Here is a 57,671-nt window from a genome sequence, read left to right as displayed (position 1 = left end):
AAACGCGCTCAAAATGATGAACGCCGTCAACGTTGGCATCATCTCGGCCTACAACGACATGCTGTCGGCACACCAACCGTTTGAACACTACCCCGATCAGATCCGTGAAGCGGCCCGCGAAATGGGCTCTGTAGCGCAGTTTGCGGGTGGCGTACCGGCCATGTGCGACGGTGTGACTCAAGGTCAACCGGGGATGGAGCTATCCTTGTTTAGCCGTGATGCCATTGCGATGGCGACGGCAATCGGCTTATCCCACAACATGTTTGATTCGGCGCTCTATTTGGGGGTGTGTGACAAGATTGTACCGGGTCTTTTGATGGGCGCGCTGCGCTTTGGTCATCTACCGACGGTATTCGTGCCGGCAGGCCCGATGCCAAGTGGTCTTCCCAACAAGGAGAAGGCCCGTATTCGCCAGCTGTATGCCGAAGGCAAGGTGGATCGCGATGCGCTGCTGCAGTGCGAATCAGACTCATACCACAGTGCCGGTACGTGTACATTTTACGGTACGGCCAACAGCAACCAGATGATGGTTGAGATGATGGGTCTGCATCTTCCGGGTAGCTCCTTTATTAACCCTGGTCAGCCGCTTCGTGATGCGCTGACCAAAGAAGCCACTCAGCAATCCATTCGCCTGACTACGCAAAACGGCCGATTCACGCCGATGTACGAGATTGTTAACGAGAAGTCGATCGTTAATGCGATCGTTGCCTTGTTAGCCACCGGTGGCTCCACCAACCACACCATGCACTTGGTCGCGATTGCCCGTGCCGCGGGTGTGCAGATTGACTGGGATGATTTTTCGGACCTCTCCTCTGTGGTGCCTTTGCTGGCGCGTGTTTATCCAAACGGCCAAGCGGACATCAACCACTTCCAAGCGGCCGGTGGTGTTGGCTTCCTCGTGCGCGAGTTATTAAAAGGCGGCTATCTGCACAACGATGTGATGACGGTTGTTGGTGAAGGCCTATCCCGTTACACCCAAGAGCCTTTCCTAGAGGATGGCAAAGTGGTGTGGCGTGAAGGGGTAACCGAATCCAAAGATTTGGATGTGCTGCGCCCTGTTGAAGACCCGTTCAGTGCAAATGGCGGCCTAAAAGTCCTGAGCGGTAACTTGGGTCGCGGTGTGATTAAGATTTCGGCGGTGGCGGATGAGCATCGGTTTGTCGAAGCCGATGCGATTGTCTTTGATGATCAGGACGAGCTGGCCGATGCATTTAAACGCGGTGAGCTTGAGCGCGACTTTATTGCCGTGGTCCGATTCCAAGGCCCGCGGGCGATTGGTATGCCAGAGCTTCACAAATTGACGCCCTACTTAGGCACGCTTCAAGACAAGGGCTTTAAAGTCGGCTTAGTAACCGATGGCCGAATGTCCGGTGCCTCTGGTAAAGTACCCGCCGCGATTCATGTGTGGCCCGAAGCTTCGCAAGGCGGGATGATCGGTAAAGTCCAAACCGGTGACCGAATACGTCTTGATGCGGTGGCGGGCACGCTGGAGCTGATCGCAGACTCCAATGAATGGCAAAACCGCGAAGTAACTACACCTGCGGTTACGTTTGAACACCAGAAAGGGATGGGACGCGAGCTGTTTTTACCCATGCGTCGCCAAGTTAACTGTGCCGAGGAAGGCGCTACCGTTTTTGATTTTATGGAGGTGGATGGATGATCGGTCACGATCTCTGTCTGGTTGGGGATATCGGCGGAACCAATGCGCGTTTCGCCCTTGTTGAATACGGCTCGGTTGAGCTAACCCAGTGCGAGACACTTAAGTGTGCAGAGTATGACAACGTCGATCTGGCCTGTAAGGCGTATTTTGATCTGGTTGGTGTTGATATCGAAAGCGTCAATCGAGCGTGCTTAGCGTTTGCTTGCCCAGTGCAGCAAGAAGAGATTCGACTGACCAACAACCACTGGAAGTTTACCCGCTCTGGATTGAAAGCCTCGCTGGGTCTTGAGTCGATCAAGATCGTCAACGACTTTACCGCGATGGCACTCGGTATGCTGAACCTGAATGACGATGAAGTGATTCAGATTGGCGGCAACCTTGAAACCACGCAAGCTGAATTTTCCGATGCGCCGCGTCTGGTGATCGGCCCAGGTACAGGGCTTGGGGTGTCTGGTTTGATTAAAGCCAATGATGATTGGATCCCGCTGGCCTCAGAGGGTGGGCACATCAGTTTTGCCCCCATTGATGAGCTCGACATCATTATTTGGCGTTATCTGAACAGCAAGTACGACCGTGTCTCAGCTGAGCGTGTGCTCTGTGGACAAGGCCTTGTGAACATCTATGAAGCGCTGGTTGAGCACACTCAATCGGAGCTACGTTACCAAAAACCGTCCGAAGTCGCAGAAGCGGCCATTGCCAATGAAGACCCGCGTGCGGTTGAAGCGCTGAGCCGTTTTTGCCGTATTTTAGGTACGGTATCTGGCGATAACGTCTTAACCCTCGGTGCGCGCGGCGGTGTGTACTTGTGTGGCGGTATTTTGCCGCGCATGATCCCCTTCTTTAAAGACAGCGAGTTTCGCGAGGCGTTTGAAGATAAAGGACGCTTTAACGATTACTTGTCACTGATCCCTGTTTGGCTGTGTGTGGCAGAGCAACCGGGTTTGGTGGGTGCTGCGGCTGCGCTCTTTAACGAAGAAGTGTTTGGTTAGTGGAATTTTCTGCCGTCAGATGACTCAGAGAAAGTAACTAAACATGTCAGGGAGAGTGTAAATGACCGAACAAGGTACGAGCGCATCGCTATCAACATGGCTGGAGAGCTTCGACCAAGGCATTCATGATGCAACCTGGGAGGGTTTCCCCGTGCGCGTGGTGCGCCAAGCGTTTGGGGATCTGGTGTTCTCGCTCTTTGGTGCGCAAGTGTTGTGGTTTAAGCCTGAGGGGCAACCTCCGGTGTTGTGGACCACTCAAAAGCCGCAACCCAAGCCTAAGGCGGTCCGCGGTGGTGTGCCTCTGTGTTGGCCGTGGTTTGCTGAACCCCTAGAGAACAAAGAGGGGCAGCCGTTTCACGGTGTAGCACGCACGGTAGAGTGGGAAGTCGATCAGCAAGCGTGTGACGGACAAGGCGGCGAATGGCTCTTGAAGCCGGTGGGCCCACTTTGGCCAGATCTGGATCTGGCTTTGGTGATTAAAGTTCACAACGGCGCGCTGACACTGACGATGAAAACTCACAACATCAGCGATACGACGGTGCGAATGACGCAGGCGTTGCACACCTACCTTGCGATCTCATCCCGTTCGAATGTTCGTGTCGAAGGGCTTGAAGGGGCCCGCTACTCGGATAAAAACGAAGGCTTTGCCGAGTTTACCCAATCCGGCGCACTGCCTCTAACGCAGGCGATAGATCGTATCTACCAAGCCGATTCATTGGTGAAGCTAATCGATACCGGCTGGAATCGTGTTTTGCTGGTGGATAAGCAGTTTAGCGGCTCCACCGTTGTGTGGAACGCGGGGGATGCAGCGGCGGATGTTTTAGACATCGGCTTGGATCAAGTGGACGATTACCTTTGCATTGAAGCGGCGAATACCCGCCAATATGATTTGATCGAGCTAAGCCCCGATCAGCGCACGCAGTTATCCACAACCCTCTCGTCGCAGTCGCTCTAATCGGTTGCCCAATGAAAAAGCCGCTTCGATGAAAGCGGCTTTTTTGTGTCCGTTCTGTGGATAAGCGAACGTTAAATTCGTGTGCTTAAGTATTGCTCGTAGTCGGGGATGCGATACTCGTGGGTTTCGCGCATCAGCGGCGAGCTGATCAAAAAGTCGGCTGAGCTGCGGTTACAGGCAACCGCTACATTCCACACCGCGGCGACGCGCAATAAGGCTTTTACGTCTGGGTCGTGTGGCATCGGCTCGAACGGATCCCAAAAGAAGATGATCAGGTCAATTTTCTGCTCAGGCAGCATGGCACCAATCTGCTGATCGCCCCCAAGAGGACCGCTGATCAATTTAGTGATCGGTAGCTCAAGGGCTTTTTCTAGGCGATGGCCTGTGGTTCCGGTGGCAAAAAGCAGGTGCTGTGCCAGCTCCGGCCGGTGCTTTTGACACCAATCGGAAAGCTCATCTTTCATGTTGTCGTGGGCAATCAGCGCAATGCGCTTTTGCACCGGCATGGCGTGGTTTTTAAACTGCACTACCCTTTGTCCTTGTTCAGCAAGGCTTGTCTTTCTTCAACAAAGTAGCTGATCAAGTTGCGGGTTGAGGCATCGTGAGTGTCGCTGACTTTGTTCTCCAGTATCTCTGGGAGTATACGTTTTGCCAGCGTTTTGCCAAGTTCGACGCCCCATTGGTCAAACGAGCAGATGTCCCAAATGACGCCAAGAACAAAAATCTTGTGCTCATAAAGCGCAATTAACGCCCCCAATGAGCGCGGGTCGAGTCGGTCCAAAATGATGGTGTTGGTGGGGCGATTCCCCTTGTGTACCTTGTGCGGGATCAACATCTCGATCTCGGCTTCAGGGAGGCCCTGCGCGGTTAAATCCGCACGCACTTGCTCTTCACTGATGCCGTTCATCAAGGCTTCGGTTTGAGCAAAGAAGTTCGCCATCAGCTTTTCATGGTGGCCGGATACCGGTGTCGAGCTTTCTATGGAGCCGATAAAGTCAGCCGGTACAATCGTGTTGCCTTGGTGCAGGTATTGGTAAAAGGCGTGCTGCCCATCGATACCAAGCTGCCCCCAGATCACCGAGCCTGTCGCATACGGGACGGGCTTGCCATCGTGATCAACCGATTTGCCGTTACTCTCCATCTCGGCCTGCTGCAGATACGCTGCAAAGCGCTGCAACGGCCAATCATACGGGAGGATCGCCTGGCTTTGGCTGCCCATGAAGGTGCTGTTCCAAAGTGTTACCAGCGCCAGTAATACCGGCATGTTCTTTTCAAAGGGTTGATCTCTAAAGTGCAGATCCATCTCGTGCGCGCCAGAGAGCATCTCCTCAAAGCGCTTAAAGCCGACTTTGAGTGCAACCGGTAAGCCAATCGCTGACCAGAGTGAGAAACGTCCACCGACCCAATCCCACATGTTGAAGATGTTGTTCTCGTCGATGCCAAACTCTTTGACCGCTTTGCGATTGGAGGAGACGGCCACAAAGTGTTTTGCCACCGCGCGGCGATCAAACGCCGACGCCATCAGCCAGTTGCGGGCGGTTTCAGCGTTGGTCATGGTTTCGCTGGTGGTGAAGGTTTTGGAAGCCACCACAAACAAGACGCGCTCAGGGTTCAGCTCTTTTAACGTTTGTGCAATCTCAACGCCATCGACGTTGGATACAAAGTGGACGTTGATACGCCCATCGGCCTGTGGCTTTAGGGCTTGGGTGACCATGCGCGGGCCTAGGTCCGAGCCGCCAATACCAATGTTCACAACATCGGTAATGCGTTTGCCTGAGTGCCCACGCCAGTAGCCTTTGCGAACTGCGTTCACAAAGCGCTTCATGCGTTTCAGTTCGTTGTTGACCGCATCCATCACATTAGTGCCATCAACAAAGACTGGTGTGTTGCTGCGGTTTCGAAGCGCGGTGTGTAACACGGCGCGGTGCTCGGTGACGTTGATCTTATCGCCGTGAAACATGCGATTACGCCACTCGTCTAGGCCTACTTCTTTGGCCAGCTGGATCAAGTCCTTAAGCGTCTCATCATCGATCGGGTTTTTGGAAACATCCAACAACAGGTTTTGGACTTTAAGAGAGTACTTTTGAAAGCGCTCTGGGTCCTTTTCGAACAGATCGCGGATCGGTGTTGTCTTGGCCTTTGCGATGCGCGCTTTAAGCGATTGCCAAGCGGGTAAATGATCGGGAGATGAGTTGGGTTCAGCGTGAGATTGGCTTGGCATTGTATCGATCCTATTTTTCTTTCTTTTTTACGTATACTGCCGATGATCGGGTGCGAGCACTAATCGTTTATGGACTGAAAACTGGTAAAAAAATGCCCGCCTGATGGCGGGCTAACCGTCCTTTGTTTTCAGGCATAGGAAATAGGGTGCCCTGCTCAGGACAACTGTTGGAGAGATTGTTGAGCAAGGCGAGTGACAGCAGACCAGTCGTGAGCCGTGACGAGGTCTGCTGGCGTCAACCAGGTTCCACCAACGCACATGACGTTTGGTAAAGCCAGGTAGTCTTTAGCGGTATGCGCACGGATACCGCCGGTTGGGCAAAAGCGAACCTGTTCGAAAGGCCCGTGGTACGATTTCAGCGTTGGGATACCCCCGCTGGCTTCTGCCGGGAAAAATTTAAAACGTTGGTAGCCGCGTTTCAGGCCTTCCATCATTTCGGAAACGGTTTGGATGCCCGGCAAGAGCGGAACCGCTTGTTCAGCCGCGTAATCCAGCAACTCTAAGGTGGCGCCTGGGCTTACGATAAACTCGGAGCCTGCATCCACACTCTTTTGGTAATCTTCAGGTGTCAAAATCGTGCCGGCACCGACACACGCTTCAGGCACCGCTTTGGCGATCGCTTCAATCGCGGCTAATGCCGCTTCGGTGCGCAGTGTGATCTCAAGGACTGGTAAACCACCGGCCACCAGTGCCTCGGCCATCGGGATGGCGTCTTCTACACGTTCAATGGTTAAGACCGGAATGATCGGAGCCTTTGCGGTTACCGCGTCAATTTTGGCAGCGTATGCTTTTGAATCCATAGTACTTCCCAAGGGCCAAGACCGATTACGGCGCCCAGTAAATCGTCAAAGGTTGTTGAGCAAACAGCGCAATCGGCATCACTTTTGGATTGTTAATGCCAAGGGCTTTGCTGAGCGTCTCCAGCTTATCTTCACCGCATATGTGTAAGATGCGATGCTCGCTGTTAAAGAGGCGCTTCGGGGTCAGTGTCATGCGAGAATGAGGCGCGGTTGTTGGTTTCGTTGCCTCGCAATCGCGATCACTGTTCAGGGCCAATTCGAGCTGGCTAGAGCACGGAAACAGGGACGCCGTGTGGCCATCGTTACCCATACCTAGAATGACGGTAGTCAGTGGGCCATCAATCACGCTCAGCTTTTTGCACAAAGGCGCTGCGCCTGCGGCTGCCGGTAATCCCGGCTGATAGTGCGGGATGAAGGGCGCTTGCGCGGCTTCGTTTTGCAGTAAGTGTGTGCGTACCAGTGCTTCGTTACTGTCGGCATGATCCGGCGCAACCCAGCGATCATCCACCAGCGTGACAATGATCTTGTCCCACTGAAGTGGCTTTTTGCTTAACGCTTGAAACAGAGGCACTGGAGTGGAGCCGCCAGATACCGCCAAAGAGGCGACGCCATGTGCATCAATGGCATCACTCAGCTGTGTTGCGATCGCATCGGCCAGTTGTTGGGTTAGGGCTTGTCGGCTCTCGGCCTCGATCAAGGTTACCTGATCAGGCAGGGTTAACTCATTGGTCTTCATGCCAGCTCCGTCCATCTTTCATCACCAGAAGATCAGAGGCTTTCGGCCCCCAGCTGCCTGCCGCATACGGCAGAGGCGGTGTTTTGTCTTCTTCCCAGTAATCGAGCAATTGATCACACCACTTCCAGGCATATTCGATCTCATCGCGACGCACAAACAGATATTGGTTGCCGTGAATCACTTCCAATAACAGACGCTCGTACGCATCTGGGATGCGAGCTTTCTCAAACGCTTCGGAGAAGTTCAGCTTCAACGGGCCTTCACGCAAACGCATGCCTTGGCCAAGGCCTTGGTCTTTGTTCAGCACGTGCAGGGAGATCCCCTCTTCTGGCTGCAAGCGGATGGTCAGCTTGTTGTGGGCCAGATGGCGTTGGCTCTCATCAAAGATGTAGTGCGCTTGTTTCTTAAAGTGGATCGTGATTTGCGATACTTTTTCGGGTAAACGTTTACCGGTACGCAGGTAGAAAGGCACTCCAGCCCAGCGCCAGCTTTTGATCTCGACTTTAAGGGCCACAAAGGTTTCTGTGGTGCTGTTTGGATTCGCACCCTCCTCTTCCATGTAACCCGGTACAGGTTTGCCGTCGATCATGCCAGCGGTGTAGCGTCCGCGCACCACGTGGTCGTTGTGCATGTTGGGCGAGATCGGCTTCATCAGCTTAAGGACTTTTACTTTCTCGTCACGGATCATGTCCGCCGATAAGTCCCCCGGTGGGTCCATCGCGATCAAGCACAGCAATTGCAGCAAATGGTTCTGAACCATGTCGCGCATTTGGCCTGCTTTATCAAAGTAGCCCCAGCGACCTTCGATGCCGACCTTTTCGGCCACCGTGATCTCCACGTGGGATATCTGGTTCTGATTCCACTGTGCACCAAAAATGGGGTTGGCAAAGCGCAGAGCGATCAGGTTTTGTACTGTCTCTTTGCCAAGGTAGTGGTCGATACGGTAGATCTGCGACTCTTCAAAGTACTGAGCGACTTTGTCGTTGATCTCGTTCGAGGATTCGTGATCGTGCCCAATCGGTTTTTCCAGTACAACGCGGGATGTTGGCTCGATGCAATCGTTTTCGGTTAAGTTGTGGCAGATCATGCCGTACAACGCCGCGGCCGTGGCAAAGTAGTAGATGCGCACGTGGCCGCTGGACTCTTCCAGTACGGATTTCAAATTTTGATATTCCGCACTTTGGCCAAAATCGACATTGGCGTAGTGCAGTTTGCCTAAGAATCGCTCCAGCGCATCGCTGTGCAGTTCGTCAGGTTTAACAAAGCGTTCCAAGCTGGCTTTACATTGATCCTTGAAGCCTTCGGTGTCCGTATCGTCGCGTGCAACGCCGATGATGCGAGTCTCTTCGTGCAGTAGGTTGGCGCTTTCAAGCTGATATAAAGAAGCGATCAACTTACGTTGGGACAGATCGCCAAGCGCACCAAAAATGACTACGTCGCTCGCAGAGTCATGAGAAACCATGGTGTAGACGCCTCGTTTGTAGTTATTTAACCGATATTTTTATTTAATTTAATCCAATAATATGGGGTTTTCAATTAAATTTTGGTTACTTTACTAAAATAAAAAGCAGGAGAATGGCTCGATCCGTAAGGATAAGCAGACGAAAAGCCAGGTTGGCCACACAGTCTTAGAAGAGAGTCGTTTAGTCATCGACCCAATTAGATTAAAATGTAGTTAATTCACTACCTCATGCAGGCACCGAGACTTATGAGTTCAAACACCAGTATGAACCTGTTAGATCAGATTCGCACCCGATTGGACAAATTTAATAAATCTGAAAGAAAAGTGGCGGATGTGATCCTAAAGGATCCGGAAACAGCAACGCGCATGAGTATTGCGACGTTAGCGCAGGCCTCGTCGGTCAGTGAGCCAACGGTAAATCGCTTTTGCCGTAACTTTGATACCTCGGGCTACCCTGATTTTAAAATTCAGTTGGCGCAGAGCTTAGCGGGTGGCACTCCGTACGTAAGCCGTAATGTTGAGCAAGATGACACGGCCGAAGACTACACCGACAAAATCTTTACCTCGACCATCATGGCGTTGGACTCATCGCGTAAAACCGCGAACCCTGCGATGATCACTAAAGCGGTGGATTTTTTGATTCAAGCCAAGCAGATCTTTTTCTGTGGTTTAGGCGCATCGGGCCCGGTTGCACAGGATGCCCAGCATAAATTTTTCCGCTTTAACTTACCGGTATCCGCGCACGAAGACGTATTAATGATGCGTATGCTGGCAGCTGCGACTCATACGGGGGATGTGTTTGTGGTGATCTCCTACACTGGGCGCACGCGGGACTTGGTCGAAGTGGCTAAAATTGCTCGCAACAACGGTGCAACGGTCTTAGGCGTGTGCGCCGATCACTCACCGCTCGCTCAAGAGTGCACGGTGCATTTGGCCACGCCAATGCCGGAAGACACCGACGTGTACATGCCGATGATCTCCCGCATTGTGCAGCTAACCATGCTGGATGTGTTGGCCACAGGCGTAACGCTGCGACGGGGTGTCGATTTTCATGCGCACCTGAAAAAGATCAAAGACAGCTTAAAAGACACACGCTACCCTAACGAATAAGCATAACCAGGGCGCACAGTCGCCCACCTAACGCTCGAGGTCACAATAATAACTATGACCCAAGATGCACTTAAAAAGATTGTCGTGGTCGACGATGACCACGAGATCCGCTCACTGCTGACCGAATACCTGACGCTTAATCGCTTTGATGTCGCGGCGTTTGAGAGCGGTGAAGCGTTTTTGGATTCTGCACGTGCGCACCTTGAGGCGGACATCGCCATTTTGGATGTGATGCTGCCCGGTATGACCGGCTTCGATGTCTGTCGAGAACTTCGCGGTTTTTCCCGTATGCCGGTGATCATGTTGACCGCCAACTCCGACGAGATGGACCGCATCGTCGGGCTGGAGCTTGGCGCTGACGATTATTTAGCCAAACCCTTTAACCCTCGTGAATTGCTGGCCCGCATCCGTGCGGTACTTAGGCGTATGGAGCCTGTGCCAGAGCCACATGGCAAAGTCCGCGCGCGCCGCTTTGTGCGCTTTGCTGGGTTTGAGCTGGATATGACTTCGCGTCGTCTTTGGACCCGTGCGGGTGATACGGGGGCGCTGACAGGGGCGGATTATCACCTATTAAATCTGTTTTTATCCCAACCTGGCGAAACCCTGACGCGTGAGTTCATAGCCGAACAAACCCGCGGGCGGGATAACCTGCCGATGGATCGGTTTGTCGATGTGCACATCAGCCGCCTTCGTCAGCGCTTAAATGAAGACGCCAAAGCCCCATCCATCATTCAAACAGTGCGCGGCAAGGGGTACTTGCTGGCCTGTACGGTAGAGCACAGTGATCAAGCTTCGTTGGTCGAACACGCTTAAGCGGCTACTGAACCGCTATGGCCCGCGCTCGCTTTCGGGACGGATCTTATTGGCCTTGGCGGCCGGTGTCGTGCTGGCGCAATCGATCAGTGCCGTCATCTGGTACACCCAATGGCGTGCCGATGGGGAGCTGCGTGTACGTGAAGTCTCACAGCACATGGCGTATCGGGTGGCCTCGACGGTGCAGTTTTTTACCTCCCTTCCGACGGCCTATCGTCACGTGGTGCTGGATCAGCTTCGCGATATGGGCGGCACGCGGTTTTTCGTCTCGCTTAATCGTGAGTTTATCCACATTAATGATCTGCCCGACAACTCGCTCAAAGCGATTGTGATTGAGGAGTTTCACCTCGCGCTGAAAAAACAGTTGGGCATTGATCCTGCGTCGGTCTCGATTGAGTTCTCACACCCTGCCGATCTTCATGTGCTGAATAACGAAACCCTCATTGAAGACTTACCCCCGCGCTGGCGCGACATTACGCTGCGGGTAAAGCCTGACGGCTCGCCCATCTTAGTCTTGCAGCTACCCATCAGCGAAGGCGAGTGGTTGTACTTAGCGACCGTAATGCCGGATGTGGAGTTTTTAAGCGAAACCTCGCCCCTTTCGAGGGAGCGCCTTGTCACCTTGGTCTTATCGTTGGTTACCGTGCTGTTGTTGGGGGTGTGGATTGTCCGTACCTTGATTCGTCCTCTGCGTCGTTTAGCCAAAGCCGCTGAATCCTTTGGTCATGGGGAAAACAATCCGTTACCAGAAAACGGATCGACCGAGCTTGTCGCCGCGGCAAAAGCGTTTAATGCGATGCAGGGGCGTATCCAACGCTATTTAGATGATCGGGAGCGCTTGTTCGCATCGATATCGCATGATTTGAAAACCCCCATTACACGCCTTCGCCTTCGGGCCGAGATGCTCGATAACGACCAGCAACGCGAAGCCATGACCCGAGACTTGGAGGATTTGGATCTGCTGGTGAAAGGCGCGCTGCAAAGCGTGAAAGACACCGACATCCACGAGAACCGTGTCGAAGTGGATCTGGCGCGCATTCTTGAGGGGATGGCCGAAGGTGCTGCCTTGGCGGGCAAAACGATTCGCTTGGTCGGGCATCAAGTGGACACGTATTTGGGTAAGCCACTGGCGCTTAAACGTTGCATTGGGAATGTTTTAGATAATGCGCTCTATTACGGCAAGGAAGCGACTGTCACGGTGACCGATAGCGGAACGCAATTGATCATCAGCATTCATGATCAAGGCCCCGGGATTCCTGAAGCTCAGCAAGAGCGCGTCTTTCAGCCTTACACGCGCTTGGCCGATCACTCGACGCACCCTGGGATGGGGCTTGGGCTGTCGATTAGCCGTAACATTGCCCGAGCACACGGCGGCGAGATCTCACTGCGCAATCATCCACAGGGTGGGCTAGTTGTTACCATTACCCTGCCGCGCGGGTCATCTGGCTAGGCTGTATTGATACCTTCCTTAACGAATGTAACAAGGTGTTACATTTGCTTTCATTAATTTACCCATCGCCTTGAAGGGCTTTGCTAATCTGAGTATTCGGTCTCTATCCGATCTATGTCAAAACAAAAAAAAGAAGGTTAAGACATGAAAAAAATGAAGTATTGCCTCTCGGGTTTAGCTCTGTCTGTTGCAGCAACGGTTTCTCACGCAGCGGAAGTGGAAGTGCTCCACTACCTCACCTCAAGCGGTGAAGCGGCGGCCATCAATGTTCTGAAAGATTACCTAAACGAAGCAGGTCATACGTGGAAAGACTTTGCAGTAGCCGGGGGTGGCGGTGAGTCGGCCATGACGGTGCTGAAATCCCGCGCCATTTCGGGCAACCCACCTGCTGCGGCTCAGATCAAAGGCTTGGACATCCAAGAATGGGGTGATCTGGGCTTTCTGACGGACCTTGATTCGGTCGCCAAAGCCGGTAACTGGGATTCATTGCTGCCACCTGTGGTAAGCAAGGTAATGAAGTACGACGGCAAGTACGTGGCGGTCCCTGTGAACGTTCACCGTGTTAACTGGCTATGGGCCAACCCTGAAGCGTTCAAAAAAGCCGGCGTTGGCATCCCAACCACATGGGATCAATTCCTAGAAGTTGCGCCTAAATTGAAAGAAGCCGGTTACGTCCCACTGGCGCACGGCGGCCAAGCATGGCAGGACGCGACCTTGTTTGAAGCGGTCGCGCTCGGCGTTGGCGGCCCTGAGTTTTACACCAAAGCCTTTGTTGAGCACGATGAAGCGACGCTGAAAGGCGCAAAAATGATCGAAGTGTTCAATACCTTCAAAAAACTGCGCGATTACATCGACGATAACGCCAGCGGCCGTGATTGGAACATCGCGACCTCGATGGTCATCAACGGTGAAGCGGCAATGCAGATCATGGGCGACTGGGCCAAGGGTGAGTTTACCGCGGCCGGGAAAAAGCCGGGTGTGGATTACGTCTGCCTAGCCGCGCCCGATACCAGCGGTACCTTCACGTTTAACATCGACTCCTTTGCGATGTTCCAGTTAAGCGATGATGACGGTGCGAAAGCGCAAGAGAAACTGGCCTCCTTGGTCATGGAGCCTGCGTTCCAAGAAACCTTCAACCTGAACAAGGGTTCGATCCCGGCGCGTATGGGGATGGACCGTTCACCGTTTGATAGCTGTGCACTCTCATCGATGGATGCCTTTGAGGCAAGTTCTGCCAGCGGAACCTTGGTACCAAGCTTCGCGCATGGCCTTGCGACGACCTCTCAGGTGCAAGGTGCGATCTACGATGTAGTAACCAGCTTCTTTAACAGCGATACCAGCGCTGAAGAAGCGGTTGAAACATTGGCGCGTTCTGTAAAAGCCGCGCAACTGTAAGCGCAGCCCCTTAACAGCGGGCCTAGCGCCCGCTGTCTGATCTAACCGATCTCGGATACTTCTATGCAAAATCAAACGCCTGTGGTGCCTTCTAGCAGCTCGCAGCGGTCGCGTTCGGTCCGTTTTCAGGACCGGCTGGCCGACTGGTTACCTAAATTGGTTATGACACCAACCTTCTTGGTGGTCATGGTCTGTATGTACGGCTACATCATCTGGACAGCGCTCTTGTCACTGACCGGATCACGTATGTTGCCGGTGTGGAAATTCGTTGGCACAACACAGTACGAGAAGCTGTTTGCGAACGACCGATGGCTGGTATCGCTGGATAATTTAGTGGTGTTTGGTGGTCTGTTTATCTTTATCTGTTTAGCGCTTGGCATCGTGATGGCGATCTTTCTGGATCAGAAAATCCGTCAAGAAGGTGTCCTTCGTACCATCTATCTGTACCCGATGGCGATCTCCTTTATCGTGACCGGTACCGCCTGGAAATGGTTATTAAACCCATCATTAGGGCTTGAGAACCTGCTGCACAGTTGGGGCTTTGAGTCAGCCAGCTTCGATTGGTTGGTCAACCCGGACCGTGTGGTGTACTGCTTGGTGATCGCGGCGGTGTGGCAGTCCTCTGGCTTTGTGATGGCGATGTTCTTGGCGGGCCTGCGTGGTGTGGATCAGGACATGGTCAAAGCCGCACAGCTGGATGGCGCGCGCATGTCGACCATCTATCGACGCATTATTTTGCCGAGCATGAAGCCGGTGTTCTTCAGTGCGTTCGTGATTTTGGCGCACATTGCCATCAAGAGCTTCGACTTGGTGGCCGCGTTAACCGGCGGTGGCCCGGGTTACAGCTCTGATCTTCCGGCCAACTTTATGTACGCCCACGCCTTTACCCGTGCACAGATGGGCTTGGGGGCGGCGAGCGCCATGGTGATGCTCGGCGGTGTATTAGCGATTTTGGTGCCGTATCTGTATTCCGAATTGCGAGGTAAAAAACATGGTTAATGCCTCTCAACGCACCCCGTTGCAAACCGCGTTGCGTGTGGGTTTGTATGCTCTGTTGATCTTTATGGCGTTCATCTACCTGATGCCGCTTTGGGTGATGCTGCTGACCTCTTTGAAAGACATTGAAGAGATCCGCACAGGTACCCTTCTCTCGTTACCGGGGTCTCTCAACTTTGATGCTTGGGTAAAAGCCTGGGGTAGTGCTTGTACGGGCGGTACTTGTGAAGGGATCGCGCCCTACCTCTGGAACTCATTCCAGATTGTGATCCCAGCGGTTGCGATCTCAACCCTCATCGGTGCGCTGAACGGGTATGTGCTGTCGATGTGGAAATTCCGTGGCAGTAATCTGCTGTTCGGACTGTTATTGATCGGCTGCTTTATTCCGTTTCAGGTTGTACTGCTGCCGATGGCGCGCACGCTCAGCATCTTTGGCTTGGCCAACACCACAACAGGGCTTGTGATGGTGCACGTGGTGTACGGCATCGCCTTCACAACTTTGTTCTTCCGTAACTTTTACATCGCCTTGCCGAGTGAGTTGATCAGTGCGGCACGCTTGGACGGTGCGGGGTTCTTTCGGATTTTCTGGCGCATTATTTTGCCGCTCTCAACGCCGATCATCGTCGTAACCGTCATTTGGCAGTTTACCCAGATTTGGAACGACTTCCTGTTTGGTGTGGTGTTCTCGGGCATCGATACACAGCCGGTCACTGTGGCGCTGAACAACTTGGTAAACACCAGTTTTGGTGGCAAACAGTACAACGTGGATATGGCTGCGGCTTTAATCGCCGCGCTGCCAACGCTGTTGGTGTATGTGTTTGCTGGTAAATATTTTGTACGCGGTCTGACCGCCGGTGCCGTCAAAGGCTAAGAATAAGAAGTTGAGGTAAAACATGGCTGCTCTAACCATTGATCATGTGGAAAAACGCTACGGTCAGGCACAGGTGCTTAAGGGCATCGACATTGCGATCAACGCAGGTGAGTTTCTGATTCTCGTGGGGCCATCGGGGTGCGGTAAATCCACCTTGATGAACAGCATCGCAGGCCTTGAAGAGGTCACCAGCGGTCGCATCTTGTTGGATGAGGACGATGTCACCTACGCATCGCCTAAAGACCGGGACATCGCGATGGTGTTTCAATCCTATGCGCTGTACCCAAACATGACGGTTCGTCAGAACATCTCGTTTGGCCTTGAGATCCGCAAAATGCCAAAAGCGGAGCGCGAGGAGGAGATCCAGCGTGTTGCGAAACTGCTGCAGATTGAGCACTTACTGGATCGCAAACCCTCGCAACTCTCGGGTGGTCAGCGTCAACGGGTAGCGATGGGCCGCGCGTTGGCGCGTCGTCCACGCTTGTATCTGTTTGATGAGCCACTCTCTAACTTGGATGCCAAGCTACGTGTCGAGATGCGCACTGAGATCAAAAAGCTGCACCAGCGCTTAGGCACGACCATCGTGTACGTAACGCACGACCAGATCGAGGCGATGACCTTGGCCGATCGCATCGCGGTGATGAAAGATGGCGAGTTACTGCAACTGGATACCCCGCAAGAGATCTATGACAACCCCGCCAATCAGTTTGTGGCCGGGTTTATGGGCTCGCCTGCGATGAACTTTATCCCAGCCAAAATCGCCAAAACCGAAACGGGCTTTGGGGTGGAGATTCTAAACGGCCATGGCCAACCGGTAGTCCTGCCGCTGCCCGCTGAGAAACAGGTGGACGTACTCTTGGGTAAAACCATCACGTTAGGGCTTCGTCCAGAGATGATCACCGACCCTGTGCCTCACAAAGAGCACTTAGCCACGGTCTGTTGTGTGGATGTGAAGGTCGAAGTCACCGAGCCAACCGGTGCCGACACCATGGTGGTCACCGAGATTGGCGGCGTGGAGGTCAACTGCCGTGTGAACCCGCGCTACCCGGTCAAAATGGGAGAAGTGTCGTCCTTGATGTTTGATCTGAGTAAAGCGGTGTTGTTCGACCCAGAAACCGAACAGCGTCTGGATTAATCCCCTACCCTTTGCTTTGCTTTGCTTTGCTCTGGTAGGCGGCGGGCGGTGCAAAACCGCCCGTTTATCCACAGAATGCGCTATACTACCGCGCTCATTGCAACAAGGCGGATCAATCGCCTGAGAGGTTAAACTGAGCATGAACGTTCGCGGTAATCTATACATCGTCTCTGCGCCATCCGGTGCAGGTAAAACCAGTCTGGTCAAAGCCCTGCTTGAGCAGGATAAGCATGTGCGTGTCTCGGTGTCTCACACGACCCGATCTATGCGCCCGGGCGAGCAAAACGGTGTGGACTACAACTTCGTAAGCTTGGCTGATTTCGATGCCTTGATCGGCTCGGACACCTTCTTGGAATACGCCGAGGTCTTTACCAATAAATACGGCACCTCTCGCGATTGGGTTGAAAGCCAGTTGGATACCGGTATTGATGTGATCCTTGAGATCGACTGGCAAGGGGCGCAGTTGGTGCGCGCTAAAATGCCAGAGGCGATCTCGGTGTTCATTTTGCCGCCATCGCGCGCGGAGCTTGAGCGACGTTTGACCGGTCGTGGTCAGGACGATGCCGACGTTATCGCACATCGTATGTCCCAAGCGGTATCCGAGATGCAGCACTACGCTGAATATGAGTATGTGATCATCAATGATCAATTTGATCAGGCCCTGAATGATCTGCAATCGGTGTTTACCGCTGAGCGCCTTAAGCGTGCGCAACAGCAGCGTCGATACAACGAACTGTTGAATGATCTCTTGTCAGTTTAATTTTCGAACAGTAAACTATCGTGTTCCTTTTTCTAACGTTTATTTGAGGTTTGTACATGGCACGCGTCACAGTGGAAGATTGCCTTGAAAATGTGGATAACCGCTTTGAGCTGGTTATGGTGGCTGCGAAGCGCGCTCGTCAACTGGCGACTGGCGGCAAAGACCCACAAGTAGATCGTGAAAACGACAAAGATACCGTGGTTGCTCTGCGTGAAATCGCTGAGAACCTAGTGAACAAGTCCATTCTGGACGAGACCGATCGTTAAGATCCGCCCCTTGCGGCATTATTATTCCCTCCGGTAAAAGAAACCGTTACATTATCCTTCAGGCAGGAATTTCCTGCCTGATCATGGCTTGACTGTTTTTGCTAGTAGTTTGGGGTATGTATGCCGACCATCGACGCACTTTCTGACCGCTTAAACGATTATTTGGATCGAGAGCAGATTCTGGATGTGCGTCGTGCTTATTTTTACGCCGAGCAAGCCCACGACGGCCAACGTCGTAAAAGTGGCGAGCCCTACGTTACCCACCCTTTAGCGGTCTCCGGCATTCTGGCCGGGATGCACATGGATCATCAAAGCCTGATGGCGGCCATGTTGCATGATGTGATCGAAGACACCGAGATCGACTACGACGGCATCGAGCAGCAGTTCGGTACGCCGGTGGCAGATATTGTTGATGGTGTGTCTAAGCTGACCCATTTGGAGTTTGAAACCAAAGCCGAAGCGCAGGCGGAAAACTTCCAAAAAATGGTACTGGCGATGGCCGAAGACATTCGAGTCATGTTGGTTAAACTGGCCGACCGTCTTCACAACATGCGCACCCTCGGTGCCATGCCGCCGGTGAAGCAACGCCGCATCGCCAAAGAAACCATGGATATCTACGCACCGGTCGCGGCCCGCTTGGGGATGCGTGATTTGCAAGTAGAGCTTGAAGACTTAGCGTTTCAGGCGTACTTCCCGATGCGCTCCAAGTACATTCGTCGTGCGGTGGTTAAGGCGCGTGGTCAGCGTAAAGATGTGATCTCCTCGATTGAAGAGTCGATTCGTCAGCGTCTAGGGCAAGAGCGCCTATCCGGCATCGTAACCGGTCGAGAGAAGCATCTGTACAGCATCTACACCAAGATGAAGGCGCAGAAAAAATCCTTCTCTGAAATCATGGATGTGTTTGCGTTTCGTATCGTTACCGAATCGGTGGATGACTGTTACCGCATTTTAGGGGCTGTGCATAACCTGTATAAACCGGTGCATGGCCGCTTTAAAGATTACATCGCCATCCCCAAAGCCAATGGCTACCAATCCCTGCACACCGAGCTGTTCGGTGCTAGAGACATCACCATCGAGGTGCAGATTCGCACCAAAGAGATGGACGCGGTGGCCAGCCAAGGGATTGCCGAGCACAGCCATTACAAAGTGTATGGCGATTCGGCCAGTGCGATTGGCTCTTACAACCGTGCCCGTAAATGGGTTCAAGGCTTGTTGGAGATGCAAAAGAACGCCGGTGACTCCATGGAGTTCATCGAGCACGTGAAAAAAGACCTCTTCCCGGACGAGGTCTATGTCTTTACCCCGAAGGGGCGTATTTTAGAGCTTCCTCGCGGTGCGACACCGGTCGATTTTGCCTACGCGGTGCATACCGATGTGGGCAATTCTTGTGTGTCGTGCCGTATCAATCGCCGTTTGGCCCCGCTGTCGGAACCTCTCGAAAGTGGACAAACGGTTGAGATCATCACCACCCCAAGCGCACAGCCGAACATGGCGTGGCTGAACTTTGTGGTGACCGGTAAGGCGCGATCGAGCATCCGCCACTTCCTGAAAAACCAACAGCGCCACGAATCCGTTGAGTTGGGTCGCCGTTTGTTAAATCAATTTTTGGCCAATTACGGCATCAATGTTGAGCAAGTCCAAGCCCATCTGATGGCCGAGGTGCTTCGCGAAGGGGACTTTGAAGCCCCAGAAGATCTCTTGGAAGACATCGGGATGGGCAACCGCATGGCGTATGTGGTGGCAAGAAAGCTTAAACCTGATGAAGAACTGGCCGATACCGTCAACAAAGGTCAAAAACCGATCGCGGTGCAAGGCACGGAAGGTTTGGTGATCCAGTACGCGCGTTGCTGTCGACCGATCCCTGGGGATCGCATCATAGGTCACATCAGCAGCGGTCGTGGGTTGGTCATTCACCGAACGGAATGCCGGAACATTCGCTACCTCAAAGACGACCCTGAGAAGTGCATCTTCTTGGAATGGTCAGAGGGGATGGACGAAGAGTTCACTGTGTTGCTGAAATTGGATGTCACCTCAGAGCGGGGCGTCATCGCGAATCTGGCCAGTGCGATTTCGGACACCGGTGCTAATATCCTCAAGATCGATATGTCGGAGAAAGAGGGTCAATTGGCGCGGGTGGATGTCGAAATCGCGGTGACGGATCGTGTGCATTTAGCAACCACCATCCGTAAATTGCGCGCTTTCCGCACGGTCAATAAAGTCGCTCGAATCTAAGTGGCAGACTCCATAGGTTTTTGACGTTACAAAACGACAAAAAAACTCTTGTTTGAAACAGGTAACTTTTTCTTTCTGTTCTATACTGAAATTAAATGCTTACCTGTACTGACAGGATCAGCCGGAGGAAAGGTGTTGGCTATCGGAGTAAAGTCATTTGTCGAAAGCGGCAATCAACAATGCCGATTGGTGCTATTGCACGACAGCGATGGCAAGATGTTGGCCTTGTTACCTGCCAATAAACTGCTGAATTTGGTCAGCCTTTGGCGTGAAGCCGAGCGCAACCTGCAACCGACACGCAGCGACGATGCAATTCGTTTCTTTGGGCAAAAGCAGCTGCTAAGCCCGGAAGGTCAGCAAAAGTTATTAGGCTTACCCATCATCATTGATAAATCCCTTACGGATTTTGATCAGCTTAATGTGGTTGAACCCTTTAGTCAGTTGAGCTTTAAAGCGGATAAATCCTGGCTTAAGCACGCCAAAGTCTTAAACATTGGTGTCACGCTGGATGAGATCGAGCGGGTACAACCTAAGGGCAACGATGAGGCTGTGATTACACATGCGGTCGAGCGTTTTACCGCCCTTCGCATCCGTCAGCGCCTTGAAGATACCTTAGGTCTGCCAAGCTTGGCTCCGACCACGCAAAAGATCATCGAGCTTCGCAGTGACCCAGCTGCGGGTGTGGATCAGCTGGTGCCTGTGGTGAAAATTGACCCCTCTTTATCGGCGCAGGTCATGAGCTGGTCGGTATCCCCCTATTATGCCGCCCCAGGCAGTATCCAATCCATTGAAGATGCGATCATCCGAGTATTGGGCTTTGATCTGGTGGTGAACTTGGCGCTGGGTATCGCGATGGGTAAAACGCTGGATGTGCCAAAAGACACCCCGCGTAACCAAACGCCTTACTGGAAACAAGCGGTCTATACGGCAACCTTGGCTGAGCGTTTGGCGAAGCGGATGCCGAATGAGATCCGTCCAAAGCCCGGTTTGGTCTACCTTGCGGGTCTTTTGCATAACTTTGGTTACATTGTGTTGGGGCATCTGTTCCCGCCGCATTTCTCTTTGTTATCACGTTACATCGAAGCAAACCCGCATCTGCCTCTGGATACGATTGAGAAACACATTCTGCACGTGACCCGCGAGCAAGTGGGTGCTTGGTTGATGGAGTGCTGGTCGTTGCCAGAGGAGGTCAGCAAAGCGGTGCGTTACCAGAATGACCCGCTGAACGAAGATGCTGATCTGTTCGCGAAGCTGTTGTTCTTAGCCAATCGCACATTGCGCGAAAACGGCTGGGCGGATGGCCCCATCGAAGCCATCAATCAAGAGGTGATGGATGCTTGTCAGCTAACACCTACGATTCTGGCTGAAGAAGTCCAGCGCTTACAAGAGAACAACGAAGAGCTGCAAGAGCTTACGCAAACGCTCTCAAGCCAATAAGCGAGTTCGACAGTGCACAAAAAAACGCCGCACGAGTGATGCGGCGTTTTTGTATCCAGTCGAAAGTGAGTTGTTATTCGGCGGTCAGCGAGGCTTCTAAGCTTTCAAGCGACTCTGAAAGCTCCATCCACTCCATTTCGACCTCCTCAAGCTGACTTTTCTTTTCAGCTTGCTCGGCCAAACGGGCTTTCAGTGTGTCTTTGTTGCTGGCCTCGTAAAGGCTGCTGTCGCCAAGGGCGGTTTCAATCTCAGACAGTTCGCTTTGCAAACGCTCCATCTGCGTATCGAGCTTAGTGATCTGTTTCTTTAATGGACTTAGCTGTTTGCGGATCTCGGCCTCACGCTGTTTCTGCGCTTTACGATCACTCGCTGAGGTCTGTTTTGGGGCGTCGCTGCTCTGTTCGCGGGTCTGATCCGAGTCTTGAGAGACGCTGGCACGGCGTTGCTCGCCCAGCCAGCGATGATAATCCTCAAGGTCGCCATCAAACGGGGTTACTTTGCCATCATTGACCAGAAGAAACTCATCGACCGTATTTCGCACCAAGTGGCGATCGTGCGAGACCAAAATAACGGCCCCTTCAAACGCCTGCATCGCCATGGTCAGTGCATGGCGCACTTCCAAGTCCAAGTGGTTGGTTGGCTCATCGAGCAGCAACAGGTTGGGTTTTTGCCAAGCGATCAAGGCCAGCGCAACACGGGCTTTTTCACCGCCAGAAAAACGTCCGACAGGATCAAGCGCATCATCACCCATAAAACCAAAGCTGCCTAAGTAATTGCGGATCTCTTGATCGGTCGCTTTGGGCGCGATGCGCTGAATGTGCAGCGCTGGTGAAGCGTCCATATCGAGGGCTTCGAGCTGATGCTGCGCAAAGTAACCAATGCGAAGGTGTTCGCCACCAAAGCGCTCTCCGTTTTGTGGCGCAAGATCATTCACCAGTGTTTTGATCAGCGTGGATTTACCGGCGCCATTCGGGCCCAGTAAGCCGATACGTGAACCCGGTGTCAGCGTTAGGTTTACGCCAGCAAGAATGGTTTTATCCGCATAGCCACAGTCGGCGTTGCGCAGCATCAATAATGGGTTTGATACTTTATCGCTGGTGGCAAAGGTGAAGGTAAACGGGCTCTCGATGTGAGCTGCGCTGATCATCTCCATGCGCTCAAGCTCTTTGACACGGCTTTGCGCTTGTTTGGCCTTGGATGCCTTGGCTTTAAAGCGTCGAACAAACTGCTCGATCTCAGCGATGCGCTGCTGTTGCTTCTCGTACTGTACTTGCTGCTGGGCAAGGCGTTCGGCACGGGCACGCTCAAAGGCGCTGTAGTTGCCTTTGTAGAGCGTGAGCTTTTGCTGATACATGTGCGTCACATGCGAGACGACCTGATCTAGAAAATCACGGTCGTGGGAGATCAGCAGTAACATGCCAGGGTATTGGCGCAGCCATTCCTCTAACCAGAGGGTCGCGTCCAAATCCAAGTGGTTGGTTGGCTCATCGAGCAGCAAGATGTCGGATCGGCACATCAAAGCTTGCGCAAGGTTAAGGCGAATACGCCACCCGCCGGATAAGCTTTTGACGCTGCGCTCAAAGTCGCCATTGGCAAAGCCAAGCCCTACCAAGAGTTGTTCGGCACGGGCTTTGGTGCTGTAACCTTGGATGTCATCTAACTCAGCATGCAGCTCGCCCAAGAGTTCTGGGCGGTCGTTGGTTTCGGCATCGGCAATTTTTGCCTGAATTTCGCGCAAAGCGCGGTCGCCATCCAAAACATAATCTATAATGGTACGGTCGGTCGCCGTCACTTCCTGAGCCATATGTGCTATGGTCAGGTTGGGCTGGATCTCTAAATGTCCGGCATCGGCCTCCAGCTGGCCAAGAAGGAGTTTAAAAAGACTGGATTTACCAACGCCATTTGCCCCGATTATGCCGATTTTCCAACCGGGATACAGGGTTAAGTCGGCGTCTTCCAGCAAGACCTGAGCGCCACGGTGTAAGCTGAGTTGAGATATCTGAATCATAGGCGCGAAAGTGTATCACAGCTATGCAGTTACAGAATCCTCTTTGGAACTTTGCGCTGGCCGTTTATGCAAAGCCAGAAGTGGAAAACGCCTGCCTTTCATTGCAGAGCGAGTATGGATGCTCTATCAATAAGATTTTACTCTCCCTGTGGCTGACTTCTGAGAAGAAAGCCTTCCTGAGCGATCAGCTTGATCAATCAGACAGTGCCGTATGGCACGATCAAATTACCCAACCGATTCGTGCATTACGTCACCGGGTGCGCAGCGACCTGAAAGGGGTGGCTGACGAGGTGTACAACGCGATCCGCAAGGCGGAGCTCGAATCCGAGCGCGTTGAGATCGCCTATCTGCATCAGCAATCCAAAGATTGGCCGGAGGAGACGCGCTCTTTGCAGGAAGCGCTTTTGTCCAATTTACAAAAAGTGATTCCCAATCAAGCACTCGATGTGAAGCTAATATCGCTGTTCGGTTCTGCGCTTGCGGATCACAGCGAGGTTGGCAAGGGTTGAACTTTCCGGTTTAATCACGCACTAAGCTGTAACGAAGTACTCATTCAAGGAAAATTGGTGATGAAGAAAACTCTGCTGGCCATGGCGGTCGCAACCTCGTTCGCGGTAATGCCGTTCGCCCATGCCGCTGATCTGGATACCGAAGAACAGAAAGTGAGCTACAGTCTGGGTGTGATCTTGGGCCAAAAACTGCACCAAGACATGCAAGAGATGGATTTGGATGCGTTCCAAGCCGGTCTTAAGTCCGTGTACGACGGTGAAGAACCTGCGCTGACTCAAGAAGAGATCGGCAAGACCATGCAGGCGTACCAGACCAAGAAAATGGACGAACAACGCAAAGCGATGGAAGAACTGGCCGAGGCAAACAAAAAAGCCGGCGAAGAGTTCATGGCTGAAAATGCGAAAAAAGATAACGTAACCACCACCGAAAGCGGTCTTCAGTACGAAGAAGTGGTTGCAGGTACAGGTGCTCAGCCGACGGCCGAAGACACCGTTAAAGTCCACTACCGTGGCACTTTGATTGATGGAACCGAATTTGACAGCTCTTACTCACGTAATGAGCCGGTATCCTTCCCGCTGAACGGTGTTATCCCTGGCTGGACCGAAGGTCTTCAGCTGATGAAAGAAGGTGGTAAAGCGAAGCTGGTTATCCCATCTGACTTGGCGTATGGCCCAGGCGGTATGGGTAACGCCATCGGCCCTAACTCAACGCTGGTCTTTGAAGTTGAGTTGCTGGAAGTGAATCCTAAAGATCAATAAGCCACGTTGGCATTGATTGAAAAAGCCACCTTAGGGTGGTTTTTTTGTGCCTGTCGTTTCCCCTGTAGGGTCTAAAAGGCACTAAAAAACCCGCACAAGGCGGGTTTTAGTAGTCGTTAATCGGTCGATTAACTGTCGGTGTTCTTCTTCGCTAGGCGTTTTAGCATGATCTTCAAGCTAACACCCATCCGCTCGATGGAGCGAGCCAGAGTACCGATCTCATCACCACGAGAGGACTCATCCAGTTTATCGTGGAACTGACCTTTGGAGATGTCTTCAGCAACCGTTGTTAGATGCGCAATCGGCTGAGTGATCGCACGGGCAATTAAGAAGGCCGCCAAGATGCTGATAATCAGGGTTACGGCAATCAGGATGTACGCCTCAAGCTCGGCTTTTTGGATCGCTGCATACGCATCGTCGTAATCTTGGACGATGATAATGCGCCAGCCTTGGTCCAGAGTTACCATGTAACCGACTTTCTTCACACCGTTTTCATCAAAGGTCACTGCTTTATCCAGTGAACCGTTGGTCACCATAGGGTGGCTTGAGAAGTCCTGAAGTTGCTCGGACAACATAGCCGGTTGGCCGTGTGCGATAACCTTGTTAGCATCATCCAACAGAATCGCGTAGCCGGTGCGACCAAAACGGATATTGGCGACCGCATCGGACATATCGGCCAGTGTCATCCCCATGCATAGAGCGCCAGGCTCGGATTTAGGGGCAATGGCATGACACAGAATAAACGCAGGCTTACCCAGTGTGCGGCTCAGCAAAACTTGCTGGCCAATCTCGTTGCCCGCTTTGATCTGCTGGAAGTAAACACGGTCGCCACGAAAGTGTTGCTTTGCGCCGCTGGCATCCAGAATGGGGTTATTGTCACTGCGTGCGGTTTTATATCCATCCGAACCGATCGCATACACTAGATAAGTCCACTCGTAGGTTTCCAAAATGCTGTTCAGCACTGGACGTTGCTGGGTTTCTTCCAGAGATTGTACCTCAGGAGTAAGCGCATTTTGCTTTAGCAAGCGCACACTCATGTCGGTCCAACCATTTACTTTGGCCGCCAGTACATCACTGGTGGTTTTTAAATCTTGAGAGACTTTCTTCTCCAGCTCGCTTTGGAATTGAAAGAGCGTTTGATAAAGCAAACCTGCAAGCGGTACGAGGATAACCAGCAAGATCGCCATCGAGATTTTGGGGAATAAAGTCAAACCTGTCGTGTTTGTTTTCACGTGATTAAGCCTTTTTTATCGTTATATCGGTGGTTTGCGTTAGGCCATTTAAGCAGAAAGACGCCAAATGGCAACACCCGATTATAGAGATTTGAAGGGTAAGGTACTACTTAAGTTTAAGTTTAGCGCAATACGCTGAGGATGCCATTGGAACCTATCGCCATAAATTGGCCCTGCCGGAATGCAACATCCAATACGCTGGTGCTGGTGGGGCCGTACGCCTCTTTTTTGGGTAAGCGCCAGCTCTTCGTTAACGTGCCGGTGCGGGCATTCCAGAGCTGCACGAGGCCTGATGCGGTGCCGGTTAGCAATCGGTTACCGTCGGCGGAAAAGCGCGCCGAAATATAACTGACCCGTTTTGGAAAGAGCCCCTCTTGGCTTGAAAGTGTGGTGATGACCTTACCGGAGCTTGTATCCCAGATGATGGCGCGGTCGAGCGAGCTTGCGGTAAAGGCAAGATTGCCATTAGGGCTCAGTGCAACGGTGTCGATGATGTTCTCAAATTGATGACTGTGCAGGGCTTCGCCGGTAACCACACTCCAGAGGGTGGCGGTGTAATCATCACTGCCGGTCAGGGCTAAGCTGTCATCATCCGAGAGCGCCAACGTGCGAACACGGCCTTGTGTATTAAATGTGCGCTTAACACCACCGTTCACAATGTCGAAAAATACGGCGGTATGGTTGGATAGCCCCAGTACAGCGAATTGCCCTTGGGAGGAGAGCGCGACATCCATCACCTCGCCAGGTGCACCCCAAAACCACTCGGGTTGACCCGTGTCGGTGTGCCAAAGAACCAGATCTTGCTGCGTGGCGGTGACGGCCATTTTGCCATCGGGTGAGAAATCGGCGGCGCGGATTAAGGAGCGCTCGCCCGCTTTGTGATTCCAATCATAAAGGCGAGCGTTCTTGAGATTGTCCCAAAGGCTGCCGCCCTCCTCCTGTGCGCCCACCACCGCAAACTGACCGTCGTCCGATAACGCGGCGCTGTCGGCGTTGAGTGTTGTGTAGGTTTGGGATTTCACAGGGCTTTCGGCGGTATCGCAACCGGCGAGCCAAGGGAGGGACAAACTGAGGGTAAAAAGAGCTACCGTGCGCAATCTCATGCTTCTATCAACCTTTACCGCTGGGCGGTTTCGGAAGAAGCCTGAGGGTGTGCTCAGGCCTCTTCGGTCATCACTTGGTCTCGGTGAGCGGTGTGTAAGATCTCAATCAGTTGATCTTCCAGCGAGAAGCGCTCTTCGAGGTTCTCTCCAAGTTTAGACAATTGAAACGAAAATTCACGGATCTCCTGAACGGTCGGGGAGCTAAAGCTGCCGTAATCGTCATTAAAGTCCAATGCCGCGTCTGTCGTTGGCTGAATCAACGGGAACAGGGTTTGTGCTTTTTCCAAACCGCCATCGTTGAACTCACTGCCTTCGCGCAGAAGCTGCTCGTATACTTCAAAGTGACCAGAAGAGAGATAATCCATCATCAAAGCGCAGAAGTTGCCGACTTTTTCTTCGAGCACTTTCACTTCGGTGTTGGGTAACGTCATAAACAGACTGATCAGTTTCTGGCGGTGTTCCAACCAGCCATCGATCAGATCGCTCACCCCACCCCAACGTTCCTTGGCGTTATTGCATTTTTCCAACATATCGGATTCCTGTACTAAGTGATCCCCCATACTACTGCCAAGCCTGTTTTAAGTGCAATAGACCTACAGTGGAGAACCGGGCAGCCGAAACTATACTGAGAAGATCAGTGATGTTTAAGACTGATACGTACAAAAATGAAGGAGTGGATCAATGAAACGTCTTTTGGGTGGCCTGATGTGCCTAATGATGCTGTTTGTAACGCCCGTTTGGGCCGAAGGTGAAGAGGAAGGCGCACCGGTAGAGGATTACGTAGGCTATGTGGAGCTGAAGCCCTTCATCGTCAATTTTGGCGGCCCGGGTAAAACGCGTTTCCTAAAATGTGAGATCAGTATCTCGGTCGGCTCTGAAGCGACGCAGTTTGCGGTCAATCAACACATGGCTCAGATCCGAAACGATCTGGTGTTTTTGCTGAGCGCCCAAAGCGAGGAAAACGTAAGCTCGGTCAAAGCGCAGACGGAGCTGGCACAATCGGGGCTTAAATTGGTGCAGAACATCCTCGTTGAAGAGGTTGGTGAAGCCATGGTCAATGATCTGTTCTTCACAAGCTTTGTTGTGCAGTAAAGCACCGCGCTCTTAATTGCATAAAAAAGCCGCCATCCAGTATTTTTGGAGGCGGCTTTTTTTAATCAGCGATCTTCGCTCTCTCGTCTTACGAGGCCATGTATTGGGCTAGGAATGCATCAAAATCCATCGTGTCGGCCGCTTCAATCTCGGCCTGTTTAGCCAAAGACGCCGTTTTTGCGGTATCGAACGCATCTTGGCGTGCCGGCTCAAGCGCCTCTTTCATAAAATAGTCGCGATGTTCCTGGCTTTTCTTAAGCAACCAATCGGTGTGCTCAAGCCCGCTCTCTTTAAGCGAGGCCAGTACTTGAGCCGATGGGGTCAGGTCTGGGTTGTCGACTTTAGCGCGCTGTAAGTTCACGCTGCGCTGATAATTATCACCGCCGTGAATCTGATCCAGCATCTTGGCGGTTTCAGCAAAAAGATCCATACGCTCGTAAGCCAGCGCATCCAAGCGTTGTTCGCCATCCAGAGTTTCCAGCGTAAGCTTAGGCTCTCGTCCGCGTGTGACCACTCGCTGCAAATTAGCGCTTAACATATCGCACTCCAGCAAGCTGATCTCTTTATCTTCGATCAACAAGCAGGTGACCAAAAACGTATCGAGAAAACGCGCTTGATCATCATCCATACCGGCAGGCAGCATCGGGTTGATGTCGGTGTTACGGACTTCGATGTACTCCACACCGCGCTCTTGGAGAGCATGGATCGGTTTTTCGCCGGATTTCGTAACGCGTTTCGGTCGAATGTCGCTGTAGTACTCGTTCTCGATCTGCAAAATATTGGTGTTGAGCTGGCGGTACTCGCCATCCACTTTCACCCCCATCGCTTCGTATTTTGGATACGGCGTGCGAATCGCACCACTGAGCGACTGGATGTAGGTGTGCAGATGGTTAAAACAGATGTTGAGCGAGGATTGCGCCTTGTTGGAGTAACCCAAGTCGCTCATGCGAAGCGAGGTCGCATAAGGCAGATATAAGGTGTGATCGCTTAGGCGCTCCAGTTGATGATCTTTGTTTTGCATAAAGCTGTCACTGAGTGCAGGCGAGGCACCAAATAAGTACAGCAGCATCCACGAGAAACGACGGAAGTTTCGGATCAACTTAAAGTAGGAGAACGATCGAAAAGTTTGTAAGGACTCACTACGGCCCTGTTGCTTTTGCAGTTCGGCCAAAAAAGCATCGGGTAACGAAAAGTTATAATGGATGCCAGCAATGGTCTGCATGATCTTGCCGTAACGGTGCTCCAGCCCCACACGGTATACGTGCTTCATGCGGCCAATGTTGGAGTCTCCGTATTCGGCGATTGGGATCTCATCGGCCGAATCAATGGTGCACGGCATACTGCCCGCCCATATCAGCTCGTCGGAGAGGTGTTGATAACCGTAGCGGTGCAGATCCGCCAAAAACTGGATCGCCTCAGCTGGGTCACTGAACACCGGTGTAATGAATTCCAATAAAGCTTCGGAATAGTCGGTGGTGATGTGATCGTTCGTCAGCGCAGACCCTAACCCTTTGGGATGTGGTTGCTGGCTCAGGTGGCCATTTGGCAACACACGTAGCCCCTCCTTCTCGATGCCGTGTTGCATCTGTTTAAGGTGCTCGGCGGCGCCAGAAGCGGTCAGTTGGTCCAGTTGTTGTTTCAATACGCTGATCAAAGCTGATTCCTGCGGTTAAGGCGTTTAAAAACAGGGTGTCCGTTAGGCCGGACGCGGCGCTACTGTGCCACATTTTGTCCGGAGTGTCCCGACCAATACGGAAGCACACCGGAAACGGATCGTTGTGCTATTTAATCTTAAATCCCGCCGATCGCAAACTGTCGGCCAATGAGGCACCTTGAGGCGCGGGCTTTTTAGGGCGCTCCGGTTTGGCGGCACGGTTCGTCGGGCGTGGGGCATCGCTTGCGCCCTGCTTCATTGATAAGGCGATCCGCTTGCGTGCTTCGTCCACTTCCGTGACGGTCACTTTGACGATATCGCCGGTGCTGACCACTGCGTGCGGGTCTTTGACAAACTGATCGCTTAATTGGGAGATGTGCACAAGTCCATCTTGATGCACCCCAATATCCACAAACGCGCCAAAGTTCGTGACGTTGGTGACGACCCCTTCAAGCTTCATACCGACTTGCAGATCCTTGAGGGTTTCAACGCCCTCTTCAAATTGGGCGGTTTTAAACTCAGGGCGCGGGTCGCGACCGGGTTTTTCAAGTTCCGTTAACACATCGCGGACCGTGTATTCACCAAAGCCCTCTTGAATAAAGGCACCTGGGGTTAAACGACCGAGGGCATCGCTGTTGGCGATCAGCTGGTTGGACTTAAGCCCAAGACTCTTGGCCATCTGCTCGACCAAGGCATACGCCTCTGGGTGAACGGCCGAGTTATCAAGCGGCTGCTTTCCCCCGCGAATACGCAAAAAGCCAGCGCACTGCTCAAACGCTTTAGCCCCTAAACGCGGTACTTTTAAAAGCTGCTTGCGCTCGTTAAAAACGCCGTTTTCATCGCGAAACGCCACAATGTTTTGAGCGGTGGTTTTGTTAAGACCGGCAATTTGGGTTAATAACTCGGTCGAGGCGGTGTTGAGATCCACACCGACGTGGTTTACGCAATCCTCAACCACGGCGTTCAGTGTCTCGCCAAGGGCTTTTTGATCCACATCGTGTTGATACTGCCCCACGCCGATTGCTTTGGGCTCGATTTTTACCAACTCGGCCAACGGGTCTTGCAAGCGACGAGCAATGGAGACCGCGCCGCGAAAGGTTACATCCAAATCGGGAAATTCCAGCGCCGCAAGTTCTGATGCCGAATACACCGACGCTCCCGCTTCGCTGACCACGATGGATTGGCAATTCAGCTCAGGGTGCTGTTTCAGCATCGCTTTAACGAGTTGCTCCGTCTCGCGGGAGGCGGTGCCATTACCGATGCTGATTAGGCTCACGTTAAACTGCTTTGCCCACTTGGCCAGTTGATGGATGGATTGATCCCATTGGTTACGCGGTGCGTGCGGGAACAACGTATCGTGCTGCAGCAGCTTACCGGTGGTATCAACAATCGCCGCTTTCACGCCGGTACGAAGGCCCGGGTCTAAGCCAAGCGTTACTTTTTGCCCGGCCGGAGCGGCCAATAGAAGATCTTTCAGATTTAAACCAAACACCCGAATCGCTTCGGCATCAGCGGCTTCTTTGACGTTTTTAAGAAGGTCGGATTCGATCTGTTTTTGGATCTTACCCTGCCATGCGTGCTGAGCGCTCTCTTGCAAAAAGCGAGCGGCTGGGGAGTGTCCGCTAGGCAGACCAAACTGCTTTTGGATCTGACGGATCGCATCCGCACCCTCATCCAGTGGCTGAATCGTGCACTTAAGCTCGCCAGCCTTGATGCCACGAAAGACGGCCAACGCACGGTGTGATGGCATTTTGCCCACAGGTTCGTTGTGCTCATAGTAATCACGAAACTTGCTGTGCTCTTGCGCCTTGCCGCGTAAAACCGAGACTTGGATCTGGCCTTCACGCCATAGATTGCTCCGCAGTTGCTCCAACAAAGGCGCGGATTCAGAAAAGCGTTCAATCAAGATCTGCTCGGCCCCGGCCAAAGCATCGGCCGCGCTGTTGATGTCTGCGTCTTTGTTGAGGTAATTAGCCGCAAGGGGATTGGGCTCGCCTTGTGCTTTTAGAAGGGCATCGGCCAAAGGCTCAAGACCGGCTTCGCGCGCGACTTGGGCTTTGGTACGACGTTTTGACTTGTAAGGTAGGTACAGGTCTTCTAACCCGACCTTGGTGTCGGCGTTTTGAATCTGCTGCTTTAAGGACTCAGTGAGTTTGCCTTGTTGCTCGATGCTGGAGAGGATCGCGTGTTTGCGGCTATCCAGCTCTTTGAGGTATTCGGCGCGTTGGGCAAGGGTTCGAAGTTGGGTGTCATCCAGTGCGCCAGTTACCTCTTTACGGTAACGGGCAATGAACGGGATGGTGGCTCCTTCGTCGATCAGTTTGAGCGTGGCTTCAACTTGTTGCGGGCGGATCGCTAACTCACGAGCCAGAGTGTGCGCCAAAGCGGTCATTCACAAATCCTTACTTAATAGACAGCTTGATAATGGCCTAATGATGCCAAAAATGAAAAAGGCGGTATATAAACCGCCTTTCGAATGTCGATGCTGACTGCGTTATGCGACTTGCAGTACCTGCATGGAGTTGGTACCGCCGTGCTCACCGATGTTGGCGCCACGGGTCAGGATGACCAGATCCCCCGCTTCCAAAAGCCCTTTGGCTTTTAAGCCTGCTAGGACTTCGTCGTTCAGCTTGGTTTCTTCGACTTGGGTCGCATCAAAGTGCATGGCGGATACACCGCGGTACAAGGCCGTACGACGCATGGTCAGCTCGTGACGGGTTAACGCATAGATCGGCAGTCCCGAGCGGATACGTGACATCCAGCGTGGCGTGGAGCCGGATTCGGTCAAACAGATGATCGCTTTGATGCCCACCAGATGGTTCGCGGTGTACATCGCCGAGCGTGCGATCGTTTCATCGATGCGATCGCCACGTTTGGTGATGCTGGTCACCGAAGGTGTGGTGGATTGATGCTCTTCTGCGCCTTGGCAGATTTTGGTCATCGCTTTAACCACTTCGACCGGGAAGTCACCTGCCGCGGTTTCGGCCGACAGCATTACGGCATCGGTACCATCCAGGATCGCATTGGCTACGTCAAACACCTCTGCACGGGTTGGCATCGCACTTTTGATCATGGTTTCCATCATCTGAGTCGCGGTGATGACCGGACGGTTCAGCTCACGCGCACGCATGATGATCTTTTTCTGCACGCCGATCAGCTGCGCATCACCAATCTCTACACCCAAGTCACCACGCGCAACCATAACGCCATCGGACGCCAGAATCAGCGAGTCCAACGCTTCGTCGGTGGCTACGGTTTCGGCCCGTTCGATTTTAGCGATGATCTCGGCACGGCTACCGGCGTCTTTTAACAGAGCGCGCGCTTCGTCCAAGTCTGCTGCAGAACGCGGGAAGGACACAGCCACGTAATCCATGTCGATATCCGCTGCAACCAAGATGTCGCGCTTATCTTTCTCGGTCAACGCGGCGGCTGATAAACCACCGCCTTGCTTGTTGATCCCTTTGTTGTTGGACAAAGGACCAGCCAAGATCGCTTCGGTGATCACGCGTGTGCCATCCACTTCCAGTACTTTTAATTGCATGCGGCCATCGTCCAGCAACAGGATGTCGCCTGGTGCACAGTCGTTTGGCAGATCTTTATAGTCGAGGCCCACTTGGTGTTGATCGCCCGCGAGGGTGTCCAGCGAGCTGTCCAGTACAAAACGATCACCAACGTTTAAGTGGATCTTTTCCTCTTTGAATTTTGCAATGCGGATTTTTGGGCCTTGCAGGTCCCCTAAAATCGCTACCACTTTACCCAATTTGCGAGCAACATCACGTACCGCTTCAGCGCGGCCGCGGTGATCATCGGCGCTGCCGTGGGAAAAATTCAGGCGCACAACGTTAACGCCTTCGCGGATCAGGGCTTCTAAAACGCCCGGTTTATCAGTGGCAGGGCCTAAGGTGGCGACGATTTTGGTTCTCTTTAACATGACGGCTCTCAGTTCCTTAATCAAACTCGACGGCCGCAGGCTTTATGCTGAGCGGTCCGGTTTGATGTAAAATCATATCAGCTGACTATGACAGCTACCTTATAATACTAGAGAATCTTGCTTGAATTGCAGGGTTCATTCGTCAAGATCAATACAGAAGCGGTGCGCTTCGTAGGATTGTTTTCTGGCCAACTTGTTCAGCCCCTCTCGATCAATGATTGTTGCACTCCTGATCACAGGCTTCATTGTGATGCTGGTTCAGGTGTCGGTGCTCAGTCAACAAAACGGCATCGAGACCATGCAGCAGCAAACCAAAGCGGATTTAAATCGCTATGCGCTCAGCTTGTCGCAGATTTTGGATCGCTATAAGGATCTGCCACGATTGCTCTCGACCCACTCGGAGCTGATCAACACCCTACTGTACGACAAAAGCTCCGATGCGCGCATGCGGGCGAATCTCTACCTTGAACAGGTCAACGAGGTAATCGGCGCCTCTGATACTTACTTGATGAACGCCGAGGGCGTCACCATTGCGGCCAGTAACTGGAGCCAAGAGCGCTCGTTTGTTGGGCGTAACTTTAATTTCCGTCCCTACTTTCAGGACGCGATGGCGGGCAAAAGCGGTCGCTATTTTGCGCTTGGGACCACCTCCAAAAAGCGCGGTTACTTCTTTGCGTATCCGGTTGAGCATCGTGGCAAGATCTACGGTGCGGTCGTCGTTAAAATCGACCTGAACGAGATCGAAGAGGACTGGAACGACCCAGATATCGACCTGCTGGTAACCGATGAAGATGGCGTGATCTTTATCTCGACTCGCCCTGAGTGGAAGTTCCACACGTTAAAGCCCCTTTCCCAGCAAGATCTGCAACGCATCATGGAAAGCCTTCGTTATGGCACTGGCCCACTCTCCTCGTTGGATGTGATCAAAAAAGAGGATCGCGAAGATGGCAGCGAGATCATCACCCTCGTCAACAGCACCGAGATTAAGAACAGCGCGTTGGATGGCGTTAAAGCACAGGATTTCTTGATGCAGAGCACGCAAGTAGAGGGCGCGGGGTTTCGTGTGGTGATCTTGGGTAGCATGAAGGCCGTGGAGCGTCGGGCGCTCAGTGCGATGATCTTAGCGGCGTTTATCTACTTTGCGATCATCCTGTTGTTCTTAGTGCTCTCGATTCGCCATCGCATCACGAAAGAGCGCTCCCAGTTTAAGTTGCGCGAACTCAAAACGCTGGAAAAAAATGAGACGCGTGTCCGCGCCATCATCGATACCACCAAGGCGGGTTTGATAACGCTGGATGCTCAGGGCCGAATCGAAGGCTTTAACCAGACGGCTGAAAAGCTCTTTGATTATCGTGAGGATCAATTGATTGGCTCGTTTTTCAGCCAATTATTGGCCCATGGCGACCGTGCCGTGTGTTGGCAGCACATTACGCAATATGCGGAGGGGGCGCCGCCGACCACCGCGCAGGAGTTGACCATCGAAGCGCAAGGGCGTCGTCACGATGGCCATTTCTTCCCGGTGGAGCTGACCATCGGACAGATGCCGCTGGATACCGGCTCGCAATTTTTGATCACCATACACGACATCACCGAGCGTAAAGAGTACGAGCAGGCGCTACAAACCGCCCGACAGGAGTTGGAACACCGCGTAAAAGACCGCACGGCGGACCTGACCCGTGCTAACCACAAACTGCGCGATGAGATTCATCAGCACACCGTGACCCAAAACGAGCTGATCCAAACAGCGAAGCTCGCGGTGTTGGGCCAGATGTCGGCTGGGATTAACCACGAACTGAATCAGCCACTGACGGCGATTCGTGCTTACGCGGATAACGGCCGTCAGTTTCTGAGCATGGGTAAAACCGAAACGGTCGAGCGTAATCTGCGTGAAATCAGCCAGTTAACGGATCGTATGGCGAAGATCATTCACCCGTTAAAAGAGTTTTCGCGTAAAACGACTGGGCAAAAAGAATCGGTGTGTTTGCGCTCGGTGCGCGATGGGGCCATGTCGATCATGTATGGCCGCTTGGATCGAGAACCGGTTCAGATCGATTGGCCACAGGATTTGGAGCGCTGCTACGTGCTGGGGGACATCGTCCGTATCGAGCAGGTGTTGGTTAACCTGCTGGGTAATGCGATTCAGGCCATGCAGGACAGCGACGAGCGGCACATTGAGATCACTTGGGCGTATGAATCCACTTTGCAGGTGCTGTACATTCGTGACTTTGGTCCGGGAATTCCCGAGAAGGATCTATCACGGGTGTTTGAGCCGTTTTACACCACCAAAAAAGCCGGCAGCGGCCTTGGCTTGGGGTTATCGATATCGCATCGGATCATCGCAAGTATGGACGGTGAGCTATCGGTCGCCAACCACCCAGACGGCGGTGCGGTGTTCCGAATTGCTTTACCATCGGACCCTGAAAAAGATTTTTCACAACAACTGACCACCCTGTAAGGTCTTACACTTAGTTGGGTGAAAACCCGCCACGATCACGAGGAGAGTTATGCAGCCATTGGAGATCAACCCCATTCAGTCGGTCATGCTGGTGGACGATGAGGAACACATCCGTTTATCGGCCGGCCAAACGTTGGAGTTGGGTGGATACGATGTCGTCACGATGGATCGGGCGGAAAAAGCTTTGGAATCCCTGACCGATGATTGGCCGGGCGTTATTGTGACCGACATCAACATGCCGGGTATGGATGGTTTGGCCTTGATGAAGCAGGTGGTGTCAATCGACCCCGACTTGCCGATCATTTTGATTACCGGGCATGGTGATATCTCCATGGCGGTCAGTGCGATGCGCGATGGTGCGTATGATTTTATTGAAAAGCCGTTCTCGACCGAGGTGCTGCTCGACATCGTAAAGCGTGCGATGGAAAAACGCAGACTGACTCTTGAAAACCGTCGCCTAAAACAAGAGCTTGAAGCACACTCAGCCCCTGGGCCTCGCATCATTGGTAATACGCCCGCTATTCAGACGCTTCGCCGTATGGTGCATGCCGTGGGCGATACCCCCGCGGACATCCTGATTTTGGCCGAGACAGGCTCCGGTAAAGACTTGCTGGCGCGCTACATTCATGAGCACAGCAATCGTAAAAGTAACAACTTTGTTGCAATCAACTGTGGTGCTGTACCTGAGAACCTCATTGAGAGTGAGCTGTTCGGCCATGAGAAAGGCGCGTTTACGGACGCGAAAGCACGCCGAATCGGTAAGTTCGAGCACGCTAATGGCGGTACTTTGTTCCTCGATGAGATCGAGAGCATGCCATTGGCACTGCAGGTCAAACTGTTACGTGTCCTTGAGGAGCGCGCCATAGAGCGCTTAGGCTCCAACGAGGTGATCCCGATTGATATTCGAGTGATCGCCGCCAGTAAGACTGATCTTAAAGAGATGGCCGAGCGAGGCGAGTTTCGGGAAGATTTATACTACCGTTTAAACGTTGTACGGGTGGATATCCCCCCATTGCGTGAACGCATCGACGATATCCCTTTGTTGTTCCAGCACTTTTCCATTTTGGCTGCGGCGCAATATGGTCGAGAGGTGCCGCCCATCTCGGCAGAGCGGATGCACTCTTTGGTGACTCACGATTGGCCGGGCAATGTGCGAGAGCTTCGCAACTTGGCCGAGCGTTACGTGTTACTGGGCGAGAGCTGCACGTTTGACTTTGATAACCGCCCCATCACGGATGCGGCGCAAAGCGGCAAGATGACGTTACCCGAGCAGCTTGAGCGTTTTGAAAAAATGCTGCTGCAAGCGGAACTCTCCAGTCATGGCGGGTCTATTAAGGATACCTTGGTCAGTCTTGGCCTGCCCCGTAAGACCTTGTACGACAAAATGAAAAAGTACGGGCTGGATAAAAACGACTATAAACCGTAAGTATCTCCTGTATTGGGTGGAAATCCACCCATTATCAACTATACCTATGGGTGGATATTCGCCACTTATGGTGTCTCTCCAAAAGTATCAAAAATATAACTTTTTGAAATTTAATGATTTTTCTTAGTTGGCCTGCTTTGTGCTTTCTAAGTCATTGTGTATCTGACACCAAAACATGTTGGGTCGGGTTTGAACGCAAAAAAATCTGAATAATTCCAAAAACAGGAGATGCGTTATGCGTTTATTGACTGCTGCTGTGACCTCAATCGCTCTGGCTCTGGGTGCTCAAGCTGCTACAGCTGCACCGGTTGAGATCAAGTTCTCTCACGTGGTTGCTGAAAACACACCTAAAGGCCAGATGGCTATCAAATTCAAAGAATTGGTAGAAGAGCGTCTGGCAGGTAAAGTCGAAGTATCTGTTTTCCCTAACTCTCAATTGTTCGGTGATAACAAAGTACTGGAAGCGATGCTGTTGGGCGACGTTCAAATGGCTGCGCCTGCACTGTCTAAGTACCAGAAGTACACTGACAGCCTGCAAATTTTTGACCTGCCGTTCCTGTTCAAGGACATGGCGGCTGTTGAGAAATTCCAGCAAAGCGAAGACGGTCAAAAACTGTTAGACAGCCTGCAGAAAAAAGGCCTGGTAGGTCTGGGTTACCTGCACAATGGTATGAAGCAGCTGTCTGCAAGCACTCCTTTGCGCACTCCTGCTGATGCATCGGGTAAAAAATTCCGAATCATGACTTCTGACGTTCTGCAAGCGCAGTTCGAGCAAGTCGATGCTGTACCTCTGAAAAAGCCATTCTCAGAAGTATTTACCCTGCTGCAAACCAAAGCGATCGATGGTCAAGAAAACACTTGGTCAAACATCTATTCTAAGAAGTTCTTCGAAGTACAGCCATACATCACCGAATCTAACCACGGTGTTTTGGACTACCTGGTTGTGACCTCTGCTGAGTTCTGGATGGGTCTGGATGAAGAGCTGCAAACAGAAATCAAGAAAGCTTTGGATGAGTCTATCGCTTACGGTAACGACATTGCCGCTAAGAAAGGCGAAGAAGACAAGCAAGCGATCATTGATTCTAAGCGTTCTGAAGTCATCAAACTGACTGACGCTGAGCGTCAACAGTGGGTTGAAGCGATGAAGCCTGTTTGGAAGAAATTCGAAGGCGATATCGGCGCTGACCTGATCAAAGCGGCTGAAGCTGCAAACAACTAATTACTCGTTCTGAGTAATCAAGGTGGGTCAATCGACCCACCTTTTCACCCCCAATACCCAGAGGAGAGCTGTACTCACTTGGCTGAGTGCTGTCCTGTGACTATTGTCTGGTGAAAGGCGAGTCAGTCCAAAAACAAAAGTAAAAAAGCGCAACGGGTGGCAACAATGATTAAAAAACTGTTTGGACAATTTGAGGAAGGCTTTATGTCGATCCTCATCGTGTCTATGACCCTGCTGGTATTTGCTGAAGTGGTGGCCCGCTTCGGTTTCAATGCCGGTATCCATTGGGCACAGGAAGTGACGTTATTGATCGCTGCATGGTTTGTACTTTTTGGTGCATCCTATGGCGTTAAAGTTGGCGCGCACATCGGTGTGGATGTGTTCGTTAAGCTCTTCCCTAATCCTGTACAACGCACGCTGACCCTGATTGCGGTCGCGCTGTGTCTGGTCTACTGCGGTATGTTCTTGTACGGCTCTTGGATCTATCTGAGCAAAATGAAGATGATCGGTATCGAGCTGGAAGATTTACCTGTACCTAAGTGGATTCCAATGAGTGTCTTGGTTATCGGTTTTGTCTTGTTGATCATCCGCTTCCTGCAATTGGGTTGGAGTGTGATCAAAGGCGAAACGCTGGGCTTCCATATGGCTGACGAAGCCAAAGAGTCCATGGAGCTTGCTAAAGAGCTTCAAGAAAGCGAAGAGAAAGAGCTGGCATCCACTCACGCGAATAAGGAGGGTAAATAATGACCATCGCAGTACTGTTTATCACCCTATTCGGCTGCATGTTGATCGGCATGCCGATCGCGATTGCACTGGGTTTGTCATCGATCACTACGATCTTAATCTTCTCAAACGACTCATTGGCGTCGGTTGCTCTGAAGCTGTTTGAAGCGACCTCTGAGCACTATACGCTGATGGCGATCCCGTTCTTCATCTTGTCATCGACCTTCCTTTCAACAGGTGGTGTTGCTAAGCGTTTGATCAACTTTGCTGTGGATACAGTAGGCCACATCAAGGGTGGTCTGGCGATGGCGTCGGTGATGGCGTGTATGCTGTTTGCGGCGGTATCGGGTTCGTCCCCTGCTACGGTCGCGGCGATCGGTACCATCTGTATCGCAGGTATGGTGCGCTCTGGTTACCCACAATCGTTTGCGGCTGGCGTTATTGCTAACGCAGGTACGCTGGGTATCTTGATCCCGCCTTCCATCGTTATGCTGGTGTACGCGGCGGCAACCGAAGTATCGGCATCACGTATGTTCATGGCCGGTTTCATTCCGGGTCTGATGATGGGCTTGATCCTGATGGTGGCGATCTACATCGTTGCACGCATCAAAGGCCTGCCTTCGCAAAAATTCCCAGGTTTTCGTCAGCTAGCGCGCTCCGGTGTGATCGCACTGGGTGGTCTGATGCTGATCATCATCGTACTGGGCTCTATCTACGGTGGTATTGCCTCGCCAACGGAAGCGGCTGCGGTTGCGGCGGTCTACGGTTACTTCATCGCTGTGATGGGCTACCGTGACATCGGTCCATTGCGTAATGTGCCATGGCGTAAAGAGGGCGAAGCCCTAGGCGCTGCAATTGCGCGTAACACGCTGCAAATGGTGTGGGCGTTCCCGAAATCGGTATTCGATAAAGAAGTCCGTAAAGTGATTCTGGATGCGTCCAAAGTCTCTTTGATGCTGCTGTTCATCATTGCCAACGCAATGCTGTTCGCACACGTATTAACCACTGAGCGTATCCCGCACACCATCGCTGAAGCGATTGTAAACTGGGGGTTGCCAGCGTGGGGCTTCCTGATCATCATGAACTTGTTGCTGTTGGCGGCGGGTAACTTCATGGAGCCATCCGCGATCCTGCTGATCATGGCTCCTATCTTGTTCCCAATCGCAATGCAGCTGGGTATCGACCCTATCCACCTAGGTATCATCATGGTGGTGAACATGGAGATCGGTATGTTAACGCCGCCTGTGGGACTTAACCTCTTTGTGACCGCCGGTATCACCGGACAGAACATGGTTTGGGTCATCAAGGCATGTCTGCCGTGGCTGTGTCTGTTGCTTGGCTTCTTGGGTCTGATCACCTATGTACCGGAGATCTCCCTGTGGTTGCCAGAGTACATTGATGAGCTGAAAGGCTACTGATCCTGGCTTGGGGAGTGCCCTGACTCCCTATGTTGTTTGTGTAAAAGCACTTGGCCGCCCTTCTTGGGCGGCTTTTTTTATGCGTCGATTTTGTTGATCCCATCCCCTATAATACGGCCGCTCTTTCGTACATAATTTGTACACCTAGGCGTTTACGCCACCGTCTGAAAATCTGAGGTCGTTTTATGTTTGGTTCCATAGCCGCCTTTTGGGGCTACGCAGGTATTTTGCTGATTTTTAGCAGTGCAATTTACCGCTTGGGGGCTTATGCAATGCAGATGTTTGAACAACCTTTGATCTGGTATCACTGGCTTGCGCTGGCCATCAGCATCGGTTTTATGGGCTTCGCCGAAGGCTATAAAGGCTTTCAAAAAGGCTTCTCACCACGCGTGGCTGCGCGCATACGCTACCTTTCTGAAAACGTTACCCCGGTACGCGCGATCTTGGCGCCCCTCTTTTGTATGGGGTTTTTCCACATTACTCGCCGCCGTCAAATCGTCACCTTCTGCCTAAGCATCGGGATTATCCTGCTGATCCAAGTAGTGCATCACTTGGCGCAGCCATGGCGGGGTATTGTGGATGCAGGCGTTGTTTTGGGGCTTACTTGGGGGATTGTGTCGTTAACCCTATACACGGTAAAAGCCTTTTGGGGTGTACACACACACTCACCGGAAGTACCGGCTTAAACGCTAAAGCATACTGAAATAAAAAAGGGGCGATGAACGGCCCCTTCTTTTATGCTGAAATGGTGATTAGGCTTTGCGCTTTTTGCGTGCCCAGCCCGCTAAACCCAACATACCTAAAGACATCAGCGCCAATGATGATGGCTCTGGTACATCGCTGGTTGCTGATGAACTTAACACAGCATACGCATTACCGCTGTCTAATGAGCCTATATCTGCCACAATGGTTACATTGCCAGTCAAGTTGTTGGAGTTTAATCCAGAAACGACTTCGCTCGCACTAAAACCGAAGTCAGATACTGCTAAAAAGTAGCTGCCTAAGTCCAAATAGTAATTTGAAATCAGTGAGTTACGAAAAGCGCCGGCAGGCCCGCATAGTGATGTTGAGCAGCTGTCATCATTCCAAGTTAAAGAGTCATCTGTTCCTAAAACGCCGTCATCTTCAAAAAGGTAAAGAACAGGGTCGATCGTTGGGCCCATGGTGTAGAAATTGAAGTAGCCAGCAGTGGTAACTTCAAAATAGCTATATCCAACGGAACCTTCACCAGAGCTTGTAATGTTATGTGTTTCTGTAAATAAAGATGCGTGTGCACTCGAAGCTGCGGCGACTAATCCTGCAGCGGCTAAGAATTTTTTCATGTTAACCTTTCCCAAGTTATTGAATGAGCTATCGCCCTGATTAATAAGCAATTCTCAGGCGCAGATGGGATAAAGGTATTTAAAACAGTGGATTAGAGTGTTAATAGTATCCAAAAAGAAACATTTGAACATGCGTTTGTTAAATAAGCTGACTAGTTAGGGTGCTTAAATGATGAGCCCGGAGAGGGATCGCCCTGCTTAGGTAGAGCGATCAACGCGTGTTTACGCTTTGCGCTTTTTGCGTGCCCAGCCCGCTAGGCCAAACAGTCCTAAACACATGAGCGCTAAGCTTGATGGTTCTGGTGCTTCGGCAGGCTCACCGAGCATCGCATTGGCAGAGCCTGTGTCTAAGCTGCCGATCTCGGCTACCACGGTGATATCGCTTATTTCCCAGTTAAAGGTTGAGCCAATTAATACCTCAAACGCCGAGAGGTTTTCTGCGGTCGCTAAGAAGTAGTGACCGATGTTCAAAAAACGGTTTTCAATTAGCGCATTAAGATGTTCATCAGCCGGTCCGCAGACCGCATCTGTACAAGAGTCATCATCTGTCGCCAGAAAATCGTCTGGGCTTAAAATACCGTCGTCTCGGAACAGCACCAGCATCGAGTCGAAGGTAGGGTCCAGCGTATAAAAGGAAAAATAGCCAGCATCCGTCACTTCAAAATGGGTAAAACCGATGGACCCTTCACCGGAGGTGGTGATGGAGTGGGTTTCAGTGAACAGGGAGGCGTTGGCGCTTGATGCGGCAATCATCAGGCCAAGGGAGGCTAAAAGCTTTTTCATGTTACTTCCTTGTGGGTTACTTCTCTTAATTAAACAGCAATAAGTGGGCTAAGAAACCTTAAATCCTTTAGTTTCAGTACCTTAAATAGTATCTATAAAAAATTCAAACGCATGTATGTTAATTCGCCTGACAAATAGGCAATAAAAAAGGCTCCGAAGAGCCTTTTTTATTAGTGTGCGATGCTTATCCCAAGAACAGCTTATAAGCTTCGTTGTGGGTCTCATCCCAATACTGATAGCCGATTTCGTCCAAGAACTGCGTCACTAGGTGGTGATCCTCTTCAGGCACTTGCATACCCACCAGCACTCGACCGTACGCTGCGCCATGGTTTCGGTAGTGGAACATCGAGATATTCCAGCGACCGCCTAAGTTGCTCAGGAATTTCATCAGTGCGCCGGGGCGCTCTGGAAACTCAAAGCGGTACACGACTTCGTTATCGACGTTAGCTGGCGCATGACCGCCGACCATGTAGCGTACGTGCAGCTTGGCGGTTTCGTCATCGGTAAGATCAACCACCTCGTCCAAGTGTTCTCGAATCTCGGTGAGTAGCTCATCGCGGCCATCGTTATTGGGTTTTACTTGAATGCCCGCAAACACAACGGCGGTGCTGTCATCGCTGTAACGGTAGTTGAACTCCGTGATGTTGCGCTTGCCAAGTGCGGTGCAGAACTTTTTAAAGCTGCCCGGTTTCTCTGGGATTTTTGCTGCCACGATCACTTCGCGTTTTTCGCCAAGTTCGGAGCGCTCCGCGATGTGGCGTAAGCGGTCGAAGTTGACGTTGGCACCTGAGTCGATGGCGATCAGGGTTTTTCCGCTGATCCCTTCGCGTTGCGCGTACTTCTTAAGGCCTGCCACACCTAAGGCACCGGCCGGTTCACAGATGGAGCGCGTGTCGTCGTAGATGTCTTTAACGGCTGCGCAGATCTCATCGGTGCTGACCAGAATCACTTCATCAACGTACTCTTTGGCCAAATCAAAGGTATTTTTACCGATTCGGGCCACCGCTACGCCGTCGGCAAAGATGCCCACTTGAGGCAAGGTAACCCGCTCGCCGGCTTTCATCGCTTCGTACAAGCACGCCGCTTCATAAGGCTCGACGCCGATGATTTTGGTTTCTGGGCGCAGATACTTCACGTACGCAGCGACACCCGCCACCAAACCGCCACCGCCAACCGGGACGAAGATGGCTTCGATCGGTCCGGATTCTTGATGCAGAATCTCCATACCGATAGTGCCTTGGCCTGCGATCACATCCGGGTCGTCAAACGGGTGGATGTAGGTCATGCCTTTCTCTTCCACCAGTTTTTGCGCGTGCTCGGAAGCCTCATCAAAGGCATCGCCGTGCAACACGACTTTGCCGCCCAAACGTTTAACGTTGTTCACTTTCACATCGGGCGTGGTTTTTGGCATCACGATGGTGGCTTTAACGCCCATCTCGCGTGCGGCCATGGCCAAGCCTTGTGCGTGGTTACCGGCAGACGCCGCCACAACCCCAACGGCTTTTTGCTCGTCGGTTAGGCTTGCCATCTTGTTGTAAGCGCCGCGGATTTTAAACGAGAAGACAGGCTGTAGGTCTTCTCGCTTGAGCATAATTCGGTTGTTCAGACGCTCGGACAGGCCGCGGGCTTCATCCAGCGGAGTTTCGACTGCAACGTCATAGACGCGCGCTTCCAAGATTTTCTTGATGTAATGGTGAAGCATTCTGAACATTCCATATGCGAGGGGTAAAACGAAATTCGCCCAAGGCGAATAAAAAGTGAGCAGGAAATCCTACCCTTGATCGTGCTTTTCGTCTACAAGCCAGCAATAATGCTGCGTATAATTTGCCCTAAATTCCACGATCAGGACTCCACACATGACCACAATGACCCAAGATGAGATGAAACAGGCCGTAGCGAAGGCGGCGCTGGATTACATTCGTCCAAAACTGACCAGCGATGCCGTCATCGGTGTTGGTACTGGATCAACCGCAAACTGCTTTATCGATGCGCTTGCGGACGTTAAGCACCTGTTTGATGGCGCGGTGGCGAGTTCCGAAGGTACGGCCGAGCGTTTAAAAGGCCACGGGATTCCTGTGTACGATCTTAACTCGGTTGGTCAGCTTGAAGTCTATGTGGACGGTGCTGATGAGTTTGACCCTTATCTTAACCTGATCAAGGGCGGCGGTGCGGCACTAACGCGCGAAAAGATTGTTGCAGCGGCGAGCAAAGAGTTTGTCTGCATTGTGGATCAGACTAAGAAAAAGGATTTGCTAGGCGGTTTCCCACTGCCGGTAGAGGTGATCCCAATGGCGCGCTCTTATGTAGCACGTGAGATTGTGAAGCTGGATGGCGCACCCGTGTACCGCGAAGGCGTGGTGACGGATAACGGTAACGAGATCTTGGATGTGCATGATCTTGAAATCGAAAATCCAAAAGAGCTAGAGCGCCTGCTCAACAACGTTGTGGGCGTGGTCACCAATGGCCTGTTTGCAAACCGTGGTGCGGACATCATCTTGATGAGCACGCCAGAAGGCGTTGAGACGATCCGTCTTGAGAAGTAACGCATAAAAAAACCGCCAAGGACGGCGGTTTTATCGACAACCGTGGTTTACCACTGAACAACGGTTATCAAGGCGATGCTGATCGGCATGGTTATCCACAGCAAAGCCAGAAGATTGATGATCACCCAGCCAATGCCAGATGAGTCGCGAAAGTTCTCATCGTTGTGTGCCATTGTTGCACCCACCCTCTTTTCTTTTTTTGATCGCATAGAACGTCTAAAGGTAAGTGTAGCACTGCCCTTAACAAGGCACCGTGGTACCTCGGTAGTAAGGCTGTCCTTCTAGGGTGTAAAAGCGGGTTAATCTTCCCGCTGTTTCAAGTAGGCAAAGCTTTGCTGCACATCCATCCCCTTGCGGATCAAACTGCCGGTCAGCGTAAACAGTAAGGTGCCGACCACCGGAAGCAGAATCCACAAGTTCGGGTGCAGTGTCGGCTCAAGCTCTAAGGGGCCAAGATAGATCCCAAGCAGGACTAGCTCCGATAAAATCGCCGCCAGCACACCGCAGCTAAAGCCCATCAAGATGTACTCCAGATGGTTCAGTCGCTTGGTTTGCTCGCTCGTGGCGCCCAAGGTACGCAGTAGCGCTGTCTCAAACTGGCGTTTCGCCAAATCCTGTTGCAAGGTCGCAATCACCAAGATCAGGCCGCACAACACGGTGAGCCCCATAATGAAGGACGCTGAGTCGCTGAGTTTTTGAATCAGCTCCTCGGCCTGTTTTAACAGCTGGTCCACATCGATCATCGTCAAGGTCGGGAAGGCTTTGACCAACGCGGTCGCCTTGGGTTTTTCCGCCTCACTGAGTCTGAAACTGGTGATGTAGGTCGCTGGCAGCTGATCCAATACGCCTGGTGTGAAGATCACATAAAAGTTGGGCCTGAACGAGGTCCACTCCACGGTGCGGATGCTGGTGACTGTCCCCGTAAAGGTATCGCTGCCGACCGTAAAGGTCAGCGTATCGCCCAATGTTAAGCCAAGCTCTTGGGCCATCTCCTGCTCAAGGGAGATCGAATCGCCATCGCTTTGCCACTCGCCCTCAACGATCGGGTTATGGGCAGGCTTCTCGCTTGCGAACGAGAGGTTCAGCTCGCGGTTAAGCGCATTGTGCTTTTGCTGCTCGGGCGTGAAAGCTTGCTCGATCGGTAAGTCGTTTTTGGAGGTTAAACGCCCACGAATCATAGGGTAAAGCGTGGTGTCGATCTGGTTTTGATCAAACCAATCCGCGACCGCATCGCGCTCCCACGACTGAATGTTGATGACAAAATGGTTAGGCGTATCGGCCGGAAGTTGGTTTTCCCAGTCGTTTAACAGATCTTGCCTTGCAAAGAGCAGTACCGTCATTAACGTCAGCAACAAGGTCAGGACGGCCCCTTGAATGCGGTGCCAGTGACGCTGTTGGCGGATGCGAAGCGTCAGCAGTGAAGCCAAACGTAAGCGTTTAGCCAGTGGTTTACTGAGTCCTTGAATCAAAGCTTGCACGGCAAGGCCTGCCAAGTAGCCCATCAACAACAGTGCTACGGTCATCAAGGCCGCCATCCACCACGACTCGATAAACAGCACCAATAAGGCGTACAGCAGTACCGGCGTTATCAGGTTAACCCATTTGGACGCACTGAGCTTTTGCTGAGTGTTTTGACGCAGCAGCGCCATGATCGAGATCTGGCTTAACGGCAGAAGCGTCGGTAGCCCCAACAGCACCAGCATCACCAGCGCCAATAACGGACTGCTGATCAACATGCCGTAGTGGATATCCGGCAAGGGTTTGGGGAGTAGATCCCCAAGCAGTGCCATCACGGCCGCGTGTAACACCACACCCAGAATCGTCCCGGGGATGGCCGCCAACGCCCAGCCAAAGAGCAGCTGAGTGCCTAATAGCTGGCGAAGTTGAGATCGGGACAGCCCAAGGCTTAGAAGCAGTGCAATGCGATGTTGTTGGTCGGCCGATAAGCGGCGAAGACTTAGGAAGATCGCCATCGCGCCCAGCAACAAAGCAAACAGGGCGCTTAATTTGAGGTACTGACCGGCATTACCAATCGCGTTTCGGCTGACCGGTTGATCCCCGTGTGCGGTGAACACCCGCTGCCAGCTAGGTAGCTCCGGCTTAAGGTTGGCCTCAAGGGATTGGATCGGTTCGATCTCACCGGCAAACAGCACGCGGTAGCGTACTCGACTGCCATCGGTGATGACCTGCGTGGCGGGAAGATCTTCCAATCGCATGATCACCTGAGGGTTAAAGCTTCGAAAGCCGCTGCCACGGTCTGGGCTGCTTTCGATGATCTGATCAATCACCAAAGGCGCATAGCCGATGTGAACGGTATCCCCCACGTTTACGCCTAAGCGCTCCAAGACCGATGCCTCAACCCAGATATGACCAGGCTCTGGCAGTGCATTCTTTGCTGGGTCGCGAGTGATGATCTCGCCGCGCATCGGGTATGGGTTGGTGACGGCCCGAATCGAGGAGAGCAATATCTGATCGCCGCCCTCCACCACGGTGGTAAATTGGGTGACCTCGGTAGCGCGTACCTGATCGTTCGACTGCCAGAGCGCGCGCTCCTCATCGGTGATCGGTCGTGAGCTGCTTAAAATAAGATCCGCGCCCAGCACTTCGGCGCTTCGCTGTACCAGCGAGCCTTGAAGGCGGTCCCCCGTGAGGCTCAGGAGCGTGATCAAGGTGGTCATCAAAAACACAGAGGCCAACAGCGCCCGCCAGTCGGCCCTGCGCCATTGGCTTTTGGTTTGTCGCCACGCTAATCGGTTGACCGTCGGATTCAATAGACTCATACGCCAACCTCGGTGAGTGCCCCATCGGCTAAGCGGAACTGGCTGTTACAGCGTTGGGCCAGCTCGCGGTCGTGGGTGATCAGAATCAAGGTGGTGTTGTGCTTGGCGTTTAAATCAAACAACTGGGCAATGATGCTCTCGCCGGTGTCGGTATCTAGATTGCCGGTGGGTTCATCGGCAAACAAAATATCGGGTGCGGTCACAAACGCCCGCGCAATCGCCACGCGCTGCTGCTCGCCACCCGATAGCTGCGATGGGCGGTGATCCACTCGATGACCTAAGCCGACTTGCTCTAACAGGGCTTTGGCCTTTGCGGCGCTGTTGTCCTCGCCGCGAATATCCAGTGGCAGTTGTACGTTTTCGAGCGCGCTGAGCTCCGGTAAAAGATGGAAGGATTGGAAAATAAAGCCTACGTGTTTGGCGCGCCATGCCGAGCGCTCTTCATCGCTCATCTGGCTAAGGTCGACACCGGATAACTGAACGTTTCCGCTGCTTGGCGTGTCCAAACCGGCAAGTAAACTGAGCAATGTGGATTTACCCGCACCGGACTGACCAATGATGGCAACGGTTTCCCCCGAGCGAATTTCAAGCGACAATGATTCGAATAACGTCAGTGGGCCTGTATGGGTATCAAAGGTTTTGCTCAGTTGGTGTGCAACAATGCTGGGCGCTAACGTGAGGGGAGTGGTATCGGGCATGGTACGTATCCGTTCGATCTTGATCGTGTGTTTATTTGGGTTGTTTGCATGGGGCCAAGTGGCTCAGGCGCAAACCACCGTATTAGTCTTAGGTGATAGTCTATCGGCTGCGTATCGCTTAAAACCGGAGCAGGGTTGGGTGTCACTGTTGCAAGAGCGTGTCACCGAGCAAGGAATAGACGCTCAGATCATCAATGCCAGCATCAGTGGGGAAACCACGCAAGGAGGGTTAACGCGTCTGCCCGATCTATTAAAAAGACACCAACCGGATTGGATAGTTCTCGAATTGGGCGCAAATGATGGCCTACGAGCCACGCCTATCCGCTTGATCGAACGTAACTTACGCGCCCTGATCGATCAATCCTTAGCGCAAAAGGCCAAGCCGATTATGGTTGGCGTTCACCTGCCGCCTAACTACGGCCCGCGCTACACCGATCAATTCTTTAGCCTCTTTGGCGATCTTTCCAGCGAATACGACGCTCCACACGTGCCCTTCTTGCTGGAAGGCGTGGCACTGAACCCAGACCTAATGCAATCCGATGGCCTTCACCCCACTGCTGAAGCGCAGCCGATGATTTTGGATACTGTGTGGCCGGTCATCGAGCGCGCACTGAACGGCGAGGGTTAACCGATGGCGCTACCGTTCACCTTGTTAAGCCCTAAGCGCTTAGGGTTAATAAGCGCGCTTATTGCCAGCGTGCTGCTGATTCAAGGCTGCAGCACTCTTAACGAAAAAGAGTGCATTCGCGGCGATTGGACCAACATTGGTCTTAATGATGCGCTGAATGGATACACCTCGGCCCGTTTGGCCGAGCACGAAGAGGCGTGCATCAAGTACGGCATTGCGGCGGTTGAGTCGGATTATCAACAGGGCTTTGAAAAAGGGCTGGAGCGCTTTTGCACCACCGAGCGGGGTTACTACTTTGCGATGCAGGGCGGCGATTACAAAGCCACCTGCGAGGGTGACAACGACAAGCTCTTTTTAGCCGGTTACACACCGGGTCACGCACGCTACCGGTTGGAATCACGTATCGATGAGATTGAGCGCCGAATCCAACACGCTCAGCGCGAGGCGATGCGCCCTCCTAGACTGATTCGCAATAAAGATGGCGAAGTGATCGGTCGGGATGACAACGACCGTCAGGAATGGATGCAAACCTTGATGTGGCTGCGCATCGATCTGATGGAGGCGCGTAATGACCTTCAACAGTGGCACGACAATCATCAACCGTTATTACGATCACTGAGTGGCGGCCAACCGAGCCGTTAACCGCTATCACCACACGCTAAATAGATAAGAGAGACGCAATGAAACTGGCCAGCTTTCAGGTAAATGATCACATCGGGTTTGGATGGGTTGATGGCAATACTTTGTACGATTTGAGTCTGTGCGAACCCAGTATTACCACCCTAAAAGCATTTTTAGAGAACCCGTTTGATATTACTGAGTACGAGGGGCGATGCGACTCTTATCCTATCTCGGCGGTGACCTTGCTGCCGGTGATTCCCGACCCTGAGAAGATTCTGTGTGTAGGCCTTAATTACGAGAGCCACCGCGTTGAAACCGGTATGTCGGAGATGGATCATCCTGTGCTCTTTACCCGCTTTAGCTCCACGCAGGTGGGGCATGGCGAGCCGATTATCCGCCCGAATGTGTCCGAAAAACTCGATTTTGAGGGTGAGTTGGCGGTGATCATCGGTAAAACGGGCCGCCATATCCCCAAAGATAAGGCGTTTGATTACGTGGCCGGCTACAGCTGCTACAACGACGCCAGCATTCGTGACTGGCAGATGCACACCCGCCAATTTACCGCCGGTAAAAACTTTGATGGCACAGGCGCCTTCGGGCCTTGGATGGTGACGCCCGATGAGTTCCCTGCCGACCAACTGCCACATCAAACCGTGACCACCCGCTTAAACGGGGAACAAGTGCAGCACGCGCCCTTCTCGGATCTGATCTTTGATGTGCCGGCGTTGATCGAATACATCTCGACCTTTTGCACCTTGCAGTCGGGCGATGTGATCGTCACAGGCACGCCGGGCGGTGTGGGTGTGATTCGAAAACCGCGTCTTTATATGAAACCTGACGATGTGATTGAAGTCGAAATCAGCGGCATCGGCGTGTTAAAGAACCCGATTGCCCAAGAAGCGCAGTAGCAATGTAGTAAGAAAGCAGTAAGAAGAGAGTTAATCAGCACACGTAACAGGATGTTGCAGGTATGAAAAGATCGATCGGTTTATTAGGCGCTGTGGCGCTGATGTTATCCACAGCACATGTGAGTGCGGCGGATACGCACCCTCTGCTCTCTGGCTACCCAGAAGCCAAACTGATGAATTCACTGCAATGGGATTACGAAGCTTTCGATCTGCCGGACGCAGCGCCCGTTCCTGGGGAAGCGGATCTGACGGTGATGAACCTTGTGGGTGATCGCTACCAATACACCTACGAGATACCGCACGTGTCGAGCCAAAAAGTGTTCGAAAACTACCGCACAGCCCTCAGCAATGGTGGGTTTACCACGGTGTTCGAGTGCAAACTGGAGGCCTGCGGCACCGAAGAGCAAGCCGCAAAACTGGGGGAGGCACTCTCCCCAACCGAGCAGGTCTATAACTACTACCGCAAACCATACTACCTGCTTGCCGAAAAAGCAGGTGCACGTGGGCCTGTTTATGTGGGGCTTTACGTTGGCGCATACGATGATGAGGTGCGCGTTCAACAAGCGATCCTTGAAAGCGAGCCGTTGGAACTTGGTTTAGTCAGCCTTAACGCGGCTGCATTGCAAAACAGCGGTACAGAAGCGTCGGTAGAGCCGTTATCGGAAGCCGAAAAAGCCAAAGATAACCCTTTATTGCCCCGCTACCCCGGCGCGACACTTAGGACAGCGCAAAGGGCGGAATCCGAAAACGTAACCCTGCCGTGGCAAAGCGACGGTCAAACTCAACCGGACCTGACACTGCAAGGGGATGTGAGCCATCACACCTACGAGATCAAACACGCATCGTCCCAAAAAGTGTTCGAAAACTATCGTGATGCGCTGGAAAAAGCCCAGTTTGAGATCATTGGCGAATGTCGATTAGAGCGCTGCATCGAACCCCAAACCTTGGGTGGGCAGATGTCGCAAAGCGACAGTGTGTATAACTACTACCACAAACCCCATTACCTGATGGCTAAGCGCGCGGGGGATGAAGGCGATCTCTACGTTGGGATCTATGTTGGCGCGTATCTGGACGAAAGTTGGGTTGAGCAGATCACCGTTCAGGAAAACGAGATCGAAACCGGCCTTTTAACCATCACCGATGATGAGATTCAAGAGCAGATTAACCAAACCGGTAAAGCCTTAATTTACGGTATCTACTTTGATACCGATCAAGCGACGATCCAGCCCGAGTCCAAGCCCGCCTTAGATGCCATCGCCACTCTGTTGGAGCGCAACACGACGCTTAACTTGTACGTGGTGGGCCACACCGACGATACCGGAGCGCAAGCGCATAACCTTGATCTATCCATTGCGCGGGCGAACGCCGTGGTGGATGCACTGGTTGAAGATTATGGCATAAACCGCACCCGCCTAGACCCACAAGGCGTCGGCCCCTTTGCGCCTGCTGCAACGAACACAGATGAGAGTGGTAAGCAGAAGAATCGACGGGTTGAGCTGGTGGAAAGGTTGCGGTGAGGGGGTTATGTATCTCAGCTACTGGCTAACACTCAGTTAAACGTGCTTTCTTGCATTGATGGCTCATTTGGACCATTATTTAAAGGTCATATGGTCTAAAAAATTGGAGGGTTGCCATGGCTACTGTTAAACTTAAAAGCTTTAAGCCTAAACGAGGCAGTAAAACCAGCTTCTGGTCCAGCCTTGGGATTGAAGACGTGAAAACCGCGCGTACGGATGCAGTGCACCAAGGGTTTGAACCGAAGGTATACCACAATATTTTAAAAAGGATAAAGCTATCCCAAAATGAGTTCCGAAATGTAACTCATATTCCGGTTAGCACGATCAAGCGCCGACTTAAAAATGAAGAGCGCTTTAGCACCCAAGAAAGCGATGCCATCTATAGATTAGCGATGCTGATGAAGTTAGCTACCGAGCTGTTTAATGATGAGAAGCGAGCTTTAGAATGGATGCGCGAGAGCGTCTATGGTTTAGGTGGGAAAAGACCATTGGATATGGTTTCGACGACCGTAGACTATGAAATTGTAAAAGATCTGATCGGTAGAGTTGAGCACGGGGTCTTCTCTTAATGAAGCTTTACCGTTTAACTCAGAAGAAATTTGCGGATACACCTTTCAGCCCCGAGGGAGCAAAACGTTTCGGCGGTCGATGGAACTCCAAAGGTACCGAGGCTCTCTATTTCGCAGAATCCGAGTCGTTGTGCGCGTTGGAAGTGTTTGTTCACGTAAATAACGATCCAAACATTATTGATCAATACGATCTTTATCGGATAGATATACCAGACGAGCTTATCGTAAAGCTGGACGAAGATGCCCTACCTGCCACATGGAGAAACATTCCCGCGGGTGAAGAAACGCAGGAAATTGGTGATGAGTTCTTGAATGCAGAAGAGCCTCAGTATGTTGCTTTACAAGTGCCATCAACCATCTCCCCAAGAGACAACAACTACGTGGTTAATCCCAATCATCCCGCGATGGAAGAAAGTTTTAAAAACCATGAAAAGTTAGAGTTTGAATTTGATCCTCGAATTTTCAAATAGCTTAATAGTCTTATAAACCCATTGGGCTGACCCATAGTAATTCCACCGTTCAACAACAATGCGTTCCTATCTATCTGGTGTGAATGACGATCTTTGCACTCCATAATGCCGTTATGAATGACTACTGGAGGTTATGTTGTGCAGACCTTAGATAACACCGCGTTTTCTGTGCTGGATTTGTGCCCCGTGTTGGAAGGGCAAACGCCCGCCGATGCGTTTGCCAATACAACGGCGTTGGCGAAAGCGGTGGATGAGCTGGGCTACACCCGTTACTGGATGGCCGAGCATCACAATATGCAGGGCATCGCCAGCTCGGCGACCTCCGTCTTGATCGGTCATGTCGCGGGTGCGACCAAGCGTATTCGCGTAGGCTCCGGTGGGATTATGTTGCCTAACCACGCTCCTTTAGTGATTGCAGAGCAGTTTGGCACGTTGGAGTCCCTCTATCCCAATCGTATCGACCTTGGATTAGGTCGCGCGCCAGGTTCCGATGGTTTGACTGCCCGTGCCCTTAGACGCCTTACCCACAATACCGGTGACGACTTCCCACAATTGTTGGAAGAGCTAATGCGCTACTTTTGGGGCGAGAACCGCGTCAAGGCGGTGCCCGGCGAAGGGTTAGAAGTCCCGATTTGGTTATTAGGTTCCAGCGGGTTCAGCGCACAACTGGCCGGTCAGCTGGGCTTACCTTTTGCGTTTGCGGCTCAGTTCGCCCCAGCGTTTTTGGATCAAGCCTTATCCATCTATCGGGATCACTTTACCCCGTCGGCGTATCTTGATGCACCTTATGCCATGGTGGGCACTAACATCATCGTGGCGGAAACGGATGAGGAAGCCGAGTTCTTGTTTACCTCCCAGCAGCAACACGTACTCAGCATCTTTCGCAACACTCGCGGCAAGCTCCAGCCACCCGTTGAAAGTATGGATGCGCTTTGGCAGGGACACGAAATTGCCTCAGTCGAGAGTTTCTTAGGCGCTTCCATTGTCGGAAGCCCCACCACCGTAAAAGCAGGGTTAGAGCGCTTTATTGCCCGCACCCAAGCCAACGAGCTTATCGTGAACTGTGCGGTGTACGATCAACTAGCCCGTCGGGAGTCGTATCGGTTGTTGAGGGAAGTCTGGAAAGGCTAGGCACTGCACAATCGGCCGTGCCTAATGCGTACTAAAGCGACTCGACTTTTAGCTGGTCGAGCGTCACTACGGCTCGGTATTGGCGCACAGGTGCTCCCGGCTCATTGGAGCTAGATCCGCTAAAGTGCAAAACCGCTGTATCGATCTCATCCGTTGTACCCCAAGAGATATTTTCAATGAAATCAGGCTCTAGCTGATAAACATTGACCTCGGGGTGCTCGTCAAAGCTTGCGACCGACAGTGTGTACTGGAATCGGCAGATGTTCTCGGTTTCACCCGAGCAAGCAATGTTGTGTTTAGGTGTCTTATACAGCTTGATGTATAACTGCTTCTCACCGTCGCTTTGGATCTCATTCAAAAGTGACACCTCGCCATACGCCATTGCTGGGTAAAGAAGGTGACTTTCTTGGGTCGTAGAGCAACCTGTGATGAGTGCGCTAAAGACAATTCCAAAGCATACAGAGCGTAATTTCATATTAGTTTACCGATAAGTGGATGTGATCCTTATGGCCACTGACAGGGTAGTCTTTCCCCAGCTTTTTCGTGAACAGAGGGCCAAAATTCTCTCTTCGGTGCTGGTAGTCTTCAAAGTTGTTCTGTATGGCGTCAGCTACGGCTTTCACATCAGAATCTGATTCGTAGGCTAAGATGAGCTTTTTGCCATTTATTCTCGAGATATCAACAGCTTTTCCATTACCCATAACATGGCGACTCGGTGACTTGTGTTGGTCATTCGCTGATGAAATATAGAGTTTAGATAGATTATGATTTTTCACGAGATCGTCGGTGATGATCTCTTTCAAAGCATCAATGATCCTCAGATCAACAGAGTTGTTTACTTTGGTTGAAAACTCAATGGAAACACCATTAATGGATGTTGGTATGGATGGCATAGAGAACTCCCTTTTTTGATTTGCTCATCCTGAGCGACATCGAGAGGCTACATTCCGAAGCTTGATCAGTCAATCATGACCATGCTTGTGTTTAAGGGTTTTACTGTGCTGCTTCGTAAGGTACTCATCTAACTGCTTCTGCACCTTCTTAGGTAAGTTTGCACTACGATCCGGAAACAGTGAAAACTCACCCATTTTAGAGCGTACTTTGCCAAGCCAAGTAGTGTGTTTTAAGTCAAATGCTTTACGCCATTCTTCCTCTGGTTTTGAATCGTAATCTGTCATAAAGCCAATGATGGCTTCTTTAAGTTCAGTATTCATATAAGTACTGGTTGCAGGGTGATCTCCAAGCCAAAATGTGCCAGTGCGTTTGCTGTTATAGCGCTGCAAACACAGGAAGAGCGGACCACGCGGATGGTCGGTAGTGTGTCTTGCGTTCAGATGAAACGGCGGCCAAGAGCCTTCGTATAAATTATTCTTAGCCAAAATATCTTCAAACCGACTGATATATAGGTGATTGAAAAGGTAAGAGTAGGCAATCCCGTGTTCCCTATCAATGAATATCTTCGGTTTGGTTTTCAAGATTAATATGAAATATAGGGAGCATGCTACTATTAATAAAAAAATTGAATTTTCTAAAAAGAAAACTTTTCTCCTATGTGTCGTATTGATAGGGTATTTTTTCTGTAAATATTCTTTTTCCTCTGCGGAATATTCACCATACTTTCCCCAAGATATTTCAAAGGCTTTTTCTTGGTCAAAAGCAAAATAGTAGCTATTTATCCATGTGCTGTTGTCAAATATAAAATATATTAGCAAACATGAAATAGAGAAAAGTAAAAAAACGAAAGAGTTTTTGAGGTACTTGTGGTGGGTGTCAGGGCTGACAAGCAGCATCTCTTTATCGTTAAGCGTGACGATTGAAGCTTCGAGTTTCATGACCTGTTTTCAATCCTTTGAAATGGGCTTAGTGATGTGGCCTACCGATACGCCATATCGGCAGGCATTTTATCATCAAATCATGGCTTAGACGTATGGCTCGCTAGATATTCCTCCAACTGCTTTTGCACCTTCTTAGGTAAAGTCGCGCTGCGATCGGGAAACAGTGAAAACTCGCCCGCTTTAGAACGTATTTTGCTAAGCCAACCAGAGTGCTTAATGTCAAAGGCTTTGCGCCACTGCTCTTCGGTTTTGGGTTCGTAATCCGTCATAAAACCGATGATGGCCTCTTTTAATTCAGTGTTCATGTAGGTACTGGTGGCCGGATTATCCCCTAACCAAAACGTGGCGGTGCGTTTGCTTTGGTAGCGCTGTAAACACAGAAAAAGCGGGCCGCGCGGATGATCATTCGTATGCCTTGCGTTCATATGAAACGGTGGCCAAGCACCTTCGTACAGGTTGTTCTTCGCTAAAATATCCTCAAACCGACTGATGTAGAGGCGGCTGAAAATATAGGAGCATGCAATGCCGTGCTCTCGGTCAATAAAGATCTTGGGTTTGGTTTTGAAGATAAAAATGAAATAAAAGCACAGGGATAGAAGGAATATGAAGGGTGAGTTTTCAATAAAAAACATCTTTTTTTCATGTAGGGAGTCAACAGGATTTTCGATTTTTATTTGTTCTATTTCCTCTTGCGTTAGTTCTCGGCCGTACCATGAGCTACGAGAGTTTTGATAGACTTGATCTATATCAAAAGCATAATAATAGCTGATTAGCCAGTCTTCATTTTTGCTGAAAAAAGTAAAGATGGACATGAAAAACAAAAACGACAAGAAAATAAACGAGTTCTTGAGGTACTTGTGGTGGGTGTCAGGGCTGACAAGTAGCGTCCCTTTATCGTTAAGCGTGACGATTGAATCTTCGCGTTTCATGACCTGTTTTCAATCCTTTGAAATGGGCTTAGTTATGTGGCCTACCGATACACCGTATTGGTAGGCATTTTATCATCAAATCATGGCTTAGAAGTGTGGCTCGCTAGATATTCCTCCAAC

Annotated in this window: 53 protein-coding genes (1 of these 53 running past the window's edge); 31 read left to right on the top strand and 22 right to left on the bottom strand. The window is 51.8% G+C overall.

Going from position 1 to position 57,671, the window contains the following annotated elements; all coding sequences use genetic code 11:
• The 3 genes from edd to ACXAF9_RS15815 all read left to right on the top strand — a co-directional run.
• Positions 1-1,660, top strand: partial view of a phosphogluconate dehydratase gene (gene edd / locus ACXAF9_RS15825; protein WP_475075703.1) — the 3' portion only. The gene continues 170 nt to the left of window position 1, outside the view; the window shows 1,660 of its 1,830 coding nt (coding positions 171-1,830); the start codon falls outside the window, past its left edge; it ends in the stop codon at positions 1,658-1,660.
• Positions 1,657-2,649 (top strand): glucokinase, encoded by a 993-nt coding sequence (locus ACXAF9_RS15820; RefSeq protein WP_475075701.1) that lies wholly within the window; start codon positions 1,657-1,659, stop codon positions 2,647-2,649. Before edd ends, ACXAF9_RS15820 begins: the two co-directional genes overlap by 4 nt.
• 61 nt (positions 2,650-2,710) lie before the next feature.
• A complete protein-coding gene (locus tag ACXAF9_RS15815) occupies positions 2,711-3,604 on the top strand; it encodes a D-hexose-6-phosphate mutarotase (protein WP_475075699.1) in 894 nt (297 codons plus the stop codon).
• Between the two features lie 71 nt (positions 3,605-3,675).
• Here the strand turns inward: ACXAF9_RS15815 and ACXAF9_RS15810 are convergent, their stop codons facing one another.
• The 5 genes from ACXAF9_RS15810 to zwf all read right to left on the bottom strand — a co-directional run bounded on the left by ACXAF9_RS15810 (position 3,676) and on the right by zwf (position 8,823).
• Positions 3,676-4,131 (bottom strand): methylglyoxal synthase, encoded by a 456-nt coding sequence (locus ACXAF9_RS15810; protein ID WP_475075697.1) that lies wholly within the window; start codon positions 4,129-4,131, stop codon positions 3,676-3,678.
• On the bottom strand, positions 4,131-5,825 hold the full coding sequence (gene pgi / locus ACXAF9_RS15805; RefSeq protein WP_475075695.1) for a glucose-6-phosphate isomerase: 1,695 nt from the start codon (positions 5,823-5,825) through the stop codon (positions 4,131-4,133). The genes ACXAF9_RS15810 and pgi overlap by 1 nt, the downstream gene beginning before the upstream one ends.
• A 155-nt stretch (positions 5,826-5,980) precedes the next feature.
• Positions 5,981-6,625 carry a bifunctional 4-hydroxy-2-oxoglutarate aldolase/2-dehydro-3-deoxy-phosphogluconate aldolase gene (locus ACXAF9_RS15800; protein WP_475075693.1) on the bottom strand — a complete coding sequence of 215 codons (645 nt, stop codon included), beginning with the start codon at positions 6,623-6,625 and terminating at the stop codon, positions 5,981-5,983.
• Between the two features lie 25 nt (positions 6,626-6,650).
• Positions 6,651-7,361, bottom strand: coding sequence for a 6-phosphogluconolactonase (gene pgl / locus ACXAF9_RS15795; RefSeq protein WP_475075691.1), 711 nt, complete (start codon positions 7,359-7,361; stop codon positions 6,651-6,653).
• A complete protein-coding gene (gene zwf / locus ACXAF9_RS15790) occupies positions 7,348-8,823 on the bottom strand; it encodes a glucose-6-phosphate dehydrogenase (RefSeq protein WP_475075689.1) in 1,476 nt (491 codons plus the stop codon). Before zwf ends, pgl begins: the two co-directional genes overlap by 14 nt.
• 246 nt (positions 8,824-9,069) lie before the next feature.
• Between zwf and ACXAF9_RS15785 the strand changes: the two genes are divergently transcribed.
• The 11 genes from ACXAF9_RS15785 (at position 9,070) to ACXAF9_RS15735 (ending at position 21,288) form a co-directional block, all read left to right on the top strand.
• On the top strand, positions 9,070-9,933 hold the full coding sequence (locus tag ACXAF9_RS15785) for a MurR/RpiR family transcriptional regulator (RefSeq protein ID WP_475075687.1): 864 nt from the start codon (positions 9,070-9,072) through the stop codon (positions 9,931-9,933).
• 54 nt (positions 9,934-9,987) lie between these two features.
• Positions 9,988-10,746 carry a response regulator gene (locus ACXAF9_RS15780; protein ID WP_475075684.1) on the top strand — a complete coding sequence of 253 codons (759 nt, stop codon included), beginning with the start codon at positions 9,988-9,990 and terminating at the stop codon, positions 10,744-10,746.
• Complete coding sequence (locus ACXAF9_RS15775; RefSeq protein WP_475075680.1) at positions 10,715-12,196, top strand: ATP-binding protein; 1,482 nt, start codon at positions 10,715-10,717, stop codon at positions 12,194-12,196. Before ACXAF9_RS15780 ends, ACXAF9_RS15775 begins: the two co-directional genes overlap by 32 nt.
• A gap of 144 nt (positions 12,197-12,340) precedes the next feature.
• The gene (locus tag ACXAF9_RS15770) at positions 12,341-13,591 is read left to right on the top strand and encodes an ABC transporter substrate-binding protein (RefSeq protein ID WP_475075678.1); all 1,251 of its coding nucleotides are present in this window, start codon (positions 12,341-12,343) and stop codon (positions 13,589-13,591) included.
• A 162-nt stretch (positions 13,592-13,753) separates the two neighbouring features.
• Positions 13,754-14,590 carry a carbohydrate ABC transporter permease gene (locus ACXAF9_RS15765; RefSeq protein WP_475075710.1) on the top strand — a complete coding sequence of 279 codons (837 nt, stop codon included), beginning with the start codon at positions 13,754-13,756 and terminating at the stop codon, positions 14,588-14,590.
• Entirely contained in the window at positions 14,583-15,458 is an 876-nt protein-coding gene (locus ACXAF9_RS15760) for a carbohydrate ABC transporter permease (protein WP_475075676.1), read from the top strand. Before ACXAF9_RS15765 ends, ACXAF9_RS15760 begins: the two co-directional genes overlap by 8 nt.
• 22 nt (positions 15,459-15,480) lie before the next feature.
• Positions 15,481-16,593 (top strand): ABC transporter ATP-binding protein, encoded by a 1,113-nt coding sequence (locus ACXAF9_RS15755; protein ID WP_475075674.1) that lies wholly within the window; start codon positions 15,481-15,483, stop codon positions 16,591-16,593.
• 139 nt (positions 16,594-16,732) lie between these two features.
• Positions 16,733-17,353 (top strand): guanylate kinase, encoded by a 621-nt coding sequence (gmk, locus tag ACXAF9_RS15750; protein WP_475075672.1) that lies wholly within the window; start codon positions 16,733-16,735, stop codon positions 17,351-17,353.
• A gap of 56 nt (positions 17,354-17,409) precedes the next feature.
• The gene (gene rpoZ / locus ACXAF9_RS15745; RefSeq protein WP_475075670.1) at positions 17,410-17,619 is read left to right on the top strand and encodes a DNA-directed RNA polymerase subunit omega; all 210 of its coding nucleotides are present in this window, start codon (positions 17,410-17,412) and stop codon (positions 17,617-17,619) included.
• Positions 17,620-17,739: 120 nt separating this feature from the next.
• A complete protein-coding gene (locus tag ACXAF9_RS15740) occupies positions 17,740-19,851 on the top strand; it encodes a RelA/SpoT family protein (protein WP_475075668.1) in 2,112 nt (703 codons plus the stop codon).
• 132 nt (positions 19,852-19,983) lie between these two features.
• Positions 19,984-21,288, top strand: coding sequence for an aminoacyl-tRNA deacylase and HDOD domain-containing protein (locus ACXAF9_RS15735; RefSeq protein ID WP_475075666.1), 1,305 nt, complete (start codon positions 19,984-19,986; stop codon positions 21,286-21,288).
• A gap of 73 nt (positions 21,289-21,361) precedes the next feature.
• Here the strand turns inward: ACXAF9_RS15735 and ACXAF9_RS15730 are convergent, their stop codons facing one another.
• A complete protein-coding gene (locus tag ACXAF9_RS15730) occupies positions 21,362-23,296 on the bottom strand; it encodes an ATP-binding cassette domain-containing protein (protein ID WP_475075664.1) in 1,935 nt (644 codons plus the stop codon).
• Between the two features lie 23 nt (positions 23,297-23,319).
• On the opposite strand from ACXAF9_RS15730, the gene ACXAF9_RS15725 reads away from it, so the two are divergent.
• Together ACXAF9_RS15725 and ACXAF9_RS15720 are read left to right on the top strand one after the other, a co-directional pair.
• Entirely contained in the window at positions 23,320-23,805 is a 486-nt protein-coding gene (locus ACXAF9_RS15725) for a TIGR02444 family protein (RefSeq protein WP_475075662.1), read from the top strand.
• 60 nt (positions 23,806-23,865) lie between these two features.
• The gene (locus tag ACXAF9_RS15720) at positions 23,866-24,564 is read left to right on the top strand and encodes an FKBP-type peptidyl-prolyl cis-trans isomerase (RefSeq protein ID WP_475075660.1); all 699 of its coding nucleotides are present in this window, start codon (positions 23,866-23,868) and stop codon (positions 24,562-24,564) included.
• Between the two features lie 128 nt (positions 24,565-24,692).
• Here the strand turns inward: ACXAF9_RS15720 and ACXAF9_RS15715 are convergent, their stop codons facing one another.
• The 3 genes from ACXAF9_RS15715 to rsd all read right to left on the bottom strand — a co-directional run bounded on the left by ACXAF9_RS15715 (position 24,693) and on the right by rsd (position 27,429).
• On the bottom strand, positions 24,693-25,796 hold the full coding sequence (locus tag ACXAF9_RS15715) for a HAMP domain-containing protein (protein WP_475075657.1): 1,104 nt from the start codon (positions 25,794-25,796) through the stop codon (positions 24,693-24,695).
• A 122-nt stretch (positions 25,797-25,918) separates the two neighbouring features.
• Positions 25,919-26,899: a WD40 repeat domain-containing protein gene (locus ACXAF9_RS15710; protein WP_475075653.1), complete on the bottom strand. Its 981-nt coding sequence runs from the start codon at positions 26,897-26,899 to the stop codon at positions 25,919-25,921.
• A gap of 53 nt (positions 26,900-26,952) precedes the next feature.
• Complete coding sequence (gene rsd, locus ACXAF9_RS15705; RefSeq protein ID WP_475075651.1) at positions 26,953-27,429, bottom strand: sigma D regulator; 477 nt, start codon at positions 27,427-27,429, stop codon at positions 26,953-26,955.
• Positions 27,430-27,580: 151 nt separating this feature from the next.
• Between rsd and ACXAF9_RS15700 the strand changes: the two genes are divergently transcribed.
• Positions 27,581-27,991 carry a flagellar basal body-associated FliL family protein gene (locus tag ACXAF9_RS15700; RefSeq protein ID WP_475075649.1) on the top strand — a complete coding sequence of 137 codons (411 nt, stop codon included), beginning with the start codon at positions 27,581-27,583 and terminating at the stop codon, positions 27,989-27,991.
• 88 nt (positions 27,992-28,079) lie between these two features.
• On the opposite strand, the gene gshA is transcribed toward ACXAF9_RS15700, so the two are convergent.
• From gshA to pyk, 3 genes are all read right to left on the bottom strand, one after another.
• Positions 28,080-29,645, bottom strand: a complete 1,566-nt coding sequence (gene gshA, locus ACXAF9_RS15695) for a glutamate--cysteine ligase (RefSeq protein WP_475075647.1) — start codon at positions 29,643-29,645, stop codon at positions 28,080-28,082.
• A 127-nt stretch (positions 29,646-29,772) separates the two neighbouring features.
• Positions 29,773-32,037: a Tex family protein gene (locus tag ACXAF9_RS15690; RefSeq protein ID WP_475075645.1), complete on the bottom strand. Its 2,265-nt coding sequence runs from the start codon at positions 32,035-32,037 to the stop codon at positions 29,773-29,775.
• Positions 32,038-32,139: 102 nt separating this feature from the next.
• A complete protein-coding gene (gene pyk / locus ACXAF9_RS15685) occupies positions 32,140-33,576 on the bottom strand; it encodes a pyruvate kinase (protein WP_475075642.1) in 1,437 nt (478 codons plus the stop codon).
• Positions 33,577-33,790: 214 nt separating this feature from the next.
• Here pyk and ACXAF9_RS15680 point away from each other — a divergent pair, with 214 nt between their 5' ends.
• From ACXAF9_RS15680 to ACXAF9_RS15655, 6 genes are all read left to right on the top strand, one after another.
• Positions 33,791-36,031 (top strand): ATP-binding protein, encoded by a 2,241-nt coding sequence (locus tag ACXAF9_RS15680; protein WP_475075640.1) that lies wholly within the window; start codon positions 33,791-33,793, stop codon positions 36,029-36,031.
• Positions 36,032-36,080: 49 nt separating this feature from the next.
• Positions 36,081-37,457 carry a sigma-54-dependent transcriptional regulator gene (locus ACXAF9_RS15675; RefSeq protein WP_475075638.1) on the top strand — a complete coding sequence of 459 codons (1,377 nt, stop codon included), beginning with the start codon at positions 36,081-36,083 and terminating at the stop codon, positions 37,455-37,457.
• Between the two features lie 235 nt (positions 37,458-37,692).
• Complete coding sequence (locus ACXAF9_RS15670) at positions 37,693-38,676, top strand: TRAP transporter substrate-binding protein (protein ID WP_475075637.1); 984 nt, start codon at positions 37,693-37,695, stop codon at positions 38,674-38,676.
• 165 nt (positions 38,677-38,841) lie between these two features.
• The gene (locus ACXAF9_RS15665; RefSeq protein ID WP_475075635.1) at positions 38,842-39,420 is read left to right on the top strand and encodes a TRAP transporter small permease; all 579 of its coding nucleotides are present in this window, start codon (positions 38,842-38,844) and stop codon (positions 39,418-39,420) included.
• Positions 39,420-40,817 carry a TRAP transporter large permease gene (locus ACXAF9_RS15660; protein ID WP_475075632.1) on the top strand — a complete coding sequence of 466 codons (1,398 nt, stop codon included), beginning with the start codon at positions 39,420-39,422 and terminating at the stop codon, positions 40,815-40,817. Before ACXAF9_RS15665 ends, ACXAF9_RS15660 begins: the two co-directional genes overlap by 1 nt.
• A gap of 185 nt (positions 40,818-41,002) precedes the next feature.
• A complete protein-coding gene (locus tag ACXAF9_RS15655; RefSeq protein ID WP_475075629.1) occupies positions 41,003-41,503 on the top strand; it encodes a hypothetical protein in 501 nt (166 codons plus the stop codon).
• A 66-nt stretch (positions 41,504-41,569) separates the two neighbouring features.
• On the opposite strand, the gene ACXAF9_RS15650 is transcribed toward ACXAF9_RS15655, so the two are convergent.
• The 3 genes from ACXAF9_RS15650 to ilvA form a co-directional block, all read right to left on the bottom strand.
• Positions 41,570-42,139 carry a PEP-CTERM sorting domain-containing protein gene (locus ACXAF9_RS15650; RefSeq protein ID WP_475075627.1) on the bottom strand — a complete coding sequence of 190 codons (570 nt, stop codon included), beginning with the start codon at positions 42,137-42,139 and terminating at the stop codon, positions 41,570-41,572.
• Positions 42,140-42,361: 222 nt separating this feature from the next.
• The gene (locus ACXAF9_RS15645; protein WP_475075625.1) at positions 42,362-42,922 is read right to left on the bottom strand and encodes a DVUA0089 family protein; all 561 of its coding nucleotides are present in this window, start codon (positions 42,920-42,922) and stop codon (positions 42,362-42,364) included.
• 184 nt (positions 42,923-43,106) lie between these two features.
• Positions 43,107-44,624, bottom strand: a complete 1,518-nt coding sequence (ilvA, locus tag ACXAF9_RS15640; RefSeq protein ID WP_475075624.1) for a threonine ammonia-lyase, biosynthetic — start codon at positions 44,622-44,624, stop codon at positions 43,107-43,109.
• Between the two features lie 163 nt (positions 44,625-44,787).
• Between ilvA and rpiA the strand changes: the two genes are divergently transcribed.
• Positions 44,788-45,465, top strand: coding sequence for a ribose-5-phosphate isomerase RpiA (gene rpiA / locus ACXAF9_RS15635; protein ID WP_475075708.1), 678 nt, complete (start codon positions 44,788-44,790; stop codon positions 45,463-45,465).
• Between the two features lie 47 nt (positions 45,466-45,512).
• Here the strand turns inward: rpiA and ACXAF9_RS15630 are convergent, their stop codons facing one another.
• From ACXAF9_RS15630 to ACXAF9_RS15620, 3 genes are all read right to left on the bottom strand, one after another.
• Entirely contained in the window at positions 45,513-45,638 is a 126-nt protein-coding gene (locus tag ACXAF9_RS15630; RefSeq protein WP_475075623.1) for a hypothetical protein, read from the bottom strand.
• 126 nt (positions 45,639-45,764) lie between these two features.
• Positions 45,765-48,245 carry an ABC transporter permease gene (locus tag ACXAF9_RS15625; RefSeq protein WP_475075622.1) on the bottom strand — a complete coding sequence of 827 codons (2,481 nt, stop codon included), beginning with the start codon at positions 48,243-48,245 and terminating at the stop codon, positions 45,765-45,767.
• Positions 48,242-48,943 (bottom strand): ABC transporter ATP-binding protein, encoded by a 702-nt coding sequence (locus ACXAF9_RS15620; protein WP_475075621.1) that lies wholly within the window; start codon positions 48,941-48,943, stop codon positions 48,242-48,244. Before ACXAF9_RS15620 ends, ACXAF9_RS15625 begins: the two co-directional genes overlap by 4 nt.
• Here ACXAF9_RS15620 and ACXAF9_RS15615 point away from each other — a divergent pair.
• The 7 genes from ACXAF9_RS15615 to ACXAF9_RS15585 all read left to right on the top strand — a co-directional run bounded on the left by ACXAF9_RS15615 (position 48,942) and on the right by ACXAF9_RS15585 (position 54,787).
• Positions 48,942-49,571: an arylesterase gene (locus tag ACXAF9_RS15615; protein WP_475075620.1), complete on the top strand. Its 630-nt coding sequence runs from the start codon at positions 48,942-48,944 to the stop codon at positions 49,569-49,571. The two genes, ACXAF9_RS15620 and ACXAF9_RS15615, sit on opposite strands and share 2 nt — an antisense overlap.
• Positions 49,572-49,574: 3 nt before the next feature.
• Entirely contained in the window at positions 49,575-50,213 is a 639-nt protein-coding gene (locus ACXAF9_RS15610) for a DUF2799 domain-containing protein (RefSeq protein ID WP_475075619.1), read from the top strand.
• 38 nt (positions 50,214-50,251) lie between these two features.
• The gene (locus ACXAF9_RS15605; protein ID WP_475075618.1) at positions 50,252-51,100 is read left to right on the top strand and encodes a fumarylacetoacetate hydrolase family protein; all 849 of its coding nucleotides are present in this window, start codon (positions 50,252-50,254) and stop codon (positions 51,098-51,100) included.
• Between the two features lie 62 nt (positions 51,101-51,162).
• Positions 51,163-52,617 (top strand): OmpA family protein, encoded by a 1,455-nt coding sequence (locus ACXAF9_RS15600; protein ID WP_475075617.1) that lies wholly within the window; start codon positions 51,163-51,165, stop codon positions 52,615-52,617.
• Between the two features lie 116 nt (positions 52,618-52,733).
• Positions 52,734-53,186, top strand: coding sequence for a type II RES/Xre toxin-antitoxin system antitoxin (gene parS, locus ACXAF9_RS15595; protein WP_475075616.1), 453 nt, complete (start codon positions 52,734-52,736; stop codon positions 53,184-53,186).
• Entirely contained in the window at positions 53,186-53,656 is a 471-nt protein-coding gene (locus ACXAF9_RS15590) for an RES family NAD+ phosphorylase (protein ID WP_475075615.1), read from the top strand. The genes parS and ACXAF9_RS15590 overlap by 1 nt, the downstream gene beginning before the upstream one ends.
• 138 nt (positions 53,657-53,794) lie before the next feature.
• A complete protein-coding gene (locus ACXAF9_RS15585) occupies positions 53,795-54,787 on the top strand; it encodes an LLM class flavin-dependent oxidoreductase (RefSeq protein WP_475075614.1) in 993 nt (330 codons plus the stop codon).
• A 31-nt stretch (positions 54,788-54,818) separates the two neighbouring features.
• Here the strand turns inward: ACXAF9_RS15585 and ACXAF9_RS15580 are convergent, their stop codons facing one another.
• The 4 genes from ACXAF9_RS15580 to ACXAF9_RS15565 all read right to left on the bottom strand — a co-directional run bounded on the left by ACXAF9_RS15580 (position 54,819) and on the right by ACXAF9_RS15565 (position 57,551).
• Positions 54,819-55,262, bottom strand: coding sequence for a hypothetical protein (locus ACXAF9_RS15580; protein ID WP_475075613.1), 444 nt, complete (start codon positions 55,260-55,262; stop codon positions 54,819-54,821).
• 1 nt (position 55,263) lies between these two features.
• On the bottom strand, positions 55,264-55,680 hold the full coding sequence (locus ACXAF9_RS15575) for a hypothetical protein (protein ID WP_475075612.1): 417 nt from the start codon (positions 55,678-55,680) through the stop codon (positions 55,264-55,266).
• Between the two features lie 69 nt (positions 55,681-55,749).
• Positions 55,750-56,619 (bottom strand): hypothetical protein, encoded by an 870-nt coding sequence (locus tag ACXAF9_RS15570; protein ID WP_475075611.1) that lies wholly within the window; start codon positions 56,617-56,619, stop codon positions 55,750-55,752.
• Between the two features lie 80 nt (positions 56,620-56,699).
• On the bottom strand, positions 56,700-57,551 hold the full coding sequence (locus ACXAF9_RS15565) for a hypothetical protein (protein ID WP_475075610.1): 852 nt from the start codon (positions 57,549-57,551) through the stop codon (positions 56,700-56,702).
• Positions 57,552-57,671: the final 120 nt, after the last annotated feature.

This window comes from Neptunomonas sp. ABH4_499 (assembly GCF_056160565.1).
This window is presented reverse-complemented; position numbering and strand designations above follow the sequence as displayed.

Excerpts from the sequence above, each read along its gene's own strand:
- ACXAF9_RS15820 (WP_475075701.1), top strand. The coding sequence starts at position 1,657 with ATGATCGGTCACGATCTCTGTCTGGTTGGGGATATCGGCGGAACCAAT.
- ACXAF9_RS15815 (WP_475075699.1), top strand. The coding sequence starts at position 2,711 with ATGACCGAACAAGGTACGAGCGCATCGCTATCAACATGGCTGGAGAGC.
- pgi (WP_475075695.1), bottom strand. The coding sequence starts at position 5,825 with ATGCCAAGCCAATCTCACGCTGAACCCAACTCATCTCCCGATCATTTA.
- ACXAF9_RS15800 (WP_475075693.1), bottom strand. The coding sequence starts at position 6,625 with ATGGATTCAAAAGCATACGCTGCCAAAATTGACGCGGTAACCGCAAAG.
- pgl (WP_475075691.1), bottom strand. The coding sequence starts at position 7,361 with ATGAAGACCAATGAGTTAACCCTGCCTGATCAGGTAACCTTGATCGAG.
- zwf (WP_475075689.1), bottom strand. The coding sequence starts at position 8,823 with ATGGTTTCTCATGACTCTGCGAGCGACGTAGTCATTTTTGGTGCGCTT.
- ACXAF9_RS15785 (WP_475075687.1), top strand. The coding sequence starts at position 9,070 with ATGAGTTCAAACACCAGTATGAACCTGTTAGATCAGATTCGCACCCGA.
- ACXAF9_RS15780 (WP_475075684.1), top strand. The coding sequence starts at position 9,988 with ATGACCCAAGATGCACTTAAAAAGATTGTCGTGGTCGACGATGACCAC.
- ACXAF9_RS15770 (WP_475075678.1), top strand. The coding sequence starts at position 12,341 with ATGAAAAAAATGAAGTATTGCCTCTCGGGTTTAGCTCTGTCTGTTGCA.
- ACXAF9_RS15765 (WP_475075710.1), top strand. The coding sequence starts at position 13,754 with ATGACACCAACCTTCTTGGTGGTCATGGTCTGTATGTACGGCTACATC.
- ACXAF9_RS15760 (WP_475075676.1), top strand. The coding sequence starts at position 14,583 with ATGGTTAATGCCTCTCAACGCACCCCGTTGCAAACCGCGTTGCGTGTG.
- ACXAF9_RS15755 (WP_475075674.1), top strand. The coding sequence starts at position 15,481 with ATGGCTGCTCTAACCATTGATCATGTGGAAAAACGCTACGGTCAGGCA.
- gmk (WP_475075672.1), top strand. The coding sequence starts at position 16,733 with ATGAACGTTCGCGGTAATCTATACATCGTCTCTGCGCCATCCGGTGCA.
- rpoZ (WP_475075670.1), top strand. The coding sequence starts at position 17,410 with ATGGCACGCGTCACAGTGGAAGATTGCCTTGAAAATGTGGATAACCGC.
- ACXAF9_RS15740 (WP_475075668.1), top strand. The coding sequence starts at position 17,740 with ATGCCGACCATCGACGCACTTTCTGACCGCTTAAACGATTATTTGGAT.
- ACXAF9_RS15730 (WP_475075664.1), bottom strand. The coding sequence starts at position 23,296 with ATGATTCAGATATCTCAACTCAGCTTACACCGTGGCGCTCAGGTCTTG.
- ACXAF9_RS15725 (WP_475075662.1), top strand. The coding sequence starts at position 23,320 with ATGCAGTTACAGAATCCTCTTTGGAACTTTGCGCTGGCCGTTTATGCA.
- ACXAF9_RS15720 (WP_475075660.1), top strand. The coding sequence starts at position 23,866 with ATGAAGAAAACTCTGCTGGCCATGGCGGTCGCAACCTCGTTCGCGGTA.
- ACXAF9_RS15710 (WP_475075653.1), bottom strand. The coding sequence starts at position 26,899 with ATGAGATTGCGCACGGTAGCTCTTTTTACCCTCAGTTTGTCCCTCCCT.
- rsd (WP_475075651.1), bottom strand. The coding sequence starts at position 27,429 with ATGTTGGAAAAATGCAATAACGCCAAGGAACGTTGGGGTGGGGTGAGC.
- ACXAF9_RS15700 (WP_475075649.1), top strand. The coding sequence starts at position 27,581 with ATGAAACGTCTTTTGGGTGGCCTGATGTGCCTAATGATGCTGTTTGTA.
- ACXAF9_RS15690 (WP_475075645.1), bottom strand. The coding sequence starts at position 32,037 with ATGACCGCTTTGGCGCACACTCTGGCTCGTGAGTTAGCGATCCGCCCG.
- pyk (WP_475075642.1), bottom strand. The coding sequence starts at position 33,576 with ATGTTAAAGAGAACCAAAATCGTCGCCACCTTAGGCCCTGCCACTGAT.
- ACXAF9_RS15680 (WP_475075640.1), top strand. The coding sequence starts at position 33,791 with ATGATTGTTGCACTCCTGATCACAGGCTTCATTGTGATGCTGGTTCAG.
- ACXAF9_RS15675 (WP_475075638.1), top strand. The coding sequence starts at position 36,081 with ATGCAGCCATTGGAGATCAACCCCATTCAGTCGGTCATGCTGGTGGAC.
- ACXAF9_RS15670 (WP_475075637.1), top strand. The coding sequence starts at position 37,693 with ATGCGTTTATTGACTGCTGCTGTGACCTCAATCGCTCTGGCTCTGGGT.
- ACXAF9_RS15665 (WP_475075635.1), top strand. The coding sequence starts at position 38,842 with ATGATTAAAAAACTGTTTGGACAATTTGAGGAAGGCTTTATGTCGATC.
- ACXAF9_RS15660 (WP_475075632.1), top strand. The coding sequence starts at position 39,420 with ATGACCATCGCAGTACTGTTTATCACCCTATTCGGCTGCATGTTGATC.
- ACXAF9_RS15655 (WP_475075629.1), top strand. The coding sequence starts at position 41,003 with ATGTTTGGTTCCATAGCCGCCTTTTGGGGCTACGCAGGTATTTTGCTG.
- ACXAF9_RS15650 (WP_475075627.1), bottom strand. The coding sequence starts at position 42,139 with ATGAAAAAATTCTTAGCCGCTGCAGGATTAGTCGCCGCAGCTTCGAGT.
- ACXAF9_RS15645 (WP_475075625.1), bottom strand. The coding sequence starts at position 42,922 with ATGAAAAAGCTTTTAGCCTCCCTTGGCCTGATGATTGCCGCATCAAGC.
- ilvA (WP_475075624.1), bottom strand. The coding sequence starts at position 44,624 with ATGCTTCACCATTACATCAAGAAAATCTTGGAAGCGCGCGTCTATGAC.
- rpiA (WP_475075708.1), top strand. The coding sequence starts at position 44,788 with ATGACCCAAGATGAGATGAAACAGGCCGTAGCGAAGGCGGCGCTGGAT.
- ACXAF9_RS15630 (WP_475075623.1), bottom strand. The coding sequence starts at position 45,638 with ATGGCACACAACGATGAGAACTTTCGCGACTCATCTGGCATTGGCTGG.
- ACXAF9_RS15625 (WP_475075622.1), bottom strand. The coding sequence starts at position 48,245 with ATGAGTCTATTGAATCCGACGGTCAACCGATTAGCGTGGCGACAAACC.
- ACXAF9_RS15615 (WP_475075620.1), top strand. The coding sequence starts at position 48,942 with ATGGTACGTATCCGTTCGATCTTGATCGTGTGTTTATTTGGGTTGTTT.
- ACXAF9_RS15620 (WP_475075621.1), bottom strand. The coding sequence starts at position 48,943 with ATGCCCGATACCACTCCCCTCACGTTAGCGCCCAGCATTGTTGCACAC.
- ACXAF9_RS15610 (WP_475075619.1), top strand. The coding sequence starts at position 49,575 with ATGGCGCTACCGTTCACCTTGTTAAGCCCTAAGCGCTTAGGGTTAATA.
- ACXAF9_RS15605 (WP_475075618.1), top strand. The coding sequence starts at position 50,252 with ATGAAACTGGCCAGCTTTCAGGTAAATGATCACATCGGGTTTGGATGG.
- ACXAF9_RS15600 (WP_475075617.1), top strand. The coding sequence starts at position 51,163 with ATGAAAAGATCGATCGGTTTATTAGGCGCTGTGGCGCTGATGTTATCC.
- parS (WP_475075616.1), top strand. The coding sequence starts at position 52,734 with ATGGCTACTGTTAAACTTAAAAGCTTTAAGCCTAAACGAGGCAGTAAA.
- ACXAF9_RS15590 (WP_475075615.1), top strand. The coding sequence starts at position 53,186 with ATGAAGCTTTACCGTTTAACTCAGAAGAAATTTGCGGATACACCTTTC.
- ACXAF9_RS15580 (WP_475075613.1), bottom strand. The coding sequence starts at position 55,262 with ATGAAATTACGCTCTGTATGCTTTGGAATTGTCTTTAGCGCACTCATC.
- ACXAF9_RS15575 (WP_475075612.1), bottom strand. The coding sequence starts at position 55,680 with ATGCCATCCATACCAACATCCATTAATGGTGTTTCCATTGAGTTTTCA.
- ACXAF9_RS15570 (WP_475075611.1), bottom strand. The coding sequence starts at position 56,619 with ATGAAACTCGAAGCTTCAATCGTCACGCTTAACGATAAAGAGATGCTG.
- ACXAF9_RS15565 (WP_475075610.1), bottom strand. The coding sequence starts at position 57,551 with ATGAAACGCGAAGATTCAATCGTCACGCTTAACGATAAAGGGACGCTA.